The organism is Parafilimonas sp. (assembly GCF_051953455.1).
Taxonomy (GTDB): domain Bacteria; phylum Bacteroidota; class Bacteroidia; order Chitinophagales; family Chitinophagaceae; genus Parafilimonas.
On record NZ_JBQCIT010000064.1, the window covers coordinates 1 to 57,671 of the forward strand.

General features: G+C 38.7%; 57 protein-coding genes (1 of these 57 running past the window's edge). 38 read left to right on the top strand and 19 right to left on the bottom strand.

All coding sequences use genetic code 11. The annotated features are described in order from the left end of the window. The 12 genes from ACTHN6_RS22320 to ACTHN6_RS22375 all read left to right on the top strand — a co-directional run. Positions 1-1,311: thiamine pyrophosphate-binding protein (locus ACTHN6_RS22320; RefSeq protein WP_440438004.1), on the top strand; the 1,311-nt coding region annotated here is incomplete at its 5' end. Between the two features lie 56 nt (positions 1,312-1,367). Then, the gene (gene ilvN, locus ACTHN6_RS22325) at positions 1,368-2,009 is read left to right on the top strand and encodes an acetolactate synthase small subunit (protein WP_440438005.1); all 642 of its coding nucleotides are present in this window, start codon (positions 1,368-1,370) and stop codon (positions 2,007-2,009) included. A 45-nt stretch (positions 2,010-2,054) separates the two neighbouring features. Next, positions 2,055-2,477 (top strand): VOC family protein, encoded by a 423-nt coding sequence (locus ACTHN6_RS22330; RefSeq protein ID WP_440438006.1) that lies wholly within the window; start codon positions 2,055-2,057, stop codon positions 2,475-2,477. An 18-nt stretch (positions 2,478-2,495) separates the two neighbouring features. Beyond that, positions 2,496-2,954: a DinB family protein gene (locus ACTHN6_RS22335; RefSeq protein WP_440438007.1), complete on the top strand. Its 459-nt coding sequence runs from the start codon at positions 2,496-2,498 to the stop codon at positions 2,952-2,954. Positions 2,955-2,962: 8 nt separating this feature from the next. Beyond that, entirely contained in the window at positions 2,963-3,343 is a 381-nt protein-coding gene (locus tag ACTHN6_RS22340; RefSeq protein WP_440438008.1) for a glyoxalase superfamily protein, read from the top strand. After that, positions 3,336-5,507: an alpha-galactosidase gene (locus ACTHN6_RS22345; RefSeq protein WP_440438009.1), complete on the top strand. Its 2,172-nt coding sequence runs from the start codon at positions 3,336-3,338 to the stop codon at positions 5,505-5,507. The genes ACTHN6_RS22340 and ACTHN6_RS22345 overlap by 8 nt, the downstream gene beginning before the upstream one ends. Positions 5,508-5,692: 185 nt before the next feature. Then, complete coding sequence (gene ilvC, locus ACTHN6_RS22350; protein WP_440438010.1) at positions 5,693-6,745, top strand: ketol-acid reductoisomerase; 1,053 nt, start codon at positions 5,693-5,695, stop codon at positions 6,743-6,745. A 56-nt stretch (positions 6,746-6,801) separates the two neighbouring features. Further along, positions 6,802-7,050, top strand: coding sequence for a DUF6364 family protein (locus ACTHN6_RS22355; RefSeq protein WP_440438011.1), 249 nt, complete (start codon positions 6,802-6,804; stop codon positions 7,048-7,050). Further along, complete coding sequence (locus ACTHN6_RS22360; protein ID WP_440438012.1) at positions 7,040-7,465, top strand: type II toxin-antitoxin system VapC family toxin; 426 nt, start codon at positions 7,040-7,042, stop codon at positions 7,463-7,465. The genes ACTHN6_RS22355 and ACTHN6_RS22360 overlap by 11 nt, the downstream gene beginning before the upstream one ends. A gap of 1 nt (position 7,466) precedes the next feature. Next, positions 7,467-8,744, top strand: coding sequence for a threonine ammonia-lyase IlvA (ilvA, locus tag ACTHN6_RS22365; protein ID WP_440438013.1), 1,278 nt, complete (start codon positions 7,467-7,469; stop codon positions 8,742-8,744). A gap of 70 nt (positions 8,745-8,814) precedes the next feature. Continuing rightward, positions 8,815-10,182: an APC family permease gene (locus tag ACTHN6_RS22370; RefSeq protein ID WP_440438014.1), complete on the top strand. Its 1,368-nt coding sequence runs from the start codon at positions 8,815-8,817 to the stop codon at positions 10,180-10,182. Between the two features lie 91 nt (positions 10,183-10,273). Further along, on the top strand, positions 10,274-11,305 hold the full coding sequence (locus tag ACTHN6_RS22375) for a radical SAM/SPASM domain-containing protein (RefSeq protein WP_440438015.1): 1,032 nt from the start codon (positions 10,274-10,276) through the stop codon (positions 11,303-11,305). Positions 11,306-11,318: 13 nt separating this feature from the next. On the opposite strand, the gene ACTHN6_RS22380 is transcribed toward ACTHN6_RS22375, so the two are convergent. The 5 genes from ACTHN6_RS22380 to xth form a co-directional block, all read right to left on the bottom strand. Then, positions 11,319-12,164: an HAD-IIA family hydrolase gene (locus ACTHN6_RS22380; RefSeq protein ID WP_440438016.1), complete on the bottom strand. Its 846-nt coding sequence runs from the start codon at positions 12,162-12,164 to the stop codon at positions 11,319-11,321. Positions 12,165-12,166: 2 nt separating this feature from the next. Next, entirely contained in the window at positions 12,167-13,240 is a 1,074-nt protein-coding gene (locus tag ACTHN6_RS22385; RefSeq protein ID WP_440438017.1) for a hypothetical protein, read from the bottom strand. Positions 13,241-13,422: 182 nt separating this feature from the next. Then, positions 13,423-14,772, bottom strand: coding sequence for a glutamine synthetase family protein (locus tag ACTHN6_RS22390; protein WP_440438018.1), 1,350 nt, complete (start codon positions 14,770-14,772; stop codon positions 13,423-13,425). A 366-nt stretch (positions 14,773-15,138) separates the two neighbouring features. Beyond that, positions 15,139-15,381 (bottom strand): hypothetical protein, encoded by a 243-nt coding sequence (locus ACTHN6_RS22395; RefSeq protein ID WP_440438019.1) that lies wholly within the window; start codon positions 15,379-15,381, stop codon positions 15,139-15,141. A gap of 80 nt (positions 15,382-15,461) precedes the next feature. Continuing rightward, on the bottom strand, positions 15,462-16,238 hold the full coding sequence (xth, locus tag ACTHN6_RS22400) for an exodeoxyribonuclease III (RefSeq protein ID WP_440438020.1): 777 nt from the start codon (positions 16,236-16,238) through the stop codon (positions 15,462-15,464). A gap of 221 nt (positions 16,239-16,459) precedes the next feature. Here xth and ACTHN6_RS22405 point away from each other — a divergent pair, with 221 nt between their 5' ends. After that, positions 16,460-16,921 carry a DUF4251 domain-containing protein gene (locus ACTHN6_RS22405; RefSeq protein ID WP_440438021.1) on the top strand — a complete coding sequence of 154 codons (462 nt, stop codon included), beginning with the start codon at positions 16,460-16,462 and terminating at the stop codon, positions 16,919-16,921. 7 nt (positions 16,922-16,928) lie between these two features. Here the strand turns inward: ACTHN6_RS22405 and xerD are convergent, their stop codons facing one another. Continuing rightward, a complete protein-coding gene (xerD, locus tag ACTHN6_RS22410; RefSeq protein WP_440438022.1) occupies positions 16,929-17,831 on the bottom strand; it encodes a site-specific tyrosine recombinase XerD in 903 nt (300 codons plus the stop codon). A 101-nt stretch (positions 17,832-17,932) separates the two neighbouring features. Between xerD and ACTHN6_RS22415 the strand changes: the two genes are divergently transcribed. From ACTHN6_RS22415 to hpt, 5 genes are all read left to right on the top strand, one after another. Then, positions 17,933-18,451, top strand: a complete 519-nt coding sequence (locus ACTHN6_RS22415) for a YkgJ family cysteine cluster protein (RefSeq protein WP_440438023.1) — start codon at positions 17,933-17,935, stop codon at positions 18,449-18,451. A 65-nt stretch (positions 18,452-18,516) separates the two neighbouring features. Continuing rightward, a complete protein-coding gene (locus ACTHN6_RS22420; protein WP_440438024.1) occupies positions 18,517-19,983 on the top strand; it encodes a sodium:solute symporter in 1,467 nt (488 codons plus the stop codon). After that, positions 19,970-20,611, top strand: coding sequence for an O-methyltransferase (locus ACTHN6_RS22425; protein WP_440438025.1), 642 nt, complete (start codon positions 19,970-19,972; stop codon positions 20,609-20,611). The genes ACTHN6_RS22420 and ACTHN6_RS22425 overlap by 14 nt, the downstream gene beginning before the upstream one ends. Further along, a complete protein-coding gene (locus tag ACTHN6_RS22430) occupies positions 20,611-21,609 on the top strand; it encodes a glycoside hydrolase family 73 protein (protein WP_440438026.1) in 999 nt (332 codons plus the stop codon). Before ACTHN6_RS22425 ends, ACTHN6_RS22430 begins: the two co-directional genes overlap by 1 nt. 34 nt (positions 21,610-21,643) lie before the next feature. Continuing rightward, the gene (gene hpt / locus ACTHN6_RS22435; protein ID WP_440438027.1) at positions 21,644-22,180 is read left to right on the top strand and encodes a hypoxanthine phosphoribosyltransferase; all 537 of its coding nucleotides are present in this window, start codon (positions 21,644-21,646) and stop codon (positions 22,178-22,180) included. Between the two features lie 199 nt (positions 22,181-22,379). Here the strand turns inward: hpt and dnaJ are convergent, their stop codons facing one another. The 4 genes from dnaJ to folK all read right to left on the bottom strand — a co-directional run bounded on the left by dnaJ (position 22,380) and on the right by folK (position 25,455). Further along, positions 22,380-23,543, bottom strand: a complete 1,164-nt coding sequence (gene dnaJ, locus ACTHN6_RS22440) for a molecular chaperone DnaJ (protein ID WP_440438028.1) — start codon at positions 23,541-23,543, stop codon at positions 22,380-22,382. 21 nt (positions 23,544-23,564) lie between these two features. Next, entirely contained in the window at positions 23,565-24,128 is a 564-nt protein-coding gene (locus tag ACTHN6_RS22445) for a nucleotide exchange factor GrpE (protein WP_440438029.1), read from the bottom strand. Positions 24,129-24,308: 180 nt separating this feature from the next. Continuing rightward, positions 24,309-24,938: a deoxynucleoside kinase gene (locus tag ACTHN6_RS22450; protein ID WP_440438030.1), complete on the bottom strand. Its 630-nt coding sequence runs from the start codon at positions 24,936-24,938 to the stop codon at positions 24,309-24,311. A gap of 25 nt (positions 24,939-24,963) precedes the next feature. Beyond that, positions 24,964-25,455 (bottom strand): 2-amino-4-hydroxy-6-hydroxymethyldihydropteridine diphosphokinase, encoded by a 492-nt coding sequence (folK, locus tag ACTHN6_RS22455; RefSeq protein ID WP_440438031.1) that lies wholly within the window; start codon positions 25,453-25,455, stop codon positions 24,964-24,966. A 147-nt stretch (positions 25,456-25,602) separates the two neighbouring features. On the opposite strand from folK, the gene sppA reads away from it, so the two are divergent. Further along, positions 25,603-27,363, top strand: coding sequence for a signal peptide peptidase SppA (sppA, locus tag ACTHN6_RS22460; protein WP_440438032.1), 1,761 nt, complete (start codon positions 25,603-25,605; stop codon positions 27,361-27,363). A gap of 23 nt (positions 27,364-27,386) precedes the next feature. Here the strand turns inward: sppA and ACTHN6_RS22465 are convergent, their stop codons facing one another. Then, positions 27,387-27,758, bottom strand: a complete 372-nt coding sequence (locus ACTHN6_RS22465) for an STAS domain-containing protein (protein ID WP_440438033.1) — start codon at positions 27,756-27,758, stop codon at positions 27,387-27,389. 91 nt (positions 27,759-27,849) lie between these two features. Between ACTHN6_RS22465 and ACTHN6_RS22470 the strand changes: the two genes are divergently transcribed. The 4 genes from ACTHN6_RS22470 (at position 27,850) to ACTHN6_RS22485 (ending at position 33,298) form a co-directional block, all read left to right on the top strand. Then, positions 27,850-30,378, top strand: a complete 2,529-nt coding sequence (locus ACTHN6_RS22470) for an ATP-dependent Clp protease ATP-binding subunit (protein ID WP_440438034.1) — start codon at positions 27,850-27,852, stop codon at positions 30,376-30,378. Between the two features lie 270 nt (positions 30,379-30,648). Then, on the top strand, positions 30,649-31,224 hold the full coding sequence (locus ACTHN6_RS22475; RefSeq protein WP_440438035.1) for an RNA polymerase sigma factor: 576 nt from the start codon (positions 30,649-30,651) through the stop codon (positions 31,222-31,224). Further along, the gene (locus tag ACTHN6_RS22480; RefSeq protein WP_440438036.1) at positions 31,214-32,428 is read left to right on the top strand and encodes a hypothetical protein; all 1,215 of its coding nucleotides are present in this window, start codon (positions 31,214-31,216) and stop codon (positions 32,426-32,428) included. The genes ACTHN6_RS22475 and ACTHN6_RS22480 overlap by 11 nt, the downstream gene beginning before the upstream one ends. Positions 32,429-32,599: 171 nt before the next feature. After that, a complete protein-coding gene (locus ACTHN6_RS22485; RefSeq protein WP_440438037.1) occupies positions 32,600-33,298 on the top strand; it encodes a hypothetical protein in 699 nt (232 codons plus the stop codon). Here ACTHN6_RS22485 and ACTHN6_RS22490 read toward each other — a convergent pair. The 3 genes from ACTHN6_RS22490 to ACTHN6_RS22500 all read right to left on the bottom strand — a co-directional run bounded on the left by ACTHN6_RS22490 (position 33,295) and on the right by ACTHN6_RS22500 (position 36,020). Next, positions 33,295-34,590, bottom strand: a complete 1,296-nt coding sequence (locus ACTHN6_RS22490) for a hemolysin family protein (protein ID WP_440438038.1) — start codon at positions 34,588-34,590, stop codon at positions 33,295-33,297. The two genes, ACTHN6_RS22485 and ACTHN6_RS22490, sit on opposite strands and share 4 nt — an antisense overlap. Positions 34,591-34,653: 63 nt before the next feature. Beyond that, complete coding sequence (locus tag ACTHN6_RS22495; protein ID WP_440438039.1) at positions 34,654-35,256, bottom strand: phosphatase PAP2 family protein; 603 nt, start codon at positions 35,254-35,256, stop codon at positions 34,654-34,656. Positions 35,257-35,276: 20 nt separating this feature from the next. Then, positions 35,277-36,020 (bottom strand): class I SAM-dependent methyltransferase, encoded by a 744-nt coding sequence (locus ACTHN6_RS22500; RefSeq protein ID WP_440438040.1) that lies wholly within the window; start codon positions 36,018-36,020, stop codon positions 35,277-35,279. 101 nt (positions 36,021-36,121) lie between these two features. On the opposite strand from ACTHN6_RS22500, the gene glmM reads away from it, so the two are divergent. Both glmM and ACTHN6_RS22510 read left to right on the top strand, forming a co-directional pair. Continuing rightward, positions 36,122-37,513, top strand: coding sequence for a phosphoglucosamine mutase (gene glmM, locus ACTHN6_RS22505; protein ID WP_440438041.1), 1,392 nt, complete (start codon positions 36,122-36,124; stop codon positions 37,511-37,513). An 8-nt stretch (positions 37,514-37,521) separates the two neighbouring features. Continuing rightward, on the top strand, positions 37,522-38,067 hold the full coding sequence (locus ACTHN6_RS22510) for a GNAT family N-acetyltransferase (RefSeq protein WP_440438042.1): 546 nt from the start codon (positions 37,522-37,524) through the stop codon (positions 38,065-38,067). 34 nt (positions 38,068-38,101) lie between these two features. Here the strand turns inward: ACTHN6_RS22510 and ACTHN6_RS22515 are convergent, their stop codons facing one another. The 3 genes from ACTHN6_RS22515 to ACTHN6_RS22525 form a co-directional block, all read right to left on the bottom strand. After that, positions 38,102-38,674 (bottom strand): hypothetical protein, encoded by a 573-nt coding sequence (locus tag ACTHN6_RS22515; protein ID WP_440438043.1) that lies wholly within the window; start codon positions 38,672-38,674, stop codon positions 38,102-38,104. Between the two features lie 86 nt (positions 38,675-38,760). Beyond that, the gene (locus ACTHN6_RS22520; protein WP_440438044.1) at positions 38,761-40,434 is read right to left on the bottom strand and encodes a hypothetical protein; all 1,674 of its coding nucleotides are present in this window, start codon (positions 40,432-40,434) and stop codon (positions 38,761-38,763) included. Between the two features lie 123 nt (positions 40,435-40,557). Beyond that, on the bottom strand, positions 40,558-43,593 hold the full coding sequence (locus ACTHN6_RS22525) for a tetratricopeptide repeat protein (RefSeq protein ID WP_440438045.1): 3,036 nt from the start codon (positions 43,591-43,593) through the stop codon (positions 40,558-40,560). Between the two features lie 177 nt (positions 43,594-43,770). Here ACTHN6_RS22525 and ACTHN6_RS22530 point away from each other — a divergent pair, with 177 nt between their 5' ends. The 4 genes from ACTHN6_RS22530 to ACTHN6_RS22545 all read left to right on the top strand — a co-directional run bounded on the left by ACTHN6_RS22530 (position 43,771) and on the right by ACTHN6_RS22545 (position 45,583). Beyond that, entirely contained in the window at positions 43,771-44,181 is a 411-nt protein-coding gene (locus ACTHN6_RS22530) for a DoxX family protein (RefSeq protein WP_440438046.1), read from the top strand. Positions 44,182-44,272: 91 nt separating this feature from the next. Next, positions 44,273-44,680, top strand: coding sequence for an acyl-CoA thioesterase (locus tag ACTHN6_RS22535; RefSeq protein WP_440438047.1), 408 nt, complete (start codon positions 44,273-44,275; stop codon positions 44,678-44,680). A 158-nt stretch (positions 44,681-44,838) separates the two neighbouring features. Next, complete coding sequence (locus tag ACTHN6_RS22540) at positions 44,839-44,982, top strand: hypothetical protein (RefSeq protein ID WP_440438048.1); 144 nt, start codon at positions 44,839-44,841, stop codon at positions 44,980-44,982. 208 nt (positions 44,983-45,190) lie between these two features. Then, positions 45,191-45,583: an RNA recognition motif domain-containing protein gene (locus ACTHN6_RS22545; protein WP_440438049.1), complete on the top strand. Its 393-nt coding sequence runs from the start codon at positions 45,191-45,193 to the stop codon at positions 45,581-45,583. Positions 45,584-45,708: 125 nt separating this feature from the next. On the opposite strand, the gene ACTHN6_RS22550 is transcribed toward ACTHN6_RS22545, so the two are convergent. Next, positions 45,709-45,924 (bottom strand): hypothetical protein, encoded by a 216-nt coding sequence (locus ACTHN6_RS22550; protein ID WP_440438050.1) that lies wholly within the window; start codon positions 45,922-45,924, stop codon positions 45,709-45,711. A 177-nt stretch (positions 45,925-46,101) separates the two neighbouring features. Further along, a complete protein-coding gene (locus ACTHN6_RS22555) occupies positions 46,102-46,548 on the bottom strand; it encodes a hypothetical protein (protein WP_440438051.1) in 447 nt (148 codons plus the stop codon). Between the two features lie 169 nt (positions 46,549-46,717). On the opposite strand from ACTHN6_RS22555, the gene ACTHN6_RS22560 reads away from it, so the two are divergent. The 9 genes from ACTHN6_RS22560 to ACTHN6_RS22600 all read left to right on the top strand — a co-directional run. Next, complete coding sequence (locus tag ACTHN6_RS22560; protein ID WP_440438052.1) at positions 46,718-48,787, top strand: ComEC/Rec2 family competence protein; 2,070 nt, start codon at positions 46,718-46,720, stop codon at positions 48,785-48,787. A gap of 18 nt (positions 48,788-48,805) precedes the next feature. Further along, on the top strand, positions 48,806-50,335 hold the full coding sequence (gene purH, locus ACTHN6_RS22565) for a bifunctional phosphoribosylaminoimidazolecarboxamide formyltransferase/IMP cyclohydrolase (protein ID WP_440438053.1): 1,530 nt from the start codon (positions 48,806-48,808) through the stop codon (positions 50,333-50,335). Positions 50,336-50,644: 309 nt separating this feature from the next. Beyond that, entirely contained in the window at positions 50,645-52,537 is a 1,893-nt protein-coding gene (locus ACTHN6_RS22570) for a gliding motility-associated C-terminal domain-containing protein (protein ID WP_440438054.1), read from the top strand. A 43-nt stretch (positions 52,538-52,580) separates the two neighbouring features. Beyond that, complete coding sequence (gene idi, locus ACTHN6_RS22575; RefSeq protein ID WP_440438055.1) at positions 52,581-53,108, top strand: isopentenyl-diphosphate Delta-isomerase; 528 nt, start codon at positions 52,581-52,583, stop codon at positions 53,106-53,108. A gap of 7 nt (positions 53,109-53,115) precedes the next feature. Continuing rightward, positions 53,116-54,594: a 1-hydroxycarotenoid 3,4-desaturase CrtD gene (gene crtD / locus ACTHN6_RS22580; protein ID WP_440438056.1), complete on the top strand. Its 1,479-nt coding sequence runs from the start codon at positions 53,116-53,118 to the stop codon at positions 54,592-54,594. 10 nt (positions 54,595-54,604) lie between these two features. Further along, positions 54,605-55,294: a carotenoid biosynthesis protein gene (locus ACTHN6_RS22585; RefSeq protein ID WP_440438057.1), complete on the top strand. Its 690-nt coding sequence runs from the start codon at positions 54,605-54,607 to the stop codon at positions 55,292-55,294. Then, complete coding sequence (locus ACTHN6_RS22590) at positions 55,291-55,779, top strand: beta-carotene hydroxylase (protein ID WP_440438058.1); 489 nt, start codon at positions 55,291-55,293, stop codon at positions 55,777-55,779. Before ACTHN6_RS22585 ends, ACTHN6_RS22590 begins: the two co-directional genes overlap by 4 nt. Before the next feature lie 366 nt (positions 55,780-56,145). Continuing rightward, positions 56,146-57,471: an alpha-L-fucosidase gene (locus tag ACTHN6_RS22595; protein WP_440438059.1), complete on the top strand. Its 1,326-nt coding sequence runs from the start codon at positions 56,146-56,148 to the stop codon at positions 57,469-57,471. A gap of 120 nt (positions 57,472-57,591) precedes the next feature. Then, a protein-coding gene (locus tag ACTHN6_RS22600; protein WP_440438060.1) for a polysaccharide deacetylase family protein crosses the window boundary here: on the top strand, positions 57,592-57,671 show its 5' end (the start). 541 nt of this gene lie beyond the right edge of the window; 80 of the gene's 621 nt are visible here — the first part of the coding sequence; the start codon lies at positions 57,592-57,594; its stop codon lies off the right edge, out of view.

Sequence of the window (57,671 nt, forward strand, 5' to 3'; positions counted from 1 at the left end):
AAATGGAATTACCAGGTTACCGATGCCAACGAAATTCCTTTAGCCCTGGCAAAGGCTTTTTACATTGCTTCCAGCGGAAGACCAGGGCCTGTTCTTATTGATATTACCAAGAATGCGCAGGTGCAAAAATTTGATTTTGCAGGATATAAAAAATGCGATCACATACGCAGCTATCGCCCAAAACCAATTGTTCGCAAAGAATATATTGAAGAAGCGGCAAAGCTCATTAACGAAGCAAAAAAGCCATTCGTGCTTTTTGGGCAAGGTATAATCCTGGGCCAGGCTGAAAATGAATTTAAAGCTTTTATTGAAAAAGCAGGTATTCCGTCTGCATGGACCATACTGGGCTTAAGCGCTTTGCCAACAGACCATCCTTTAAACGTTGGTATGCTTGGCATGCACGGTAATTACGGGCCGAATGTATTAACGAATGAATGCGATGTGTTGATAGCAATCGGTATGCGTTTCGATGATCGTGTTACGGGCCGGTTAGATAAATATGCAAAACAGGCAAAAATTATTCACCTGGATATTGACCCTGCCGAAATTGATAAAAATGTAAAAACGACTGTTCCGGTTTGGGGTGATTGTAAAGAAACATTGCCTTTGTTAACTGAGCTGGTTGATAAGAAGGAACACAAGGAATGGCTTCAAAAATTTAGAGAATATACAAGGCAGGAAGAAGAGATTGTTATAGAAAAGGAAATGCATCCAACTGTTGATGAAATGAGCATGGCTGAAGTGCTTAATGTGTTGAATGAATTAACCAAAGGCGATGCAGTTATTGTAACGGATGTTGGCCAGCACCAGATGGTAGCCTGCCGTTATGCTAAATTTAACCAGTCAAAAAGCAATGTAACATCCGGCGGATTAGGCACCATGGGTTTTGGCTTGCCGGCTGCTATCGGCGCCAAATATGGTGCACCGGAAAGGCAGGTTGTTGCTATCATAGGCGATGGTGGTTTTCAAATGACGTTGCAGGAAATGGGAACTATTATGCAGTATGGCGCAGCAGTAAAAATCCTTATACTGAACAATAATTTCTTAGGCATGGTGCGCCAATGGCAGGAACTCTTTAATGCAAAAAGATATTCTTTCGTTGACATACAAAGCCCTGATTTTGTAACTATAGCAAAAGGTTATGGTATTGAAGGTAAATCCATCAATAACAGGAAAGACTTAAAAGCTGCTTTGCAGGAAATGCTTGATTACAAAAATTCTTATCTGCTTGAAGTAATGGTGGGAAAAGAAAATAATGTATTCCCCATGGTTCCGCAGGGCTGCAGTGTGGCAGAGATAAGATTGAAATAATTGTCTGAACCGGGATTTATCAGATTTAAAGATTTAACAGGATTAACTTATTTATCATGAATGATTCAAAGAATAATCAAATTGCTAAACACTCCTCTTCAGGGGCTGCAGGCAAACAGGAATTCACTGTAACAGTGTATACAGAAAACCAGATTGGTTTACTTAACAGGATTGCCATCATTTTCACAAGAAGAAAAATAAATATTGACAGTTTAAATACTTCTCCCACCGAGGTTGAAAGCGTACATCGTTTTACAATTGTGATTAATGAAACGGAAGATGTAGTGCGCAAACTTTGCCGGCAGATTGAAAAACAGGTAGAGGTATTAAAGGCATATTATAATACCAATGATGAAATTATATGGCAGGAAATGGCCTTATATAAAGTGCCCACCGATGAGCTTGCAGCAAAAGCAAAAGTAGAAAGGCTGCTTCGCGAAAAAGGCGCACGTGTTGTGGCGATACGCCGCGACTATACGGTATTTGAAACCAGCGGCCACCGCGAAGAAATTGAAGGCCTGATGAAAGCGCTGGAACCATATAGCCTGATTGAGTTTGTACGCACTGCCCGTATTGCTATTATTAAAGACAGTAAAGGCTTTCATGCAAAACTAAAAGAATTTGAAAGCGAACAACCGGCAGAAGAATTAGTAGAGAATGAATTTTTAAACCAGCAGGATAAAGTATTTAGCATGTAAGCCATCTGATTAAATAGTAAGGATTAAAAGATTATAGTTTTATTTATGAAGCCACAAAACATTATTCCAATGCTTGCCTACGAAAACGGCATTGCCGCTATAGAATGGTTATGTAAGGCGTTTGGTTTTGTGGAGAATAAGGAAATGCGTTTTATGGAGGGAAATATGGTAACGCATGCTGAACTGATATTGAATGATAATGTCATTATGCTGGCAACACCTTCGGCAGATTATGAAAGTATAAATACACACCGGCTGCATTGTGAACGGATAAATAAGTGGTTGAATAATAATCCTTATATAGCAGATGGCTTATTGGTATATGTTGATAACGTAGAAGCACATTACGCAAACGCAAAAGAAAACAACGCGGAAATCTTATCGGAGATAGAAGATGGTTTTCCTGCCAAACGTTATCGTTGTGCAGATATTGAAGGCCACAGATGGATGTTTATGCAAAAAAGTTAAATAAGAATGTTACATAGCATGGAAAAAGTTTTTAAATACATCAAAAGAAACAGGGAGATATTTTTAGAACTGGTAAACAGCTTAAGCATTGATCAGCTCAATAAAATTCCGGCAGGTTTTAATAATAATATTGCCTGGAATTTCGGGCATATTGTTATAAGCGCTCAAGCATTGTGCTATGTGCGCCCCGAAATAAAACCGGATATGGATATTCCTTTCAAAATAAAATATCAAAAGGGCTCAAAGCCTGAAAGTTTTATAATGCAGGAAGAAATTGATATACTGAAGCAGCAACTTCTTTCAACTATAGATGCTGTTGAGCAGGATGTGAAGCAGGGCGTGTTTAAAAATATCAAGCCATATTCAACGGCTACTTATGGTTATGAAATGAATACAATTGAGGAAATTCTTACCGCCACACTGGCGCATGATTCATTGCATTATGGTTACGCTTTGGCCCAAAATAAATTAGTTTAAACAGCGTTATGAAAGCTGAAAAAGTAATACCGGTATTAAGGATATTCGATTACAACAAAGCCATCGAATTTTATGTGGACTGGCTTGGGTTTAAAGTGGAATGGGAGCATCATTTTGAAGAGAATACGCCGGTGTATATGGAAGTTACAAAAGGTGATATTACATTTCACTTAAGTGAACATCATGGTGATGGAACGCCCGGAACACATGTATTTATATGGTGTGAAGGCGTGGAAGCATATCACCAGGAACTCATTAGTAAAAAATATAAATACAACAGGCCTGGCCTTGAAAAAACATTTTATGGCGCACTCGCATTTACGGTAAATGATCCTTTCAATAACAAAATAATATTTAACCAAAAGCTAGATGACAAAACCAATGAATAAACTGCTTGTAAACATATTGCTTGTTTGTTTTATTGCTGTGTTTGTAATAACCGGTAATGCACAAACCATCGTTATTCAGACACAGAGCACTTCTCTTGCATTGCGTGTAAATAATAATAAGCAATTGCAGCAGCTTTATTTTGGTAACCGTTTTTCCGACACATCGGCTTACGCCGCTTTTAATATGGCGCGAACACCTGCTTTTCCAACGGCCGGTATCAATTATAACAACGAACCTGCCATGCAGGTGCAGCATGTTGATGGCAATATTTCTTTACAGCTGAATTACGTAGATCATTCAATAGAAAAGCCAAATGATGATATTACCATCACGCATATTAATTTAAAAGATCCTGTTTATCCCTTGTATGTAACGCTCCATTTTGCAGCTTACAATAAAGAAAATATAATTGAAGAATGGACAAGTATTCGTCACGAAGAAAAAGCACCGGTAATTTTAATGCGCTATGCTTCTTCGTTTTTGAGTTTGAACGATAATAACTTTTATCTCACACATTTTTATGGCGACTGGGCAAGCGAAATGCAGTTAGAAGAAACAAAACTGCCCGGTGGCATCTTTAATATCCAATCTAAGTTGGGTACAAGGGCAACGAATTCTGAATTGCCGTCGTTTATGATATCGCCCGGCAAACCCGCGGAAGAAAATGAGGGTGATGTGTTTGCCGGCTCGCTGGCATGGAGCGGAAATTTTAACCTGCAGTTCGAGAATATTCAATACGGTCGCAGTGGGGGTTCTTTGAAGATTATTCCCGGCATTAATGCTTATGCTTCCAACTATTTATTAAAACCAAAGGAAACCTTTAATACACCACATTTCATCTTTACTTATACATCGAAAGGTAAAGGACAGGCCAGCAGGAATTTGCATGCATGGGCTTTAAAATATGGTGTGTGGAATGGCTATCAAACCAGGCAAACTTTACTCAATAACTGGGAGGCCACTTATTTCAACTTTACGCAGGACACATTGGTGAATCTCTTTGATGGCGCCAAAAAAATTGGCGTTGATTTATTTTTATTGGATGATGGATGGTTTGGTAACAAGCATCCCCGTCATGCAGACACGGCAGGCCTTGGCGACTGGCAGGCGAATAAAACAATATTGCCTGATGGCATTGGGTATCTTGTAAAGAATGCAGAAGCAAAAGGCATTAATTTCGGTATATGGATTGAGCCTGAAATGGTAAACCCGAAAAGCGATTTATATGAACAGCACCCCGACTGGATTTTAAAATTACCCAACAGGCCTGAAGACCTTTCACGCAATCAGTTGGTACTCGATCTTACCAATCCCAAAGTGCAGGATTTTGTTTATGGCGTATTGCATAATCTTCTTACAGAAAATCCACGCATAGCATATATAAAATGGGATTGTAATCGTCCCATGACGAATGCCTACAGCCAGTATCTCGGTGCCAACCAGCAGGCATTATATGTTGATTATGCAAACGGCTTATATAATGTTTTGCAGCGGGTGCGCAAAGAATTTCCAAAACTTGAAATGATGTTGTGCTCCGGTGGCGGTGGCCGTGCAGAATATGGTGCATTAAAATATTTCAATGAATTTTGGGCCAGTGATAATACTGATCCTGTTGAGAGAATTTTTATGCAATGGGGTTACTCTTATTTTTTTCCGGCAGCTACAATATGCGCACATGTTACCAACTGGGGAAAACAAAGTTTGAAATATAAAATCGATGTTGCCATGCAGGGCAAGCTTGGCTTCGATATAAGAGTGAATGATCTGAGCAATAAGGAAATTACGTTCTGTAAAACAGCAGTTGATAACTATAAACGTTTACAAAATGTAATTAACTATGGAAGTTTATATCGTTTAATCGCTCCGTATAATAATAGTGCCGCATCGTTAATGTTTGTTGACAGCAGCAAACAGAAGGCTGTGGTGTTTGCCTACAACATGTACACAAAAATGGGAGACCAGCTTCAAAATATACAAATGAATGGCCTTGATGCAACAAAACAATATGAGGTAAAGGAAATTAATCTTGAAGACGATAAGCGTCCTGCTTTCAGGCAAAGCGGTAAAATATTCAGCGGCGAATTTTTAATGAATGAAGGATTAGGCTGGTATTTGCGCGGCTCATTACAAAGTTCAATTTTGGAATTAACTGAAGTTAATTAAAGAAGATGATGTTACCAGCTATAGAATATAAATTAAGCTTCCGTTGTGTCACTCCCTTGTGCTGCAACAGGGCTATTCAGCAGTTAATGCTAAACTGTAATCACCATACAATTTGGAGTGCAATCAATCAGTAATCAATAAAAAAACAATTTTAAATTTTCAAATCATCAAATTATCACTTTTAAATGGCAAAACTAAATTTTGGCGGAGTAGAAGAAAACGTTGTAACACGTGAAGAATTTCCGCTCAGTAAAGCACAGGAAATTTTAAAAAATGAAACTGTTGCAGTAATAGGTTACGGCGTACAAGGCCCGGGCCAGGCGTTAAATCAGCGCGATAACGGCATTAATGTAATTGTGGGCCAGCGCAAAAATTCCAAAACATGGGATAAAGCAGTTGCCGATGGTTTTGTGCCCGGCGAAACTTTATTTGAGATTGAAGAAGCCCTGCAAAAAGGCACCATTATTTGTTACCTGCTGAGTGATGCCGCACAAATTGAATTGTGGCCCACTGTAAAAAAACATTTAACTGCGGGCAAAGCATTGTATTTCTCTCATGGTTTCGGAATAACTTTTAACGAGCAAACAGGCATTATTCCTCCGGCTGATGTGGATGTATTTTTAGTGGCGCCAAAAGGTTCAGGCACTTCATTAAGAAGGATGTTTTTACAGGGCCGCGGCTTAAACAGTTCTTATGCTATCTACCAGGATGCAACCGGTAAAGCTAAAGACCGTGTAGTTGCATTAGGCATTGCTGTTGGCAGCGGTTATTTGTTTGAAACTGATTTCAGAAAAGAAGTATTCAGTGATCTTACCGGTGAGCGTGGTACATTAATGGGCGCTATACAGGGCATCTTTGCTGCACAATACCAGGTATTGCGCGATAAAGGCCATTCTCCTTCCGAAGCATTTAATGAAACCGTTGAAGAGCTTACGCAATCGCTTATGCCGCTGGTAGCTGAAAATGGTATGGACTGGATGTATGCCAACTGTTCTACAACTGCCCAGCGCGGTGCATTGGACTGGTGGAAAAAATTCCGTGATGCAACGGCGCCTGTATTTAAAGAATTATATGAAAGCGTAGCAACGGGTAAAGAAAGCCAGCGTTCAATCGACAGCAATTCACAACCGGATTACCGCGAAAAATTAAACGAAGAATTGAAAGAATTGCGCGAAAGCGAAATGTGGCAGGCAGGTAAAACGGTTAGAAGTTTAAGGCCGGAAAATCAGAATGTATAATTGTTATAATTACTTGTAAATACGCATAAATTTATTTTATGCGTATTTTTACATTTATGAAAACGCGATTAAATTTAACCATTGATGAAGATTTGCTTAAGAAAGTAAAGCTGTATGCCGACAGGAATAATGAGAGCATTTCTAATTTGGTAGAAGAATATTTTGAAACTATTGTAAAGAAGCCAAAACGGAAATCTTTATTAGATCTTTTGGATGAATTGCCTAAGCCGAAAGAAATTTATCCGAAAGATTTTGATTTTAAAGAAGAATATTATAAAGAAAGGGCAAAGAAGTATGGCTTTTAGAATAATGCTTGACTCCAACATAATTCTTGATCTTTCTCTGCAACGGTCAGATGATTTGGAAGACCTTAAGTCAATTTATAGAAAAATTACCGAAGGCGAGTTCAGATGTTATTCAACAACTTCGATTATCCATACATGCGCTCACTTCTTAATTAAGTCTGTTAGGCTTCAAATTGCAAAAGAGATTCTTCTGAGTTTATTGGTTAATGTAAAAATTATTGAAGCAAATCATGATCTTGTAAAAGACGCAATACAATCTGAATTTATTGATATAGAAGATGCTTTACAATATTATACAGCAATGCATCATAAATTAGATTGCATTATAACAAGAGATAAAAAATTCATCAAAGCCGCAAAGCCGCAATTGCCTGTTTGTAACCCTGCAACTTTTATAAAAAAATATTTGAATTAAAATGAGCACAGCAACTGATACAAAACCTGCCTTTGATTTCCAGGCAGCAGCCCTGCGATTAAAAAACGTGGCTATAAAAACGCCATTGCAATACAACCGCAATCTTTCAAAAAAATATAAATGCAATGTTTATTTAAAGCGGGAAGATTTACAGGTGGTACGTTCTTATAAACTGCGCGGCGCCTATAATATGATGAAAAGTTTACCCGCGGAACAGCTTGCAAACGGCGTAGTATGTGCAAGTGCCGGCAATCATGCACAGGGGTTTGCTTACAGTTGTAAAAAACTCAATGTACATGGCGTTGTATTCATGCCTGTAATAACGCCTAATCAAAAGATCAATCAAACAAAAATGTTTGGGGATGACAATATTGAAATAAAACTGGTGGGGGATAATTATGATGAATGTGCGGCAGCAGCTAAGGAATTTACGAAAGCCAATAACATGACCTTTGTTCATCCTTTTGATGATCCGCGTGTAATGGAAGGCCAGGCAACCGTGGGGATGGAAATACTGGAACAAATAGATAGCGCTCCTTCAGGCGAAAGCGGCATTGATTATTTGTTTGTGCCTGTGGGTGGTGGCGGCCTGGCTTCGGGCGTTGGTACTTATTTTAAAACCTATTCACCTAAAACAAAAATTATTGGTGTGGAACCGGAAGGCTCTCCTTCCATGTATAAAGCTTTTCGCGAAGGGGGTCCTGTTACATTAACCACTATCGACACCTTTGTTGATGGAGCAGCCGTAAAACGTTCCGGCGATCTTAGCTATAAAATTTGCAGTGAAGTATTGGACGACCTGCATCTTTCTCCCGAAGGAAAAGTTTGCTCAACCATTTTACAGTTGTACACGCAGGATGCAATTGTTGCAGAACCTGCCGGCGCTTTAACGGTGAGTGCCTTGAGCGATTATGCAAATGAAATAAAAGGTAAAAATGTTGTTTGCGTGGTAAGTGGCGGCAATAATGATATTGACCGCATGAATGAAATAAAAGAACGTTCCCTGCAATACGAAGGCTTAAAACATTATTTCCTTATCCGCTTTGCACAGCGCCCCGGCGCTTTAAAGGAATTCGTTAATAATGTGCTTGGCCCTGATGATGATATTACCCGTTTCGAGTATATGCAAAAACACAACAAGGAAACCGGCCCGGCACTGGTTGGCATAGAATTAAAAAGAAAAGAAGATTACAAGGTGTTGTTATCAAACCTTAAAAAATTCAATATTAATTATACAGAGCTGAAAAAGGATGATAACATGTTTGGTTATGTAGTATAAGCTCTTCAGCTTGTAAACTTGTTTTAGGATGTAAAGCTTTTGCAGCCATGTTTTATTTACATTTACCTCTATGAAGGATAAGCAAAAGCTTTCACTGTTCGATATTACAATCATTGCAATTGGCCTCGTGGTAGGCATGGGCATTTTTAGAACAGCAAAAGATGCGGCCGCTGCTTCCACATCTCCCGCCATGTATTTTGGCGTTTGGATATTAGGCGGTTTAATCGCCATATGCGGAGCGCTTACTTATGCGGAAATAGGTTCCCGTTACCCGGTAACCGGCGGCTATTATAAAATATTTGCTGTTTGCTATCATCCTTCACTTGCCTTTGGCATTAATTGCATCATTCTTATATCAAATGCCGCATCGCTTTCCGGTGTGGCGCTTATTGGCAGCGAATACATTGCACCGCTTATTTTCGAAAACCCCACTGCATTTAATGAAGCCATGCTGGCCATTGCGGCTATTGTAATATTCTATGGTGTAAACCTCATGGGTTTGCGTATGAGCTCGAATACGCAAAATGTACTCATGATTATTAAACTGTGTTTAATAATCGTTTTGATTTCCGCCCTTTTCTTTCCTCAGTTATACCATGCAAACGCAGAAAGTATAACTTCAACAACCACTGCCGTTTCAACCAATAGCATTTTGCTTTTTGGGATTGCGTTAAAAGCCGTTTCATTTACTTATGGCGGTTATCAGCAAACCATCAATTTTGGGGAAGAAGTGCATAACCCGCAAAAGAATTTGCCGCGTGGTATTGTTATGGGCATTATTACAATCATCACATTATATCTCTGCGTAAATTATTCGTATTATAAAATCATTGGCTTTGAAGAATTAAAATCCACAAAAAGCATTGCCGCTATTGTTGCCGGAAAAATGTTTGGCGCTGCCGGTGGCTATACAATTTCCATATTATTGTTTCTTGCCGTGCTGGCATATGTAAATGTTTTATTGCTCAGTAACCCGCGTGTAATGTATGCTATGAGTATGGATGGCATTTTGCCGAAAGCTTTTAAAAAGAAAGATGAAAAGAAAGATGTGCTTACTGTAAGTCTCAGCGTGTTTGCCGGTATCTGTGTTATTGTTTTATTCTTTGCAGACAGGTTCGAGCAAATACTCAGCTTCACCATATTTTTAGACAGCATTGGTATGGCCACTTCAGCCGGCGCTATTTTTATTTTGCGCAAACGCACCAAACATCTTGATAACACCGGCATTTATAGAATGCGGTTATACCCCATATTGCCAGTCATCTTTATACTTGCCTACATGTTTGTAGGCACGGTTATCGCTATCACTAACCCGGAATATGCCGTAACAGGCATCAGCGTATTAACGGCTTTTATTATACTGTATTTCATCTTTCGTAAAAAGGGAAATGGTGATAATAACCTTTCAGATACGGTTTTACTGAGGCAGGACGTGTAATTTTTGCAGAATCAACTCGTTGCCAATTATGACAAGCCGCTGACTTTACAAATGTTCCATTAATGCAGCATGTTGTACTTTTACACTTTTTATGGCATATTTTAACTGGAACGATACCAAGAACCTTTTTTCGAAACTAACCTTTCGCCGCGTTTTTAATGCCGCTAAAGTGGTTACGAGCTACCAGTTGAGCAAACTGTTGAAAAAGCCCGTGCAATGGGGTTACCCTATATCTATTTCTTTTGAACCCACTACTTCGTGCAACCTGCGTTGCCCGGAATGCCCGAGCGGTTTGCGTGCCTTTACCAGGCCAACCGGCATGCTGAAAAAAGATTTTTTCAGGCAAACGATTGATGAAATTCATAAAGAACTTTTATATCTTATTTTTTATTTCCAGGGCGAACCTTTTTTGAACCCTGATTTTCTGGACATGGTGAAATATGCACACGATAAAGGTATTTACACCGCCACATCAACCAATGCCCATTTTCTTACCGACGAAAAAGCTAAACGTACTGTTGAAAGCGGCCTCGACCGTTTGATTATTTCTATCGACGGCACTACACAGGACGTGTATAAACAATACCGTGTGGGCGGTAATCTTGAAAAAGTATTGGCAGGCGCCCGCAATATTGTGAAATGGAAAAAAGAACTCAACAGTAAAACACCGTTTGTGTTCTTCCAGTTTTTAGTGGTAAAGCCAAATGAACACCAGATAGAAGATGTAAAACGTCTTGCCAAAGAAATTGGTGTTGACCAGGTGCGTTTTAAAACAGCGCAGGTGTATGATTATGAAAACGACCCGCATAACCTTATTCCAACTATTGATAAATACAGCCGTTACCGCAAAGATAAAAACGGCGTTATGCAAAGTAAAAGCGGCATGAAAAACCACTGCTGGAAACTGCAGCATGCCAATGTAGTAACATGGGACGGCATGGTAGTGCCCTGCTGTTTTGATAAAGACGCCATGCACCGGCTGGGTAATTTAAACACACAGTCATTTAAAGAGATATGGCATAACGATAACTACAAACAATTTCGCAGCGAGCTGATGAAAAGCCGCAAAAATATAGACATCTGCGCCAACTGCAGTGAAGGCTTAACGGTTTGGGAAGATTAACCGGCCCTTAGGTTTACGTTAATATAGATTCACAAATGTAATCAGGGATAATGCCCGAAGAACGTATTTGCAGCGGGGCATCTTCCCGGCTTGTATTGCCCGAAAGCACCAGTGTTGTTTTTACACCGAATTTATTGCCGCCGAGTATATCGGCCTGCAAAGTATCGCCCACCATTAATATTTCATTCCTGTTATAGCTGCCCATAGAATTTAATTCATCATAAGCATAAATAAACATCTGCGAATCAGGTTTGCCAAAATGAATAAACTTCCTGTCGAGTATGCTTTCAATAAGCTTGGCGATGCCACCTGTTGCAACAGCCACATCATTTTTTGAAACGGGATAAAATTTATCGGAATTGGCAACAATTACCGGCAGGTTCTTATGACGAAGCAGGTTTACTGTTTTTGTAATATCCGTATTCCAGTCAAAGCCTTCATCATCTAAAAATACAAGCGCACTTATATTATTTAAATTTCTCAAATCAACATCACGAACCGGTATATGTTCAAGCCCGGATTGCAAAATATAATGAGCAGAATTCTCCGTGCCAAGGTAGGCTATTTTACCATCCGTTATTTTTTGTTCGAGGAACTGTTTCGCCATCATTCCCGAAGTAATAATTTCGTGTTCCTGTATATCGTGTAATCCAAGCCTGTGAAAGCTTTCAGCCTGCTGCAACTGGCTGCGTGAAGCATCATTGGTTAACACGCGGATAATAATATCCCTGCTGCGTAAAAAATCAATCGTGTGGCGCACGCCGTGAATTAAGCCATTATAATTTTTTAATACGCCGTACGAATCAAGAAACACTACTTTAAATTGTTCTGCAATTGAAAGGAATGATTGTATCTGCATGCTTACAAATTAAGCGCTTTTAATAATTTATCTGCATCAAATTCTTTTTCAATAGAAGGAAGGTATATCTCAAAGGCTTCACGTTGCAGCTTGTTGGCAAACATTTCATGAAAAAAATAACGGCCATCTTTAACAACATAATTCAAAATAAAAAAGCGATATACTTCTTTCAGAAACACTATTTCATTTGCGGTTAGCGGATATACGGCGTGATAGGCTTTGAGAAAACGTATAAACCTGTCTTCCATTAAAGGCCCGATATAATAACTGAATGCAGTGCGGTCGCCAACATTGGAAACAACGCGGCTGAGAAAATAAAAATCCATCATGCGGGTTGACATGCGGAACCAATCGTAATCCCAGCGGGAAAAAAGTTTGAATGAAGTGGTAGATGCAATGGAAAAATTGCCAATGTTCCAATCCACAAAAACCGGCATGCGCTCAATACCCGAATGGCGGAATACTTCAAATTCCTGCAGCAATAAATTACATTGTTCGCGAATAACATTTTCATGCATGCGGTGTTCATAACGCCCGTCATCTGTTTCAAGATATTGCAGCAAAGCGTGAATATCTGTTTTGAATGATTTGGATGATGTAGGCAGCGTTTTACGGATATTAAAGCATGCTTTATGAAACAGCGCCAACTGTTCTGCAAACTTTTCTATCTGCTCTTCATTCAATCTTCTTGGCGACCGCTTTTTTATTTGAATGGGGCGATAAAATATAACCCATGCATCAATAACATCTGTTTTATAACGGTGAATAAAAAGCTTATTGCCTTTCATGAGTGAACGTGCCAGCACGTTTTCAAATGGTGCGGGCATATTGTTGCTCATTACATCAATAATCTTGTGGTCCTGTTCAAAGTGTTCAAACCTGCCGTAATAGGAAAGCTTGGCGATAATGAAATTTTCATCTTCAAACTTAACCCTGTACACATGGTTGGTTGAGACTTTAGCGCTTATATCAACAATGCTTATAATTTTTCTTGTTTCATCATAAGCTTCCCAGGCTTCCTTTACAATGGCCGTAAAATCTATAAACTGCAGCATATTCTCATTTATGGTGAACATGAATTATATATTAATTCCTATACTTTTTTTAAAATGATGGAGACTTTGAGTTTGAAACCCCTGCCTGACTGCACGTTTACTATGCAGCCACGCAGCAGGGCAGATGAATAACGATATACAGTACAAGGGAGTGACACAACCGTGCTTCATATCAGTTCATTTGCTGCAAACAAAAATCTGTATTATATAATTTCAAAATAGCGTTTCAATTCCCAATCGGTAACCTGCTTTTCAAACTGGCGGCATTCCCATTCGCGGGTACGGATGAAATGATCCGTAAATGTTTCGCCAAAGAGGCTGGCTGCGATGTTTGAGTTTTTCATAATAAGCGTTGCCTCCTGCAAAGTTGCCGGTAACCGCTGTAAAGATTTAATATCATAAGCGCTGCCTTTAACCGCATCAAGATTAAGGCTGAGCTTATGTTTGATGCCATACAGCCCGGAAGCCAGGCTGGCCGCCATGGATAAATAAGGGTTGGCATCCGCGCCGGGCACCCTTGTTTCCAGCCGCGTTGCAGCCGGCACATGATTAATAACACGCAAAGCGGTTGTCCTGTTTTCTATGCCCCAGCTAACGCCTGTTGCTGCCCATGCACCTTCCACATAACGCTTGTAACTGTTTATGGTGGGTGCATACATGGGCATGATAAACGGAAGGCAATATAACTGGCCGGCAATATATTGCTTCATTATTTCGCTTAAACCATTGGCATCGCTTTCATCTTTAAAAATATTATTGCCGTTTTCATCTTCAAGGTGCTGATGAATATGGCCGCTGCAACCCGGCAATGCACTATTCCATTTTGCCATAAACGTTGCCATTAAACCATGTTTGTAGGCGATTTCTTTTACCGCTGTTTTAAACAATACAGCACGGTCTGCCGCTTCCAGTATATCCGTATAGTCAATGCTGGCTTCATATACGCCGTTGCCGGTTTCTGTATGCAGGCCTTCCAGCGGCACATCAAATGCATTTAAAAGATTGAATAAATCATAGTAGAAAGCCTCATGCTGCGAAGTGCGCAGCAACGAATAACCAAACATGCCGGGCGTTAATGGCTGCGGGTTTACGTAATGTTTATCGCTTAATGTTTGCGGCGTTTCTGTAAAATTGAACCATTCAAATTCCTTAGAAAAAAAGGCCTTAAAACCAAGTGCTTCACATTGTTCACTTATATGTTTTAATAGAGTGCGCGGACAGGCTGCTGCTACTTCAGGTGCATGGCTGAAATCGGCAAGAAAGAAAGGGATATTGTTTTGCCAGGGAATGGTTCTATAAGTATTTAAATCAATGGTGGCAAATGCATCAGGATAACCCGTATGCCAGCCGCTTACATCGCCATTGGTATAGCACACATCATTCATATCCCAGCCAAAAACAACATTACAAAAACCAACACCGTTTTCTATGGCTTTTACAAACTTGTTGATGTTGATGATCTTGCCCCGCAGCACGCCATCAATATCTGTTACGGCAAATTTTATTTTATCAATATTGTTCTCCTGTAACCGCTGTATGATATCGGATTTCATCGCTTGTGTTTTATTTTTTGGAAGCCGGATGATATGCTCAATAAAAATTATTATATGTATTAAATTTTATCCGGGCATTTCATATTTGCTTATTCTTTGCCGAAGATAAGCAAGGCGTTTATTTGTTTATATAGGAGTATTGAAATAATCTTTATTAGGCAGGCCGGTTGATTATATAAAAGTCTGAGCGAAGCCGAAGACTTTTACTATTGAGCGGAGTCGAAATAAAAATGTCTTTTTGTTACCGGCAAATGAAGGATGGCATCGTTCCTTGTGTCACTCCCTTGTGCTGCACTGCCAAATAGCAGCGACGGTTTTACAGTCAAAATCACTGGTAAATTTTTATACAGAAAAACCGATCAATGGTCAGCACAAATGCCCCCTCGTATTAATTACTTTATGCTGCACAATGCTTTCGAGGGCATCAGGATTTTTACAAACTGACTTATCAATCTTAATTGTGCAAATGCAATCGTGTAACTGTATAAAAAGTTCTGTTTTAGTTTTCTTTTCTTCTTTGTTCAGCTTTTTATCTATACAGTAATACTGCACTTCAACGGTGCTGTTATCTGGCAGCGTAACCAATGTTCTATAAAATAATGAAGGCATATTTTTTTTCAGGTATTAAATCAATTCCTGCACCACAAATTTTGAATACTGCATAAACTTATGCAGCCGTTGTGCAAAACCTATTCATCTTTCAGTTCAATCCAGACAGGTGCATGATCGCTTGTTTTTTCCCATCCGCGGACAAATTTATCAACGCCGGCGCCAACAAGATCTTTCTCAACACCAGCACTTAATAAAAAATGATCTATACGCAAGCCTGCATTGCGGCCATAAGCATTGCGGAAATAATCCCAGAAAGTATAGATCACTTCACCTGGATATAATTTACGGATAGCATCCGTCCATCCCTGTTCAAGCAGCTTATGAAATGCAGCCCTTGTTTCCGGCCTGAACAAAGCATCATCCACCCAGCGCTCCGGTTTATATACATCAAGCTCAGTTGGCATTACATTAAAATCGCCGGTTAATATTACACGTTCACCGCTCCTGTATAATTCTGCCGCATGTTTGGTTAAACGCTCAAACCATTTTAGTTTATAATCAAACTTTGGACCGGGCGCAGGATTGCCGTTAGGCAAATAAAGACAACCAATGGTTAAGCCATTTACTTTAGCTTCTATATAACGGCTGTGCAAATCTTCCGGGTCGCCGGGCAATACGCGGCGTAATTCCTGTGGCGCTTCACCGCGTGATAAAATGGCCACGCCATTCCAGCTTTTTTGCCCATGCCATATTGCTTTATAGCCAGCGTCTTCTATATCCTGCAACGGAAACTTTTCCTGCGGCGCTTTTAATTCCTGCAGGCAAACAATATCCGGCATAGATTCTTCTAACCACTTTAATAAAACAGGCAGCCGCCCGTTAACACCATTCACATTATAGGTTGCGATCTTCATATTTGTAAATGTAAGAAGAATGAAATCTTTTTTGAACAATTATGGAGGTATCCGGAACAGAAACCGGCACTAAGATGGCTACATGAATAAGGAACCTCTGGTTGCTTGACGCAGTGCTTATTGTAGAAATAGTTTAAGGAAATGTTTAATTTTAGTAACTCGAAAACTGCACTAAACAGTTTTAGAAACAAGCTGTCAAAGCATCGTTTAAAAATTTTATTATGAAAAAGACCATATTGTTTTTATTGGTAGTAATTTTTATAAATGAATTGTATGCACAGGATTCAACAAATGCTGTAAAATCGTTACTTGATTCAAAGCGCTATTCATTCATTCCTCAAACAATGAACCCACTGCGCGGCAGGACGAGACAATTAACTTCAAGCTTTTCACTTGATGTAAAGGGAGATTCACTTGTTGTTTATCTTCCTTATATTGGAACAGCTTATTCAGCTCCGGTTAACCCATCTGACGCGGGGTATAATTTTATTTCTACCGATTATGATTATACCGTTAAAAAAGGTAAGAAAAACCGTTATGAAGTTTCCATGAAAATAAAAGACCGGTTTTCCGGGACGGTATTTTATTTAACGGTGTTTGATAATAAAACCGCTTCACTGCAGGCCACCAGCAACGATAAGCAGGGCATTTCTTATAATGGTTATATAAAACAGCTCAAATAAATTTATCCTATTTTTTGAAAGCGGGATGAAACTGGTTTAATGTTGAACGCAGGTAATCGCGGTCTAAATGCGTATAAATTTCAGTAGTGGTAATACTTTCATGGCCAAGCATTTCCTGCACGGCCCGCAAATCAGCGCCGCCTTCCACAAGATGTGTTGCAAATGAATGCCGGAATGTATGTGGTGAAATGCTTTTGGTAATGCCTGCTTTTTTTGCAAGGTCTTTAATAATATAAAAAATCATTACGCGGGACAACCCGCTGCCAAACCTGTTTAAAAAAACTATGTCTTCATTGTTTTTCTTTGGTGTAATATGATTACGGATATTTTCTTTGTAAATTTTTATATGTTTAATGGCATCACTGCCAACGGGCACTAATCTTTCCTTGTCGCCTTTGCCAATTACACGTACAAAGCCAATATCGAGATAAAGATTGCTTAACTTTAAATTTACCGTTTCACTTACGCGTAAACCGCAACTGTACATGGTTTCCAGTATGGCCCTGTTGCGTGTGCCGTCAGGCGTACTCATATCTATGGCAGCAATGATCTTTTCAATTTCGTCAAAACTTAACACATCAGGCAATGCACGTTTTAACTTTGGCGCTTCCAGTAAAACAGATGGATCTTTTATAATAACATTTTCAATAAGGCAATATTTAAAAAAGCTTTTTATGCCTGAAATAATTCTTGCCTGGGAAGTGGCATTAATACCCAGCTTCGCAATGCCCTGAATAAACTGCTGCAAATCTTTTAAAACAATATCAGCAGGTGTTTTCATATTGTTTTCTGCCTGCAGGTATTGCGTTAGTTTTTCCAGGTCACGCATGTAGGCTTCAACTGAATTCTCGCTTAAAGATTTTTCAAGCTGAAGATATGCCTTATAAGATTTTTTATATGGTTGCCACATTGCACAATCCCGGATTTTTATTTCACTATTTATTTTTTACGGTTGCTATTGATGATAGCTGCTTACATTCGTTGGCAAAAATATTTAATATTCAAAGCTTAATGCTTAATAAAATGCTGCCGGTTAATTTTTATTCATTCAGAAAAAAAGTAAGTATTTATAAAAAGCAGTTTATCCGTTATTTAAAACAGGTACAAAAAATACAGCCACAGGGGCTTGATGATCTTGCTGAACAAATAAATACAGAAGTATGGCAGGAAGTTGACTGCTTGTCCTGCGCCAATTGCTGCAAGAAAATGACGCCAACATTTACTTCAAAAGATATACGCCGCATTTCAAAACATTTAAACATGCGACCCGAAGATTTTAAGCAGCGTTGGCTTAAGCATGAAAAAAAAGATAAAGACTGGGTGAATATAAGCCAGCCCTGCCAGTTCCTTGACCTTTCAACTAATATGTGTTCTATATATGAAGTAAGGCCTGCCGATTGTGCAGGCTTCCCGCATCTTGCCAAAAAGAAAATGGTTGATTATATGCATGTACATCAGCAAAATATTCAATATTGCCCTGCCACTTTTAAAATGGTAGAAAAGATGATGGAGAAAATAAAGATATGGTGACGGGGCACTAAAATTTTTACTGCTTAACATGAATCCTGTATTTTGCCAACCTAATAAATGATTACATGTCCCCATATTTCCTGTTCGGTTTTGTATTAGTTTATTTTTTATTGCTGTTGGGTGTTGCATGGTACACCAGCCGCAATGCTGATAATAATTCATTTTTTATTGGCAACCGTAACAGTAACTGGATGCTGGTGGCTTTTGGCATGATTGGCACATCGCTTAGCGGCGTAACATTTGTAAGCGTTCCGGGCACAGTTGGCAGCGGCGGTTTTAGCTATTTCCAGGTGGTAATTGGCAATTTTATTGGGTATTGCTTGATTGCATTTATACTGTTGCCGCTGTATTATAAAATGCAGGTAACATCCATTTATAATTATTTGCTCAACCGTTTTGGAAAAGTATCGTATAAAACCGGCGCCCTGTTTTTTATTATTTCAAGGATACTGGGAGCAACGGCAAGATTGTATTTAGTGATAAATGTATTGCAGATATTCATACTCGATAACATGCACATTCCTTTTTGGTTTACCACATTCGTTATTCTTTTAATGATATTGTTGTACACATTCGAAGGCGGTGTAAAAACTATTGTATTTACCGATATGCTTCAAACAACCTGCATGCTGCTGGGTCTTATTATCTGCATTTATTTTATGATGGATATGATGCATTTTTCTTTTGGCGCCGCTATCAAATCATTGCATGTAAAAAATTATACGGAGATTTTTAATACCGATGCTAAAAGCGGCAGCTTCTTTATAAAACAGATTATAGGTGGTGCATTTTTAACCATCGGCATGACCGGCCTCGACCAGGAAATGATGCAGAAAAATATAAGTGTGCGAACGCTGAAAGATTCACAAAAGAATATGATCACCTTCAGCCTTATTTCTGTTGGCGTAAACTTTTTGTTTTTATTCCTGGGTGGATTATTATACCTGTTTGCAGCTTCTCAAAATATTGATATAAAAGGCGACGACCTGTTTCCCACAATTGCTTTAAATTATTTACCGCCATTTGTTGCTATCATCTTTATCATAGGGCTTATATCAGCCTTGTTCCCCAGTGCCGATGGCGCTTTAACAGCACTCACATCTTCTTTTTGCATTGATATTCTGGGTTTAAGGCGAAACCCAGCGCTTACCGAAAAACAAACCAAGCGAACAAGGATAATCGTGCATATAACATTTGCATTAATCTTCTTTTTGTGCATTATGATTTTTAAATGGATTGATGATAAATCAATCATTAATGTTATACTGATTGTTGCAGGATACACTTACGGCCCGTTGCTTGGCCTGTTCCTGTTTGGCATCTTTACCAGAAGAGCAGTGCCTCAAAATTCAGTAATGGTGATGATTTGTATAGCGGCGCCTGTTATAACCTATATACTGAGCGAAAATGCTACCAAATGGTTTAATGGTTATGCCATAGGATTAGAGTTGTTACTTATTAATGGCTTGCTTACATTTGCCGGGCTTTTGCTCGTATCAAAACCGGCAACATCAACAAATGCAGTGGATTGATCAACTTGCTGAAGACTACGCATCAACGTATACATCGCCTTTAGATGATGTGTTGATGAAAATATATGAGGATACGGTAGCCAATCATCCTCATGCACACATGATAAGCGGCCCGGTACAAGGTAAGTTCCTTGAGTTTATTAGTTCTTTGCTTCACCCGAAATATATTTTAGAGATCGGCACTTTTACCGGCTTTAGCGCAATATGCCTCGCCAAAGGGCTGCAGGCAGGCGGTGAATTGCATACGATAGAACTTCGTGAAGAGGATGCTAACACTGCGTGGAAAAACATTTCTGTAGCAGGCATGAGCAATAAAATACATTTACACAGGGGCGATGCCAGGGAAATTATAAGAACATTACCCCACAAATGGGACCTTGTTTTTATAGATGCAGATAAAACCTCGTATATAACATACTATGAGGAAGCTTTACAGCGTTTAAGTGAACGTGGTTTTATCCTGGCTGATAACGTTCTGTTTCACGGCCAGGTGCTGGAAGAAAAAATTGACAATAAAAGTGCAAAAGCCATTGCACAATTTAATAAGCATGTTTTAGATGATCAGCGAACTGAACAGGTTTTACTAACAATAAGAGATGGTTTGCTGCTGATTAAAAAGAAATACTGATGAAGAAGCTACTTCTTGTTTTATTTTTTGCTGGCATTATTGTCAGTTTAAAAGCCCAAAACAATGAAGCCGTTGCTGCCTACATTCAGCAATACAGGCAACTGGCTATTGATGAAATGATTCGCACGGGCGTTCCTGCCTCTATAACTTTAGCGCAGGGGATTTTGGAATCGAATGCCGGCCAGTCTAACCTTACAGCACAGTCCAACAATCATTTTGGTATTAAATGCAAAACAGACTGGACGGGTAATTATGTTTACCATGATGATGACGTTAAACATGAGTGTTTCAGAAGTTATTCCTGCGCAGAAGATTCTTACCGCGACCATTCTGATTTTCTAAAGACCCGCCCTAATTATGCTTCTTTATTTAATTTGGATGCCACAGATTATAAAAGCTGGGCTTATGGCTTAAAGGCTGCAGGTTATGCCACTAACCCGGTTTATGCTATTTCGCTTATTAATACTATAGAAAAATATGGCCTGGAAGATGTAACGATAGCAGGCTTGCAGCAAAATCATCAGGTTACAATTGCTGCAGCACCTTTTAAAATGCAGGAAGACCTTGCATTTAATGCAGTTTCAATAACCACATCGGCCAATGACGAAATTGAAGCTGACAAAACAGAAAAAACTGCCAAATACCCTGAAGGTGTTTTCTCCATTAATCAAACAAAAGTTATTTATGCAAATGCAGGGGCTTCGCTGCTTGCTATTGCCAAAAAATACAATATTGCCTATGGAAAGCTGCTTGCTTTTAATGATCTGGATAACGGTGATATTTTAAGAACGAGTATGCTTGTTTATATTGAGAGGAAGCCTAAACGCGGTTCCAAAGATTATCATATAGCGCTTCCCAACGAAAACCTTTTTGATGTGGCCCAGGATGAAGGAATACAACTGCAAAGCCTTTTAGCTTATAATAAACTACCGAAAGACATCCGCCTGAAGGCCGGCGATAAAATTATATTACGCACACAGGGCAAAAAGCTGTTTTGATTGCATTAGTTTGCGGTTAAAACCTAAGAGCTGTATGCAGGAAATTAATGTACTCGACAAGACTTTTACTCCTTACATAAGCGAGGCTGATATTGAAGTTTCAGTAAAGAAGATTGCTGAAGCTATTAATGCAGACTATGCAGGCAAACAGCCTTTATTTATTGCCATATTGAACGGTTCTTTCATGTTTGCCGCAGAGCTTTTTAAGCGGCTTACCATTCCTGCCGAAATCTCTTTTATTAAGCTTGCATCTTATAAGGGCACCACTTCATCCGGGCATGTAATTACTTCTATAGGCCTTGATGTTGAAGTGAAAGACCGGCATGTTATTATCCTGGAAGATATTCTTGATACCGGCAAAACGTTAAACAATTTTTTACCGCAATTATATAATATGAACCCGGCATCATTAAAAATTGCTGCCTTACTGCACAAGCCCGATGCTACTGTTTATGATGTGCCGCTTCATTATAATGGTATTAAAATCCCTGATAAATTTGTTGTTGGTTTTGGCCTGGATTATAACGGATACGGCAGAAACCTTCCGGCGATTTACCAGTTAAAAGAATGAGCCGGAATTTATTATTGAATTATACAACACGTAAAGTAAAACTGTTATTTCGACTTCGCTCAATAAGAGCGAAATCCGTCCCCGGCTTCGCCCTGACGGATCATAAAACATCACCCTGTTTTGGACGGCATTCACATTTATCAATATAAAAGCCGCCGGAAAATATCCGGCGGCTTTTATAAAAATGTATTTGATTTCTTTAAGAGAAAACTTCCTTCACTTTATCAAAAAAGCTTTTTTCACTTTTACCAGGCTGTGGCTTAAAATTGGGGCTGCCATTTAGCTGGTTCAGCATTTCCTTTTCTTCATGTGTTACATGCTGTGGTGTCCAGACATTTACATGAATAAGCTGATCGCCCCTGCCATAACCATTCACTTCAGGAAAACCCTTGCCTTTCAGCCTGAATATTTTCCCGCTTTGCGTACCCGGCGGGATTTTTATTTTGGCCCTTCCATCTATGGTAGGCACTTCTACCTGGGTTCCAAAAACAGCATCGGGGAAAGAAATATGCAATTCGTAAGCCACATTCAGGCCATCACGCTGCAGTTCTTTGTGTGCTTCTTCTTCAATCAGTACAATTAAATCGCCGGGCATGCCGCCGCGTTCACCTGCATTTCCTCTGCCGCTCAGGCTAAGCTGCATGCCTTCCTGCACGCCGGCAGGAATGTTAATGTTAACGGTTTCTTCGCCATATACGCGACCCTCACCCTTACACGCAGAACATTTACTGGTAATGGTAGAACCTTCGCCGTTACAGGTGGGGCAGGTGCTTACCGTTTGCATTTGCCCTAAAAATGTATTGGTAACTTTTCGCACCTGGCCGCTGCCACCACAGGTACTGCAGGTTTGAATACTGCCTTTATCTTTTGCGCCGCTGCCATCACAGGTGGTACAGGGCACATATTTTTTTACCTTAATATTCTTAGTAACACCCTTGGCCATTTCTTCGTAATTAAGCTTAAGCTTTATACGAAGATTGCTGCCCCTTGTGCCATGCCCTCTTCCGGAACCGCTGCTTCTTCTTCCGCCGCCGCCAAAAAAACTGCCGAAAATATCATCGCCAAAAATATCTCCAAACTGGCTGAAGATATCTTCCATATTTACATTCTGGCTGCCACTGAAACCACCACTGCCGGGTGCAAATGCTGCATGACCATAGCGGTCATACCTTGCTTTTTTATCCGGATCACTTAATACTTCATAAGCTTCAGCAGCTTCTTTAAATTTTTCTTCCGCTTCTTTGTTGCCTGGGTTTCTGTCAGGGTGATATAACATAGCTACCTTGCGGTAAGCTTTCTTTATCTCATCTCCCGAAGCAGTTTTTGTAACACTTAATATTTCGTAATAATCTCTTTTTGTCATGTAACCTGTGTATCTCTGTTATTATTTGCCTACTACAACTTTTGCGAAGCGAATGATCTTATCGTTTAAGTAATAGCCTTTTTGAATTTCGTCAATTACTTTACCTATATGCTTTTTATCCGGTGCCGGAATTTCAGTAATAGCTTCCTGTTTTTCAACATCAAAGTCTTTATTGAGGCTATCCATTGGTTTTAAACCTTTGCTTTCCAACACTTTTTTGAGTTTGTTGAAAATAAGCAAGGCGCCCTCACTGAATTGCTTCAGGTCTCCGGAAGATTCGAGTTGTTTTTCGGCACGCTCACAATCATCCAGCACATCCAGAAGTGATATAATCACTTCTTTACCTGCGGTTTGGCGCAGTTCTACATTTTCTTTTGCCGTACGTCTGCGATAATTATCAAATTCAGCAAAAAGGCGTAAATATTTGTCTTTTTGGTCCTGAAGTTCGGTATTCAGTTTTTCTGTCTGCGACTCTTCCTCAACCGGGTCGTTCAGGTAATTAGTGCCGGCTGCATTTTCGTCAGCGTTAATATCCAAACCGGCATCATTTGCATTTGTTTGTTCCTGTATATCTTTTTCTTCCATAGTTAATAATAGAAAGTAAGTTTAGTCAAAATTTTTGCCAGCGGCAAATAGACGAAAAATTGTCAGCCTGAAAAAACTAAAATTTGATTTAACAGTTTTCACCTGCGCTGCTGGCAGATATTATGAATTGCGGTTATTTAACAAGTTTAGTTAAGGAAAAAACTGAATCAAGGCTATTGGCTATAAAGAAATGTATTGCTGCCCGCCTTCAAATTCTGTTTTTAAAGCATCCATTAAAGCTTGTAAATGTTCTTCGTTGCTTAAGAAATCAGCATTTACGGCATCCACAAAAATGGTTTTTATATTATGTTGCTTTATATAACTGGTATAGGTTTGTTGAATATTAAATAAATACTCATCGGCTATATTCTGTTCGTAGATGCGGTTTCGCTTTTTAATATTTTTCTGCAGTTTCTGAACGGGTGAATGCAGGTAAATTAAAATATCGGGGAAAACAATTTGTGCCTGCATTATGTCGAATAAACGCTGGTATAATCTAAACTCTTCTTCAGGTAAATTCACTTTTGCAAATAGCAGGCACTTGGTAAAAATATAATCTGAAACGGTAATGTTTTGAAACAGGTCGCTGGTGTGAATCATGTCTTTTAGCTGCTTATACCTTTCAGCCATAAAAAATAATTCCAGCGGGAAAGCATTTTGTTTTGGATTCTCATAAAATTTTGGAAGAAAGGGGTTATCGGCAAATTGTTCCAGTATAAGTCGTGCATTTAGTTTTTTGGCGAGCAAGTGTGCCAGTGTTGTTTTGCCTGCGCCGATGTTTCCTTCAATAGCTATGTAATGGTATTGCATCAGCTCTCAAAATTAAAAGCAGCAATTACTTTTCTAAGGAAATTTTATGCACAGGTAATTCATCTTTACATTCTTTCAGCAATTCGCTGATGGTTTTTTCGTAAACAGGATGTATAATATCGCCGGCAATTTCTGCAAGCGGCGTTAATACAAATCTTCTTTCTGCCAAACGTGGGTGAGGAATAGCAACTGTTATGGAGTTATAAATCAGTTCATCTATTAATAAAATATCAATATCAATAATACGGGGCGCCATTTTAAAACTGCGCTGCCTGCCCATTTGGCTTTCTATTGCCAGCAGGCATTGCATTAATTCATCTGGTTGCAGTACCGTACTAATTGATAAAGCCTGGTTATAAAAATCAGGCTGTTCCGCAAATCCCCAGGCCGCAGTTTGATAAACAGAAGAGATGCTGTTAATGCTGCCGCAATTTTTCTCAATAAGCCTTGCTGCCGCATGTAAATTTTCTAAACGATTGCCCAAATTGCCACCTGTAAGCAAAAAAGCTGTATTCATAAATACGCATGTAAATGGCTTCAAATATCTTTATTTTTGTGCATCGTGATGTATGAACTGTAATTGCACATTCCCTATATCTTAAAAAGCAGAGTTTTGTTGTTCCGGTTTAATCAGTCACTTTAAGGGTTAGTAAATTCAGATAAAATGAGAAGTTTTCTTAAGATATTTCTTGCAACACTGGTAGCATTAATAGTGTTTACGCTTGCTTTATTTTTTGCTTTTTCAGCAATCATTGGCAGCGCCACCTCACCGTCTAAACCTGATATTGGTAACAATGGTGTTTTGGTGCTCGACTTAAACCAGCGGTTTGAAGAACAGGCAAGAAACAGTCCTTTAAACACTTTGTTTGATAATCCTTCCAATAATGTTCCGGGCTTGTACGATGTGGTACGCATGATTAATCATGCCAAAAGCGATTCCTCTATAAAAGGTATTTATATAAAAGCCGGTGACAACGAAAATGGCTACGCTGCAAGCGAAGAATTAAGGCAGGCTTTGATTAATTTTAAAAAGAGCAACAAGTTTATAATTGCTTATGGCAACGTTATTCCCGAACGCGCCTATTATGTGGCTACAATTGCTGATAGAATTTATTGCAACCCTGCCGGCGGCGTTGAATGGAATGGTTTTGCAGTTGATATGCTATTTTTAAAAGGCCTGCTTGATAAGCTTGAAATTAAACCGGAAATTTTTTACGCGGGTAAATTTAAAAGCGCAACCGAGCCTTTGAGGGCAACGCAAATGACAGATGCCAACCGCCTGCAAACCACTATCTGGCTAAATGATATTTATAATAATTTATTGATAAAAACTGCCGAAGCAAGGCATTCCGATACGGCTACTTTACATAATCTTGCTAATACAGGCGCTGTACAAACAGCTAATGATGCGTTGAAGTATAATCTGGTAGATGGCTTGAAATATGATGATGAATTAAAGGCAGAGCTTTCAAAACGTCTTAAAAAAGATGTGGATGATGATATAAATTTTATCCCTTTTGGTAAGTATGCAAAAGCTGTAAACTTTACCAAAAATGGCAGTGGCGGAAAGATTAATATTATTTATGCGCAGGGCGATATTGTGGATGGAAAGGGGGACAAAGACCAGATTGGGAGCGATGATTTTGTGAAGCTTATCCGCAAAGCCAGGCTGGATGATGATGTGAAAGCTATTGTTTTCCGGGTAAATTCACCCGGCGGCAGCGCCATGGCAAGCGAAGCAATATGGCGGGAAATTATTTTGGCAAAAAAAGCAAAACCTGTTGTGGTGAGCATGGGCGATTATGCAGCATCGGGTGGTTATTATATTTCATGCGCTGCGGACTCTGTATTTGCGAATGAAACAACCATTACCGGGTCAATTGGCGTGTTTAGTGTTTTGGCTAATATGAAGGATTTCTTTAACAATAAACTCGGCATAACATTCGACGGCGTAAAAACGGCAACTTATGCGGATCTCGGTTCCATAAGCAGGCCGCTTACCGATCCTGAAAAACATTTCATGCAAGCTTCAATCGATACTATTTATTCCACTTTTAAAACACGTGTGGCTGATGGCCGTAAAAAGGACACCGCTTATGTTGACAGTATTGCGCAGGGCCGCGTTTGGATTGGCAACCGCGCTATTGGCATTGGCCTGGTGGACCGCACCGGAACTTTGCAGGACGCCGTAAATTGTGCAGCACGCATGGCAAAAATTACGGATTACCGTACAAGGGAATACCCTGAACAAAAAAGCTGGTTTGAGCAATTAACAGATCAATCTTATTCAGCAGAAGGTCAACAAAAAGCATTGGCAAAAGAAATTGGCCAGCAACAATACATGCTTCTGCAAAAAGCAAAGCAGTTATCTGAAACAATTAATATTCCGCAGGCAAGACTGCCTTTCGATTTTGAGTGGCGCTGATAGTTTAGGTTGAAGAGAAATAACTATTCGTCGCCCAATAACTCCCTTTCAATTTCTTCCATCTGCACAATATCCCAGGCCTCGGTTTCTGAAGGTGTGATATTTAACTCGCTGTCTAAATCCAATTGATTTATGAATGCCTGCACAGGCAATTGCAATTCGCATATAACAAATGAAACCTGCTGCTCATAAAATTGCTGTTGCCATGCAGCTAATTCTTTAACAAGATTTTCTTTAACAGTCACGACGTTCTTTAAGTTGATAACAAGATTTGTCTTATGTTGCAGGAACGAAGTAAGCAGTTCTTTTAATTCTGCTGTTAAATTGTCAGAAGTAAAATCTGAATCCGGCGTTATTATCGTAAATTTTTCTCTGGTATCAATTTTGAATTTCATATTGCTCTCTATTAGATTTTTTAACACTTGTGCATAATTGATTTAGTACAGACCTCAAAAATATTTCTTAAACTTGTACAAACACTATTAAATGGATAACAACTTTTCCGCCCAGGTTAAAGAGATCATATCCTATAGCAGGGAAGAAGCATTACGATTGGGAAATGATTTCATAGGCACAGAACATCTTTTGCTGGGATTGATTAGAGATGGGGAGAATACAGCAATAAAGATTTTAAAACAATTAAACGTTGACCTGTACGAACTACGCAAGGAAGTTGAACTCGCCGTGCGCGATAAAACAGGTAAAAATATAGCAAACATTAACAGCCTTCCTTTAACCAAGCAGGCAGAAAAAGTGATACGGGTAACTGTATTGGAAGCAAAAGCGCTGAAAAGCCCGCTGGTTGAAACAGAGCATTTAATGCTATCTATTTTAAAGAATAAAGAAAACATTGCTACACAAATTTTAAATCAGTACGACGTGGATTACGATTTATTTAAGACAGAGCTTGGTGTTGTACGCAGCAATGAACCGCGCAGCGAATACACCGAAGAGAATGATGATGATTTTGAAGACGAAAGAAAGCAGGGTTATTCATCAGCACAGAAAAAAACAACCGGCAATGCAAAAAGCAAAACGCCGGTATTAGACAATTTTGGCAGGGATATTACCAAACTTGCCGAAACAGGCGCGCTTGATCCTATAGTTGGCCGTGAAAAAGAAATTGAAAGGGTTTCGCAGATTCTCAGCCGCCGCAAAAAGAACAATCCTATTTTGATTGGCGAGCCGGGCGTTGGTAAAACCGCTATTGTAGAGGGCCTTGCATTACGCATTGTTCAAAGAAAGGTAAGCAGGGTTTTATATGATAAACGTGTTATCAGTCTCGATCTTGCAGCGTTGGTAGCCGGTACAAAATACCGCGGCCAGTTTGAGGAAAGAATGAAAGCCATTATGAATGAGCTGGAGAAGAACCGCGATGTAATTCTTTTCATTGATGAAATTCATACAATAGTTGGGGCAGGTGGCGCCAGTGGGTCGCTCGATGCCAGCAATATTTTTAAACCGGCTTTATCAAGAGGGGAACTGCAATGTATTGGCGCTTCAACTTTAGATGAATACAGGATGTATATTGAAAAAGATGGTGCTTTAGACCGTCGTTTTCAAAAAGTAATTGTTGACCCGCCTACCGTTGATGAAACCATCCAGATATTGAATAACATTAAGCCTCGTTATGAAGATTATCACAATGTTGTTTACAGCAACGATGCAATAGAAGCTTGTGTTAAGCTCAGCGACCGCTACATGACAGACCGTTTATTGCCCGATAAAGCAATAGATGTATTGGATGAAGTGGGAGCAAGGGTGCATTTAAAAAATATTAATGTTCCGCAGAATATTCTTGATCTTGAAAAACAGATTGAAGAAATAAAGCTTGAAAAGAACCGCGTGGTTAAAAGCCAGCGTTTTGAAGAAGCAGCTGCTTTACGCGATACAGAAAAACGCCTTGGCGAAGAACTGGAAAAAGCAAAGACAGATTGGGAAGAAGAAAGCAAGCACAAACGTTACCCAATAGATGAAGAAAACATCGCTGAAGTAGTAAGCATGATGACGGGTATTCCTGTGAAACGCATGGTGCAGGCAGAAAGCGAAAAATTGCGCAAAATGTCTGATGATATGAGAGGAATGGTTATTGGGCAGGATGAAGCCATTTCAAAAGTGGTAAAAGCTATTCAGCGTAACCGCGTTGGGCTAAAAGATCCTAAAAAGCCGGTTGGCAGCTTTATTTTCCTCGGCCCTACCGGTGTGGGTAAAACAGAGCTGGCAAGATCACTTGCGCGGTATATGTTCGATTCAGAAGATGCATTAATCCGCATTGATATGAGCGAATACATGGAGAAATTTACGGTGAGCCGTTTAATTGGTGCGCCTCCGGGATATGTTGGTTATGAAGAAGGCGGGCAGTTAACCGAAAAAGTACGCCGTAAACCGTACAGTGTTATTTTGCTGGATGAAATAGAAAAAGCGCATCCTGACATCTATAATATCCTTTTACAGGTATTGGACGATGGCCAGCTTACGGATGGTCTTGGCAGGAAAGTGGATTTTAAAAATACGCTGATCATCATGACTTCAAACATTGGTGTGCGCCAGTTAAAAGATTTTGGTGAAGGCGTGGGCTTTGCAACGGCAACAAGGATTCAAAATGCAGAAGAAAATAATAAAGCCGTTATTGAAAAAGCATTAAAGCGTACTTTTTCTCCTGAGTTTCTTAACAGGATTGATGATGTGGTAATATTTAATGCTCTTACAAAGGAAAATATCTTCCAAATCATAGATATTTTAATGAAGGGAGTATTGAAGCGCCTCAGCAGCATGGGCTTTACATTGCGTTTAACCGATGAAGCAAAAGAATTTATTGCTGAAAAAGGTTATGATGTCCAATTCGGTGCGAGGCCTTTGCACAGGGCAATACAAAAATATCTTGAAGACAGCCTGGCAGAGGAAATACTCAACATGAATATTAAGCAAGGCGATGTTCTTATTGCCGATCTTGACAAAGAAAATCAAAAGATAAAATTCGAGTTTGGTAAAAAAGAAGAAGAAGCCAAAGTTTAAAAATATACAGAAACTGTTAAGAGCCCCGGTTTAAATCGGGGCTCTTTTTATTTGAATTAATAAGAATGGTAGCAGTATAAATGATTTTCACACTCCTTAATAAATTTAAATACCTAACCCAAAAAAATTAATACCTTTCCATTGTAATTAAATTCCTGCACTAATCGTTACGCCTTATTATGACAAACGCCATCCATTGTTTTCATCTTTTCAGGCAACCATATTTAGTTGGGTTACGTATTCTTATCAAAAACATAAATCCTTGACAATTTGGAATCTTTATACAAATTAATCAGGGATTGCATTGCAAGGGACAGTAAAAGCCAGCGTGTATTTTACGAGTATTACTATGGATTTGCTTTAAAAACGGTATTCAGGTATATATATCAATACGATAAGGCTGTGGATGTTGTGAATGATGGTTTTGTAAAAATATTTAACAGCCTTGAAAGGTTTAAGCTTAAGAAAGAAGATGCCGATACGGAAAGGATACTGATGGGCTGGATGAAACGCATCCTGATTAATACAGCCATAGACGAATTAAGAAAGCTGCAGAATTCACCTGTTGTTGTAGAACTCCCGGAATATATATGGGAACAAACAGACAGGCGTTATGATGCGGATCAAAAAATATTATATAAAGAACTGATTTGCGAGATAAAACGGTTACCACCTTCTTACAGAAAGGTATTTAATATGTTCGTTATAGATGGCTTTTCACATGGCGAAATTGCGAATATGCTGGGAATTTCTGAGGGTACTTCAAAGTCGGCATTGGCAAAAGCAAAAGCCCAGCTAAAACGATTTATAGAAAACAGATTTGCTGAAAAAAGTTATGCTGTATAATAACGATGATTTTGAAAAATTATTCCGTAAAGCGGCTAAGGGCTACCCCCTGAAAACAGATTCAGCCAATTGGGATGATCTTGCAGCAAAACTTGAAACTTCACAAAAAACGGCCGCAAAAAAAAATAAATGGAAGTACAGTTTAATTATCCTGCTGCCGGTTCTAATAATAGGTTCAGTATTAGTTTACAGGTTCAATACAAACACAAACAAGAATAATATTGAGGAGGAGACAACATCGGCCTCAATACCACCTATTAAAGGTTCAATAAAAGATGAAATACAGGCCAGCAATATAGATGTTTCACCTTTAATTAAAGAAACTGTACCGGCAAATGAGGTTGCACATACAGGAAAAGAATACTTGTTACCGGCGGAAATAAGCATCCTGGAAAATAGCACTAATATAAATACCGGTTCTTTTAGTGAGGGCTTTAAAGTTATGGCAAACCTTAACCTTCCTGAAAGCATATTATATAATAAACGTATAATGCCAGTGCAGCCGGGCCATGCTGAACCAGCAATGGAGAAAGAAGAACCTAAAAATGAAATAGCGGCAGAAGATGCAGCAAACGCACCTGAATCAACCCAAATAAAACTAAAGCTGCAAAAAAGGATTTATGGCGTGGCATATGGCGGGCCCGAGTTAACCAGTGTTAAATTTCAAAGGGCTTCATCTCCAGGTTACAGGCTGGGTGTGGCGCTTGGTTATAAAATAAATAGCAGGTTTAATATTGAAGTGGGCCTGCAGCGGGAACGAATAGATTTTTACAGTGACGGCAGATATATTGATACGGCCCTTTTACAAATTAGAAAGGGGAATGATATTGCAAAAGCTTACGCCAGCAGTAAAATAACCAGCGTGCCACTTAAGCTAAAATATAATTTCTGGCAAAAGAAAAACAGCAATTTCTTTATTGGGGCAGGCGTAAATGCTGTAATAATTACGCATAGTGAACGGTATAACTATGCTGTTTCAAAAAATGGTGTTCAGGGTTATATGTCGAAAAAATATAGCGCGCTAACGGTGCCTAAATACTTTTCAGGGGTAACCTTTAGCGGAGGTTACCAAACGAAAGTGGCAGGTAGCTGGAGTGTTAAAGCTGAGCCATATTACCAGGCCCCGGTTAAAAATTTTGGTGTTGGAAAAATACCTGTCAGCAATTTTGGAATTGATATAGGAATAATAAAAGACTTGAAATAAAAATACTAAGCTTTGTTTGATGTGTTTAATGTTCCCTTACGCCCGGCCTGAAAAAAACAAATCTTTGGGGGTTCTTTTAGAGTGGTAAACTCAAAGCCCCGCCTTGGTGCGGGGCTTTTTTCTGCGTATGATTTTTGCACAACTTTTCATTACAAAAAACGTTTTATGGGTATGAAGCGGGTTGCAGTTATTTTTATTTTAATATCAATACATATATCGCAAAGATCTTTTGGCCAGTGTAAAACCTATAAATTAAACGAAAAGGGTGATACCATTAATTGCACTGATTTTCAGAATTTAAAACAGGGAAAATGGGTAACTAGGGTTGAAGAAAATTATGGAGAACCCGGCTACCAGGAAACAGGCTTTTACAAAGATGGTAAAAAGGAAGGCGCCTGGACGCGCTTTAATTTAATGGGCGATGTAACTGCTGAAGAGCAATACAAATGGGGTTATAAAGATGGCATATGCCGTTATTATAACCTGATGGGATTAATACGTGAAGAAAGCTGGCGTGCAACCAATCCTAAAAATCCGTATGATACGGTGAGGGCTTATCATCTTGATAATCCTGATAAATACGATTTAAAAATTATTAAGGTTGATGCATCAACGGTAAGGCATGGCACCTGGACTTATTATGATCCGCAAAGCGGAACAATTGCCAAAACAGAAGAATATGTAATTGACCAGCTTATTCCTGTAAAAAAAGCAAAGATGGTTACGGCAAAAGATTCCTCTGTTTTTAAAAGCCCTGCAGATTCGCTTGCCGCTGCCAATAAGAAAAAACCTCCGGAAGTATTAGAATGGGAAAAGAAACATCAGAAGAAAAAAATTAAAGTAAGAGACGGAGCAACAGGCGTCAATTAATCATTCTCTGATTTTAATTCTTCCTGCGATTTATGCACAAGAATTTTATCAATACGATTATTATCCATATCTACAATTTCAAACCTGAAGCCCTGCCATTCAAGCTCATCGCCGGGCTGTGGTATACGCTCCAGTTGTTCGAGCACAAAACCTGCAAGTGTATCAAAATCCAGCTCGGTTTCCGGCAGGTAATCGGTGTGATGAAAATAACTTAAGAAATTATAAAACGGTATTTGCGCATCAATTAAATAGCTTCCGTCTTTTCTCTCAATAATCTCATATTGTTCTTCATCAAGATGCGGCACTTCGCCCACAAGTGCATCGAGAATATCATTCAATGTAATTATGCCCTGTAATGTTCCATATTCATCCACAATAAATGCATAATGCGACTTTTGCTCTTTAAATCTTGCCAGTATTTTATAAGCCGTATTATTTTCAGGCACGTACAGTCCCGGCCTCATCACTTCTCTTAATGGTGTTCCCGGTTCTGCATTTATAATATTTTTAAGGGAAACAATACCTTTTATTTTATCGATAGTACCGTCGCATAAAGGAAAAACACTGTGAATCTCATCATCGGGCAGTTTGCGCACATCATCTACTGTAAGGCTTGAATCAAGCCAGATTATATCGCTGCGGTGCGTCATCAATGAAGTAATATTCCTGTCGCTCAAATGAAATACCCTTTCAATAATCTCCTGCTCCGCTTCTTCGATAGTACCCTGTTCTGTGCCTTCATGTATGATGGCCTTTATTTCATCTTCTGTAACATTGGTGTCTTTATTCTTGATGTTTAAAAGATTCACAATAACGTTTCCTGATTTGGAGAGCAGCCACACAAAGGGATAACTGATCATGGAAATAAAACGCATGGGGGCGGCCAGGGTTTTGGCTATTTTTTCAGGATTGCTTAGCCCTATTTTCTTTGGCACCAATTCGCCCAGTACCAATGAAAAATATGTTACAATAATTACAATTACAGTCGTTGCCAGCCCATTGCTGTAAGGTGCGGTGAAATCAAATTTTTGAAAAAAAGCTACGAGGTCATCTTTTAAATTTTCTCCTGAAAAAATACCATTAAGTATGCCGATTAAAGTAATGCCGATTTGTATAGTGGAAATAAAAGTGTCTGGATGATTAATGAGTTTCAGCGCTTCTTTCGCCCTGTTGTCGCCCCGGTTTGCCTGGGCTTCCAGCCTTGCCCTGCGTGAAGATACCAGCGCAATTTCGGCCATAGCAAAAACTCCATTCAAAAGAATGAGCCCAAGAATAATTAATATTTCAGTCATATAGAGTTGTAAAACTAAATAATAAGTAGTTACCTATAACATTTGTGTTACGATGTTAACAGGTTACAAATTTCGGGCAAAAGCCTCCGGGGATTTTAATGCAGGCAAACCAATTTTTTTATTATAAATAAGCGCCACGCAATAACCGATAATGCTGCCTATTATGGCGCCCGCCAAAACATCAGTTGGATAATGAACGCCAACATACACCTGGCCATAGCTGATTGTGGCCGCCCAGAAGAAGAACAAGTAAATCCAGTTGCCGCAATATTTTCTTAAGGTGCAAAAAATAAAAACGGCTGCACCAAAATGATTGGTTGCATGCGAGGAAGGAAAACTGTTGCCACCGCTGCAATGGTTTAAAAGCATGCGCACATATTCAATCATATCCGGATCCCGGCATGGCCTTAACCGCATTGCCCATTGTTTTACAACGGAACTGCTGAATTGATCAGTAAGTGTAACATTAATGATGATAAATAAAACCCAGGTCCAGGCGCGCCAGCCAAAATTCAGTAATATAAATATTAATAAAAACAGGTAGAGCGGATACCAGGTAGTTGCATCTCGCCACCATGGAAAATTGCTGTCGAGGAATGAGTTTGTCCAAACTGTATTTATCTTATAGAATAATTGAATATCCCAGTTATGTATTGTTTGCCACATGGCTTTTATTTATTTCAATGTCAGTGAATCTTTTTTGCAATCATAATCATCCTTGGTGAATTCTTTACATGATAAGTATTCAGGTTGTAATCGCCAAAAACGTCTTGCACCATTAATCCCTGGTAAGAAAACATGTCTGTAAAATCACCTAAAGAAAATTTTTCAACCTGTTCTGTAAAAGTTTCATCAATGCTTTTTGCAGCATCGTTCACATGAATGCGTTTGTAAAAATATTTTGTGTCACTCCATCTTTCTATATTAAAATCAATGCCTTCAAGTTTCAATGTTTCGTTATGTTTCAAGTGGTATTCTGTATAATGCACATTCAAATAGTCAATAATCAGGAAACCATCCTGCTTAAGGCTTTGGGCTAATGTGCGCATGGCATCATTATGTTCACGGGCTGTTTTAAAATAACCAAAGCTTGTAAAAAAATTAAAGACATAATCAAAATAGTTGATGTAAAAAGGCAGCCTTATATCGTGCAGGTAAAAATGCAAGTTTTCAGTTTCATTTTGCTGAGCTTCAGCAATTGATTCTGCACAAATATCAATACCTGTTGTATTAAATCCTTTTTCTGCCAATGCCGCGCTGTACCTGCCTTTGCCGCATGCAGCATCTAAAACATAACTTGCTGCAGGCATTTGTAATTTATCTGCGAGTTTATTTACCAGCATAGTTGCTTCAGCCTTATCATGTTTTCTATATAAAACATCACTGTAAGGCGAGCTGAACCATATTCTAAACCATTCATTAGCCTGCATGCAACAAGTTTTTATTTCAGTTTTAACCGGAATATTTATTCACCATAAAACAGCTTTCTGTTTTTTACGGTATGTTTGCGCACTGCAAATAACCGCAAAAAATGGCTTTAATAAAAAGTATATCAGGAATAAGAGGCACGATAGGAGGAAAACCCGCAAATTCTTTAAGCCCTTTAGATGTAGTAAAGTTCACTGCTGCTTATGCCGAATGGCTGAAGCAACAAACCCAGGATAAAAAAAACAGGTATTCAGTTGTAGTTGGCAGAGATGGCCGTATCAGTGGGCTATACATACAGCAGCTTGTAATATCCACATTGGTTGCAAGCGGAATTGATGTAATAAATCTTGATTTAAGTACAACACCAACTGTAGAAATGGCCGTTGGTTTTAATAATGCCGATGGTGGAATTATAATAACGGCAAGCCACAACGGCACAGAATGGAATGCCTTAAAATTATTGAATGGACAGGGCGAATTTTTAAGCGCTGCTGATGGTGAAAATTTGCTTGCGCTTGCAGAGAATGAAGCATTCGGTTTTGTAACTGTTGATAAAATAGGTACAGTTACAAATGATGCCCTTGCCATGGAGAAGCATATTGAAACCATTGTGCAGTTGCCGATGGTTGATGTGGAAGCTATTAAAAAGAAGAAGTTTAAAGTTGTTGTTGACTGTATAAACAGCACAGGTGCAATAGCTGTTCCTGCGTTACTAAAAGCACTAGGTGTAAAAGATATTATTTTATTGAATGAAGAAGTAAACGGAAAGTTTGCGCATAACCCGGAACCATTGCCGCAACACCTGAACGGTATATGTAATGAAGTAAAGAAACAACATGCAGATATTGGTATTGCTGTTGATCCTGATGTTGACCGGCTTTGTTTTATTTGTGAAGATGGCAGCCTGTTTGGTGAAGAATATACGTTGGTTGCAGTGGCAGATTATGTGTTGCAGCAAACAAAAGGTAATACGGTAAGCAATCTTTCATCCACCCGGGCATTAAAAGATGTAACGCTTAAACATGGTGGCGAATATTTTCCCAGCGCCGTTGGCGAAGTAAATGTTGTTACAAAAATGAAAGAAGTAAATGCTGTTATAGGCGGTGAAGGCAATGGCGGCGTTATTCTTCCTCAATTGCATTATGGCCGTGATGCCCTTGCCGGGATAGCGTTATTCTTAACCTATCTTGCAAAAAATAATAAAAGCGTTTTGCAATTGCGTAAAACCTATCCCGATTATTTTATCAGCAAAAACAAAATAGAACTGTCAAACGGTGTTAATACAAACAGCATTTTTGAACAGTTGCAGCGCAAATACAAAAATCATCCTGTTAATACAGAAGACGGGTTGAAGATAGAGTTTGACAAAGACTGGGTTCATTTGCGTACCAGCAATACAGAGCCGATTATCCGCATTTATGCCGAAAGCAATTTTGAAACCACTGCCGATAACATTGCCCGCCGGTTAATGGCGGATATAAAAGAATACATGTAAATTATAACATGGTTAGTTTTTCCAATGCAGCCATTACGGTTGCATCCCTCAGCGATATTCCCACACTGCTTGTGTTGCTCAACAGTGCTTACAGAGGCGAGGTTTCAAAACAGGGCTGGACCACAGAAGCTGGTTTAATTGCCGGTGATGTGCGCACTGATTACGATGACCTTTTACGTGTTATGCAACTGCCTGCAAGCATCATGCTGAAATACACAAATTCTCAAAACGAAATAACAGGTTGTGTAAACCTGGAGCAACGTGGCAATAAAATTTACCTCGGCATGTTTAGTGTTTCCCCACAATTGCAGGGTGGGGGTATTGGGCGGCAGTTATTGCTCGCCGCAGAAGAATATGCCCATTATCTTAACTGCAGCTATATCTACATGCATGTAATTTCCGCACGTTCAGAATTAATAGCCTGGTACAAGCGAAATAACTATTATGATACCGGTGAAAGAATTCCTTTTAAGGAAGATGGCTTAAGCGGTAAACATTTGCAGCCACTTGAATTTATGGTGCTTGAGAAAAAGTTAGCGAATAAGGCTGATTAGATACCTTACTTACTGTTTTCGAAATGGCTATATATTAGTTGTTATATACGGCATAATAAAAAATTATAGCAGCAATACCTATCAAGGCAAGTATGCCGGCAGTTACCCACCATTTTTCCTTTCTTAATGTTTTAGCCTGATGCAGTACTGTGTGCATTTCTTCAGATGTCCTCTCATCTTCACCCACCCTAACGGTGTGCCCGGCATTTTTACGAATAATTTTTTCGGCAATAAGCTTAGGAAAATAAACAGGCCTCGCTTCCTGCTCAAATGCCAATGATGCAGCATTTTGCCTGGTTAACCTGCCAATGCCCTTTAAATAAATAGTTTTTTTCTCATTCAGTTCGTAGCGCAGCCTGGCAATAAATTCATTGAAGTATTGCTTGGCCGTTACTTCATCTGTTTTTAATTCGTAGGAAAGGAAATTATAAAATGTGCTTCCAGGCTCATTTTTATCATTGGTAAACTCAATCGTATTTTCCTTTGAGGTTATGCTGCGGTTAGCAAAATCAAGCTGGGCGGGTTTTGTTTCAACAGAAAAATTCCCAATACCCGGCAATGCAATTTGTTTGTGCAGGATAAGATATTTTGTAACCTCGTTCAGCATTATTTAACCCGTTATAATTTTTTTGCGGTTGCCAGGTGGAATTCGCCATAAAAAAACCTGACATAATTTTAATTGCAATGTATGGCTTATTTATTTTTTATATCGCCAAACGAATATACAACTCCAATCAGCATATTAAACCCAAGCACAGGATATTGTTTCCATCTTTCATATTTATTATTGAAAACATTATTAAACTGCAGCCATGCTTTCCATTGTGGTAAGAAAGAAAATTCAGCGCCAAGATTCAAGTCGAATGCTGGATCGAGTTTGCCTGAAGAAATAGTTTTTGTACTGTATGCTGCGCCATCCCAGAAATATGCATCAGCTTTCAATAACAGATCTTTAATAGCTACATAACGTATGGCTGCATTTATTTCTGTTGGTATTAAACCGAAAGCTTTATCATATACGTCGAGGCCGGCATACCGGTTTAAGGTTATACCACCAAGTGCAGAAAATTTTTCACCTGATGTATAGCCTATTTCACCATGCACACGCATATTGTTGATGCTGGGTTCATACACCACCTGGAACGATTTGCCTGTGGCCGTATCGTTTATAAACAAAGGCTGGTTATTTATTTTTAAGATGGATACTCTTGCGTTATACGTGAAATGATCTCCGGCACTGCCTTTAAATCCGCCATAAAATTCTTTCACTAAAGAATTAATTAATTCGTTGGGCTGTTGTATAAAAGGATTAAAATCTGCAAGTGTTTGATAGGAATTTCTGTTATAGTAACCAATAAAGCCTGCCTGTAAAATAAATTTTTCTTCATTCAGTTTTACATCTGCCGTAAAGTTAGGCAAGAGATTAAACGTGCTGTTGCTCCAGGAAGGCGTAAGCCCCGCCACAATTTTTATGTTAGATGTTTTATAGGCAAGCGACGGCTCCACATTAAAAATGGAATTTTTTATCGTTACCGTATCACCGTTAAACCTGCTGAAGCTTCCGTTTACGCCAACATTAAAATCGAAAACATCAGTAATAGATTTGGTTACAGGTACATCATACATAAATGTCATTTCCTTGCCATTATGATTATCGCCGAATGCATTAAAACCAACAGAAGGATTATAATCAATCCCAAAGTCATTTTTTATTTTATTGCGCACACCAAGCTTTGCGCCAAAGGAAGCAAACCTTTGTCTTAAATCAGATTTATCAAATTTTAAACTGTCTGGCTGAAAACCATATAAATATTGTGTTGTGCCTTTAAAATAAGCATTGGCATTCCATTCATTTTTATTATTGGGTGATGTAAAAATGCCAATGCCTTCAACACTTAATTTATTAAAATTCTGATATTCCAAAGAGCCATTGGATGAAGTGTAAAACCCATTCAGATTAATAACAGAATTTACGCCATCACCTAACGACAAACCAGCTTGTGCGTAAGGCGTTGTATAGTTACCAAAACCAAGCTTTATAAAGTTGGTATTATTCCAGCGAACATTTGAATCAATACTTTCTGCAAGCGCTTTTAATGCAGGTGATTTGTAAGCAAATGAAAGATTTTGCACAGGAATATTATAATCAAGCTTTGGCCTCACCGAATCGGGGAGAGGCGTGGCGCCGTTAAAATTTATTTTTGAAGTTGGCTTTAAAGCCGGCGCAAATTCAGACGTAACGATAACTGTTCTGGGCGGCAGCGCTGTATCTGATGCGGCTTTTTGCTGCTTTGTATTTTTTGTGCGTTGCGCAAAACCTGCATATGATATAAAAACAAAAATAAAAAATGCTATTATGTATTTCATGCTTAATGCTTGCATTTATAAATCAATAATCAATAACAGTATTGTGTTAAACCTGAATATTCCAGCCCGGCTGATCCGGGACAGAGATCATCATATATTGAATATTGTGTGTGTTCAAAATTATTATTGTGCTACTTTACTATTCTTATCTTTTTCTGCAATTACTATATTTAATTTTTGCTGTGCCTCCTGTTTCAATTGTGCATCGCCTGCATTTTCAACAACGCTGCGCAATGTGGCTTCAGCATTAAAATAGTCTTTCTCTTTAAAATAAATATCTCCTAAAAGAATGTAGGCTTTTGTTATCCAGTAATCATAACTGCCTGCTTTATTTATCACATCAAACCCTGCTTTTTCTGCATCTTTTAATTTGTCTTGCTGTAATAAAATTTCTGCAATGCGGTAACGTGCTTCTGCTGCATATTCACTCTTTCCCGTATTTACAACGGTTTTATACGCTGTGCTTGCATCGTTAAGCTGGTTATTGTTCTGATAATTTTTAGCAATGATCAGATTAGCCATTGCCTTATCATCTGGAGCAATGCCTTTTTGCTGCAGCAGATCCTGTGCATTAGCTAATGCTGCATCAAACTCGTTCAGTTTATATTGACAACGTAATAAACCGCGTTCACTTTCCAGCGTATTCTCAGGCGTTGTTGCAATACTTTTTAATTGCGCAAAATATTGTTCGGCCTGTTTATAATCTTTCAATTCAAAATAATTTATACGCGCCGCCTGCAACACACTTTGTTCAGCATAATTATTTGGAGCTTTTGCGGCTACGTTATTATAATAGGTTAATGCATGTTGAAAATCTTTTCTTGTGTTGTAGATATCAGCGGCCATATAGTTCGCTTCAACGGAATATTTGCCGCCAGGAAATTTTGTGAGATAAGTTGTAAGTGCCGGCAAAGCCTTATCAAAATTGCGGTCTTCATAAGCAGACTGAGCAATTGAATACGTTAACGAATCCTGCTCTGAATAGCTTACTGTTTTACCGCTCCTCTGCATAAAAGCAACAAAATCATCCGGCTTTTGCATGCTCACAAAAATGTCACGCACATAATTAACCGCTTCATCGCTTTCGGGTGAATTGGGATAGGTTGAAATGAGTTTTTGAAAATTATTCAATGCATTTTGGTTATCTCTTAAATTAAAATAGCTCACACCCAACTTTAGATAAGCCTGCGGTTTAAAGGCACCCGCATTTTTATTGTTGATGATTACATTCAATGGTTTAAGGGCTGCATCATATTGTTCACTTGCCAGGTACGTATTGGCAACTTCCATGTTGGCATCTGCAATTAAGGTGGAAGAAGGATAACGGTTTTGGATTGACTGCAGCAATGAAACCTTTTGAGTATAGTCGCCGCTTGCGCCTGAAATAACAGATTTCTGATACAATGCATAATCAGCCGAAGGCAATTGATAATTTATAATAGCTTCATACATGGGCAATGCCCTGCTGAGCTGTTTCTTCATAAAATAGCAATCTGCTTCACGCAAATAAGCATCGGACTGTAAAGATGCAGCGCTGCCGTTTACCGAGGTAGCCACCTGTTCAAAATGTTGCAGTGCATTATCATAATCCTGCTGGCGCAGGTAAGCATAACCTAAAGTATAATGCGCATTGGTTGTATTCACTTCGCCGCTTGTAGCCGGATTTCTTAAATAAGCTTGCAGATAGTAAACAGCGGAATCATAGTTATTAAGACGATAAGCAATTTCGCCCTTCCAGAAATTCGTATAACTAATGTACGCGCCGTTATATTCCGCACTGAATATCCTGTTTAGTAAATTATCTGCCTGTTGAATTTGCTGGTCATTAATAAACTCAACAGCTCTTCCATATAAAATTTTAGGATAGGCCTGCTTTACAATATCGCTTTGAGAGTTGATAGCATCCAGCAAATGCAACGCTTCAGCATAGTTGTTGGTATTGGATAAAACATTTACCAGTAGTTCCTTTGCTTCGGTTGAATATTCAGAATTTGGATAATTGGAAATAAAAGATCTTAATTCTGTTAAAGCAACATCTGTATAACCTAATTCCACCGAAAGCTTGCCGTAATTAAACTGGGAAATTTCTTTCTGTTTGCTGCCGCTGCTGTTAAGTGCACAGAATAAAAATGCATTTCTTGCACCGGGTTTATTATTCAATTTTAAATAAGAGTCGCCCAATAAATACATGCTGTTTTGAGCAATAGTATCCTGTTTGCCGCCAAGCACCTTAAAACCATCGCTTGCTTTTTGATATTGTTTTGCATCATAATAGCAATAAGACAATTCATACAAATCTTCGCGGCTTACTTTAGGCGTTTTGCTCACATATTTTTCAAGATAAGGCAATGCCTGTTTGTAATGGCCTTTTTCAAAATGAATATGCCCGGCGAGTTGCCGCAACTGAAGATCGTAATATTGATTATCCCTTTCCAGCACGCTTTCCGTATATGCCAATGCTTCATCTTTTTCACCACGGTAGTAATAAATTTCAGCAATATAGTATGGAATAATTGGCTGGTATTTTGGTTGCTTTTCAATTACCTTGAACGAGTTTAACGCCTGCGCATAATTTTTATCAGCAAAAGCTATATAGCCATAATAATAATTAGCATCATAATAGTTAGGGTCGGAAGGAATTTGTGCTATCGATTCAAACAAAGGTTTTGCATTACTAAACTGCTGCATGGTAAAATAGCCATAGGCTTCATGAAAACGCATGTTGGCAATTTCTTCATTGCTTAAATTATTCAGGCCTGCTTTCTCATAATAAGTAATTGCATCTGTAAAATTGCTTTGCCTGTAATAATACTCAGCCAGTTGATAGCACATCATTTCAATGCGTGGCGCATTATGTTCGAGTTCAATAAAGTCAATAGCTTCTTCCACAGCAGTAATATCATTCAGTTGCAGGCGGCTGGCAATGGCATAATATTTTGCTTCAGTTTGCACACTTATAGGTATGCTGCTTTGCCTTGCTTTATCTAAATAAAGCTTCTCCAACTGCGGGTAAGCCAGGCTGAATTTTTGCTGCTGGTATAATTCTTTTGCCTGCTTAAATGCAGCATCAGGATCATTATAAATCTTTGTTGATTGCGCGTTAGAATAGTTAATCAATAACAGAAGGTATATTAAAGCGGCTAACTTTTTGTACTTCATAAATTTCCTCAACGATGTATGCATGCAAATATTTTAAATGCTTTCTTAAATAAAAGCAAAACCGGTTAAAGATATTATCAACAAAAAATAACATCAATCAATATGTGTTTTAATTGTGGATAAGATGGAGACCTTTATTTTTGCTATGATTCCTGCATTTGAAAAATTCATTTATTCATGAAAAAACTCCTTTCAGTTAAATACAGTGATGGCGCTTTCAATTTTTCTATATTAGTGATACGGATTTTTTTCGGCGTATTATTATTATCAAAACACGGCTATGGTAAAATGGTAAGGTTTGAAGAGCTGCACAGCCGCTTTTACAACTTTTTAGGAATGGGAAGTACCTTTAGTTTAGTACTGGCCATATTTGCAGAAGTAATTTGCGCCGCCTTTATTATACTGGGGTTGTTTACGAGGCTTGCCGCCATTCCCCTGATTATTACCATGCTGGTTGTAATCTTTGGCGCTAACGGAGCCAAACCAATGTCAGAATCTGAACTTGCTATTTTATTCCTCGGTGCTTTCATTACTTTGTTGTTTTGCGGCCCCGGAAAAGTAAGCGTTGACGGCATGATTAATAAATAATTTTTTGTTGATCAACTGCAGTAATGCTATGGAGCACGGTTGTGTCACTCCCTTATACTGTATTAATTTTTTTCAGCATAATTCAAAAACGATGTATCAATCAACCACTCAAACACGTGTGCGCTACGCCGAAACCGACCAGATGAATGTGGTGTATTACGGCAATTATGCACAGTACTTTGAAATAGGCCGCGTGGAAAGTATTCGTGCACTTGGGTTTACTTATAAACGCATGGAAGACGAGGGCGTAATAATGCCGGTGGTTGAATTATATACAAAGTTTTTGCGCCCGGCAACTTATGATGACCTTTTAACCATACAAACGCAGGTACGCAAACTGCCCGAGTCGTACCATATAGAATTTTACCAGGATGTTTTTAATGAAGAAGGTAAGCTGCTTGCCGCAGGAAGGGTAAGCCTCTATTTTCTTGACAAAGAAACCTGGAAACGCAGGAATATTCCCGATGATCTTAAAGAAGCGCTGGCGAAATATTTCTGATAAAAATAAATTGATTTAGTATATGGAAATAAAAGCGCCAAGGGTTAAATAAATTCCTGAAATGTCTCCATGTGGAGTTAAAAGACCATGGTTTACATGCAGATTGAATATTTGCAGCAATACATAATATCGATTCAAAAAATATTTATGTGCGGGTAATGGCAAGACGGGCGGAAGAAAGAATATGGAAGTTTGACGAATATAGCGCTGTTGATGAGAGGATTTTAATTAAACTCATCAATTTTGAATTAAGCGTTTTTAATTTATATAACGGTGTAAGATTTAATACTTTAGTAATATAGATATAGCTTTAAAATAAATTCAGCTTTTTTTATATAAATTATGCTGTATAATTAAGTTTTTAATATTTTTTGCGCGGGAAGCAGAAAAATCAATATTTCCCATATTTTCGTGTATATTTTTACAGATTAGTCCATTGCTCCTAAACGTTTCCTGTAAATGTTTTTGATTTTTGGGTTTCTGTTCTTTTTAAAAACTAAACATTTAAGTATGAACATTTATGTAGGAAACTTAAACTGGAGCCTGACCAGTGATGACCTTTACAATTTATTTACGCCTTACGGTGAAGTGGTTTCTGCCAAAATTATTACAGACAAGTTTAACAATAATCGCAGCAAAGGTTTCGGTTTTGTTGAAATGAGTGACGATGAAGCAGCCCGCCAGGCAATCAGCAACCTGCATGATACTGAGTTATCCGGCAGAAAGATTGTTGTTAACGAATCTGCACCTCGCAAAGAAGGTGAAGGCGGCGGCGGCGGGTACAAGAAGAAGAGTTTTGGTGGCGGCGGCGGTTACAACCGTGGCGGCGGTGGAGGTGGAAGTCGTGGCGGTGGCGGTTACAACCGTAATCGTGGCGAAGGCGGTGGTTATAACCGTTATTAATCTTTGAAGCAATCTAACTCTGAAATAGGCTTCCTGGAAAACGCTTTAAGAAGTTCCAAAAATTACCCTGGAACTTCTTTTTTTTGCTATAAGTCAAGATACTGACTGAGTAAATGCATAGAAAGTCACGATGACTTTTTATTGCCAGCCACCAAAACCACTACTCCTGCAACAGTTACGATTGCGCCGGCATATAATGGCCAGTTTACAGAATTGTTTTTTTCTTTGTTGATTTCAAGCGGGCCCACGTCGGCAACCTTTTCTTTTGTAGTAAAATTAACGCTGCGAAAAATCATCATTATTATTCCAATAATGATTAATACGATACCTAAACCTTTCATCTTTTCAGTTTTGAATTGTGTATAAATGAAAACTTCAGTGAACTGCAAAAATTATGCATTCTGATAATTACCATTATAATCTTCAAACGGTAATATCGTGAAGCACTATATACAAAAAGAAATAATCATGCCACGTAAACTGGCATGGTACGAAAAGATATAACCAATGCTTTAAAATTAATCAGCTTCCGACAGTACAGATTTCGCTTTCGACTTTAAAATGGCAGGTTCTTCACAGCAATTTTTCTGAAATAACAATGCTGTCCAAACATGATCCAATGGCACCTGAGAGGTGGCTTCATATTCGCAATCGCTTAAAACCTCCCAGTTTGCATTCCTGTTTAAATCGCTGGCAATTTTGCTCGTAACTTTAGGATAAGCGATCCATAGTTTACTATTTTTATGCAAGGCGGGGAAAACATCACGCAAAATGTTACACAATTGATTACGGTTAACTGCAAAAACCAAAGCAAAATCAATTTTCTTTGATTTTAAAAGTGGCGTAACATTCTTTGCGTAAGATAATTTTGCGAACTGTTTTTCAATTGAAGAAGGGAGACCTTGGATAAGTAAGTTTTTTTCTTCGCTTAATTCCAATTTTTCAAACAGACTGTTAGAGAACATTCGGCAAAAGAAATTTTGTTAAACAATAAAACGGACTGCAAAAGTAAGCTATTTTTTCAGTTATTGCAGTTAAAATTTTGTTTTTAATACATAACATTTAAAAAAATAATAGTTGATTTTGAACTAAAATGATAATAAAATAACTTTAAAATACTTAATCCAAACCTGAATGTATTTTAGACGCTTGCCCTTTTTAAGATTGTTTGCTGCACTATCTACAGGTATAATTGCGGGATGGTATTTTAAGATTGCGCTGCAATTTATTTTGATCTTTATATGTCTGTCGGTATTACTGTTGATTACATTTCGCTTGTTGCCGGTTTCAAAGAAATTTATATACGGATGGATAGGAGGCATGCTGTGGCTGATGCTTTTTTGTGGTGTTGGTATGTTACTCCTGTTCAATAAGAATATCACCAATAATCCAGGCTGGTATGGCAAGCATTATAAAGAAGGTGATAGTATAATATTTACAATACTTGAGCCATTACAGGAAAAACCTAATTCTTATAAAGCGCTGGCTGAAATAAATGCTGTATATAATAATTCATGGATCCCGGCAAAAGGGAAAGTGTTACTTTATTTTAAAAAAGATTCATTGAAGCCCCGGTTGCACTATGGCTCTGAAATTATTTCAAGTAAACCTTTGCAGGCAATACGAAACAGCGGCAACCCGGCAGCTTTTAATTATGGCCGTTATTGCCTGTTCCAGGATATAACAGCACAGGTCTTTTTTGCCGCCGGTGACTACCATATTCTTTCATCACGCAATAAAAATGATGTACAGCATTTTTTATTTACAATAAGAGATAAGGCTTTACAAACACTGCGGCAAAACATTCATTCTCCCAATGAACTGGGCATTGCAGAAGCTTTATTAATTGGTTATCGGAATGATCTTGATAAAGACCTTGTGCAAGCATACAGCAATACCGGCGTTGTGCATATAATTGCCATAAGCGGCCTGCATCTTGCTATGATTTATGCCGGCCTGCTTCGTTTATTTTCATTAATCAAATCATCACGCACCAAAAAATGGCTGGAGCCGGTTGTGGTGCTGGCTGTTATATGGCTGTTCACACTTATTGCTGGCGCTGCACCATCCGTATTAAGGGCTGCCGTTATGTTTACCTTCATCCTGCTTGGGAAAATTATAAGTAAGGATACTAATGTTTATAATACACTTGCTGCTTCTGCCTTTATGCTATTGCTTATTAATCCTTTTTATTTATGGGATGTTGGGTTTCAATTGTCTTACACTGCAGTGTTTGGGATACTGCTTTTTTTCAAACCGGTAAGAAACCGGCTTTATTTTAAAAATAAAAGCTTAAGATGGGTGTGGGATTTATGTGCTGTTAGTTTATGCGCCCAGGTGTTTACGTTGCCGTTGGTTATTTATCATTTTCACCAGTTGCCTTTATTGTTTTTATTCAGCAACCTGGTTGCTGTTCCGTTATCAAGCCTTGTGCTGATGGCAGAACTTGCTTTGTTTCTTTTTGCATGGCTGCCGCATATTGATTTATTCATTGGCCAATTAACTGAAGCATTACTATGGCTAATGAATGCCTTTACCATGCACATTGATAAGCTGCCTTTTTCTGTATGGAATGGCCTGCAAATTTCACTTATACAGTTATTGATATTATTTGCCATAACCGCATTGCTTACATGCTGGCTGTTTGGGAGGCATACAAAAAATGCAATAGCGGCATTAGCGTGTATGATGCTGTTTTTTATTCTTCGGGATATAAATATTATTCAGCATAAAACACAGCAAAAACTAATTGTTTATAATATACCAAAACATAAGGCCATAGATTTTATTGCTGGAAACGATTGCCATTTCTTCGGCGATTCAGTCGTGATAAAAGATGCAGTGCTCAGGAATTTTAATATTAAGCCTGCCCGCATAAGAAACAGGCTTTATTCCACCGGAGAAATGATACTGCCTGACATTTCGAACTTCATTATTCAGCTAAACACTTTAAACGTATTAGTGCTTTCGGGACAGGCCCCTGAAGGAAAACCTTATAAAAAAATTGATGTGGATGTAATAATACTTTCCAATAATTCATCGGTTACGCCTGCTCAATTACAAAGACTTTTTAATTGTAAATATATTATTGCAGACAGCAGCGTTCCGGCCTGGAAATTTTCAAAATGGAAAAAAGAATTTGAGCAATTACATTTGCGCTTCTATTCAGTACCGGAACAAGGTGCTTTTATTTTGAAATCATAGGTCTAAACACACACTCTCATGCAAAAAAAAATATCAGGCGCATTAATTTCTGTTTTTTATAAAGACGGATTGGAGCCTGTTGTAAGAACGCTTGAAAAGCTTGGCATAAAAATTTATTCTACCGGCGGCACACAAAAATTTATTGAGGATCTTAATATAAAATGTATACCCGTTGAATCGTTAACCACTTATCCTTCTATTCTAGGCGGAAGGGTTAAAACGCTGCACCCGTCTGTGTTTGGCGGTATTTTGGGCAGAAGGGATATTGAACAGGATCTACAGGAAATGGCTCAATATAAAATACCTGAAATAGACCTGGTGATCGTTGATCTATATCCTTTTGAAGAAACGGTGGCGCAGCATGCTTCACCTCTATTCAACGGTGATAACAGCGGTGTTGAAAAAGCCATTATTGAAAAAATTGATATTGGCGGTCCTTCCATGATTCGCGCAGGCGCTAAAAATTTTAAAGATGTATTGGTTATTGCGGCCAAAGAAGATTACCAGCCGCTTGTATCTTTACTGGAAACACAACAGGGCGAAACCACGCTTGAACAGCGCAAACAATTTGCCGCCAAAGCATTTGAAGTAGTTATGAATTATGATATAGCTATCAGTAATTATTTCAACCAGGCATTATTTAATCCTTTTCACGAAAAACAGGGATTGAGGTATGGTGAAAACCCGCATCAGCAGGCAGTGTTTTACGGTGATCTGAGGAATTGCTTTAATCAATTGCATGGTAAAGAAATATCTTATAATAATCTTGTTGACATAGATGCTGCCATCCAATTAATAAACGAATTTGATACAACCACTTTTGCTATAATCAAACACACCAATGTTTGCGGCGTTGCACAGCGGTCATCCGTAAAAGATAGTTGGGATGCTGCTTTGGCCGGCGACCCCGAAAGTGCATTTGGTGGTGTGCTTGTTTGTAATAAACCCGTAGATGCGGCAACTGCATCAGCTATTAATGAAATATTCTTTGAAGTGCTGATTGCACCTGCCTTTGATGAAGATGCGTTGCAAATATTAAAGTCGAAAAAGAACAGGATTCTTTTGCAGCTAACTGGCGCTTATACTCCGCAAATTCAATATAAATCTGTATTGAAGGGTACATTGGTGCAGGATAATGATAAAGGCAATTTTAGTGAATGGAAAGAGGTTGGCGGCCGTAATACAACGCAGCAGGAGCATGACGATCTTGCATTTGCCAACATTGTTTGCAAGCATTTAAAAAGCAATGCCATCGCTTTAATAAAAAACAGGCAACTGGTTGGTAAAGGCTGCGGGCAAACAAGCCGTATTGATGCTTTGCGGCAGGCTATTGAAAAATCAAAACAGTTTAAGTTCGATCTGAAAGGCGCAGTATTGGCAAGCGATGCCTTCTTTCCGTTTAATGATTGTGTGCAATTAGCGCATGCCGCAGGCATAGAAGCGTTTATTCAGCCGGGCGGATCGGTAAGGGATAAAGACAGCATTGATTATTGCGTGCAAAATAACCTTGCAATGATTATTACGGGTATGAGGCATTTCAGGCACTAAAGCATTTTCAAATTAAATGTATTATTGATACATTATTGCAACTTGCTTATTGCATAATTTCTATCGAACTTCTCAAAAAAAATTTAACTAATTACAACGATACTGGCTTCATTTGCATCTTATTTAATAGCAGTTAATAATTAAAGCAATTATTTTAATTTGTGAAATATGCTTGGGAAAATTTCCGGTTTACTTTTTCTGCTATTAATAAGCTTTCTGCAAGGACGGAGTCAGTTTTGTACTGAGCTTGGCCAAACACCAAAAACGGCTTTCCCGGTTTGTGGTGTTCAAACTTTTCACCAGACAACTGTGCCTGCCTGCAGTAATCAGAAAATTCCTGTGCCCTGTTCTGATGGCGTTGATTATATTGATTTTAATCCTTTCTGGTACAGGTTTACGTGTTATAAAACAGGCACGCTGGGTTTTGTAATAACGCCTGAAGACCTGGGCGATGATTATGACTGGCAGCTTTTTGATATTACCGGCCACGATGCTTTTGAAGTTTATATTAATGCTTCCCTGTTTGTTACCGGAAACTGGAGCGGCAGCTATGGTATAACCGGAACTTCCGCAAGTAATGCAAATAATATTAGCTGTGCTTCTAATCCCAACGATCATCTAACCACTTACAGTAAAATGCCTACAATTACGGAAGGGCATGAGTATTTATTGCTGATAAGTCATTTTTCAGGTGATAACCAAAGCGGTTACGATCTTGAGTTTAAAGGGGGCACTGCCAGCATTGATGACCCGTTAAAACCACAGATGCTTGTGGCCGAAGCAGCCTGTTCAGGGCAGTATATTACCCTGAAATTGAATAAAAAAGTACAATGTTCAAGCCTTGCCGCAAACGGCAGTGATTTTACATTGTCTTCTTCTTTGGCTAAGGTTAAATCGGCAACAGGTATTGACTGTAATAGTTCGTTTGATATGGATTCTATTAAAATCAGTTTAGATAAACCACTGCCACCCGGAAATTATTCATTAATTATTCAGAATGGCGGTGATGATAATACATTGCTTGATAACTGCGCCAATAATATTCCTCCAAACTCAGAAATATCATTTACCGTTTACCCGGTTGCACCAACACCTATGGATAGCATTGCACCGGTTGGATGCGCACCCGACGAAATAAAACTTGTTTTTAAAAACCCCATGTTGTGCAGCTCCATTGCTGCCGATGGAAGTGATTTTGTTGTTACCGGAACAGCGCCGGTTTCAGTCGTATCAGCAGCAGGCGAAAATTGCAAAGATGGGGTAAGCAGTGTTATAACAGTAAAGTTGAATAAGCCAATTCAATTTGCCGGCAATTTTGTAATCACACTTAAAGAAGGAACAGATGGCAATACAATTTATGATGAATGTGCACAGGAAACGCCCGCCGGATCTTCATTAAGTTTTGTAACGGCTGATATCGTTTCGGCCGATTTTAGTTATCGCGTGGGTTTAGGTTGTGTGAATGATACTTTATTTTATAGCCACGATGGCGGCAACCAGGTTAATAACTGGGATTGGGTATTTGATGTAAACGGCACAAGCGGCGCCAGGGATTCTTTTTTTGTTTTTAATGATTATGGCAGCAAGCATATCAAATTATATGTAAGCAATAATCTATGTTCTGATTCTGCCGCTGCTGATATATTGCTCGATAATGAATTGGTATCGCGTTTTAATATTTTGCCTTCGCCCGAATTATGCCCTGAAGATCCTGCACAATTTGTTGATTCAAGCATTGGTAAAATTGTAAGCTGGTACTGGAATTTAGGCGATGGCGCGGTTACAATTATGCAAAATCCCTCCACCAAATATTATCCTTATCCTTTAACGAGGAATGGAAGCACTTATCCAATATCGCTTGTTGTTAAAAACGATCTTGGCTGTTTTGATACATCCTTTCAAAACCTCAAGGTGCACTATAGTTGTTATATTGCCGTGCCGGGTGCATTTACGCCAAATGGAGATGGGCTTAACGATTATCTTTATCCGTTAAATGCCTACAAGGCCGACAACCTGGTGTTTCGTGTATATAACCGCTTGGGCCAGCTTGTGTTTGAAACAAAAGACTGGACTAAAAAATGGGATGGAAGAATTAACGGTTACCCGCAGGCGGCGGGTACATATGTATGGATGTTAAGTTTTAAGAACCGCGATACCGGACAGGCCTATTCATTAAAAGGTACAACGGTGCTGATACGATAATAAAAATTGAACATAACTGTAAACTTTAAATCCTCGCTTAAAAATGGAAGAAGTTATTTTGGTAGATGAACAGGATAAGGAAATTGGCGTGATGGAAAAGATGGAAGCTCACCTGAAAGGCAGGCTGCACAGGGCTTTCAGTATATTTATATTTAATGATAAAAATGAAATGTTGCTGCAGCAGCGGGCAACCGGTAAATATCACAGCGGCGGTTTATGGACGAATGCCTGCTGCAGCCATCCAAAGCCTGGTGAAAGAATTGAAGATGCAGCAGTAAGGCGGTTAAAAGAAGAATTAGGATTTGAAACGCCGATCGATAAAATTTTTGATTTTACTTATAAAGCCTCGTTTAGTAACGGTTTAACGGAACATGAATTCGATCATGTATTTGCCGGCGTTTACAATGGCGAAATGAATATAAATAAAAATGAAGCAGAGAATGTTTGCTTTCGCTCAATGGAAGAAATTGAATCTGACCTGCAAACGCATCCGCATAAATTCACTGCATGGTTTTCATTGGCCTTCCCTCGTATAAAAAACTGGAAAAATACTGCTTCGGTAATTGCCTGATTGTTGCGTGCAAAAAAAAGTTTTTATAATAGGTTCTGGCATTGCAGGTATGGCTTGTGCCATACGGCTTGCTGCAAGTGGTTATGAAGTAATCATATTTGAAAAGAATAATTATGCAGGCGGAAAAATATATTTGATTGAGCAAGACGGTTACCGGTTTGATGCCGGCCCAAGTTTATTTGTTCAGCCTGAAAACATAGAAGAACTGTTTAAGCTTTGTAATGAAGACATGGATGAATATCTTCCTTACAAGTCTTTGGAAATTAGCTGCAAATATTTTTATGAAGATGGCGTGGTAATAAATGCATATACTGATAATAATAAGCTTGCCAATGAAGTTGAAGCAAAAACCGGCGAGCCGGCGCAGCATATAATGGATTACCTTAATGAATCAAAAAGGATATATACGAATATTGGCGAAATATTTCTGAATAATTCATTACATCAAAAATCAATATGGCTTAGTACGAATGTGTTGAAGGCTTGGCTTCAAACAAAGCTTTCGTATGTATTTTCAACATTGAACGATGCCAATAAAAAAAAGTTCAGCCATCCGCATGTTGTGCAATTATTCAATCGCTTTGCAACCTATAATGGCAGCAGTCCATATAAAGCTCCGGCAATGCTGCAACTTGTCCCGCATGTAGAATTTAATGAAGGCGTTTTTTATCCAAAGGGCGGAATGATAGCTGTAAGGAATGCTTTGTATAAGCTTGCCTGTAAAATGAATGTGCAGTTCCATTTTAATTCGCCGGTTGAAAAAATTATAATAAAAGATAATAAGGCAACCGGCTTATTTGTAAACGGACAGTCATTGCATGCAGATGTTATTGTGAGTAACGCTGATATTTATTTTACTTACAAATTATTGCTGAATGATATGACTAAAGCAATGGAAGTTTTAAAGCAGGAGAGAAGCAGCAGTGCTATTGTTTTTTATTGGGGTATTAAAAAAGAATTTCCGCAACTTGAGTTGCACAATATTTTTTTTAGTGACGATTATGAAACAGAGTTTAATAGTATCTTCAAATCAAAAACAGTTTATGCTGATCCAACCATTTATGTGAACATTACAGCTAAATGTGAACCTGGTATGCATGCACCTGCCGGTAAAGAAAACTGGTTTGTAATGATAAATACTGCAAGCGGTGCAGATTTTAATGATGCTTCCATTCAATCATATAAAAGAAATGTTATTGCCAAACTTAACCGCGTGTTGCAAACAGATATTGAACCATTAATTGAAACAGAAGCTGTATTGCACCCGCAAAAAATTGAAAAAGAAACCGCAAGTTTTGCCGGCGCTATTTATGGTTCAGCCTCAAACAGCAGAATGGCAGCTTTTAACAGGCATCCTAATTTTTCTAAAAGCATTCACGGCCTTTATTTTACAGGTGGAAGTGTTCATCCCGGCGGGGGCATTCCACTTTGTTTAAAGAGTGCCGCCATAACTTCAAACCTAATTATTAAAAACAGCGGCCAATAAATTAAACGGCATGATCTTAAAATCAAATCTTAATAAAGCTGCATTATTCATTGCCTTATTGTTTCATATATGCGGGTTAATTGGCATTTTACTTACGCCTTATAAAGAGTGGTTTATAAATAGCACACCTATTCATCTTTTATTAATGACTGGTTTGCTTATTGTAACGCATCTCAAAAAGAACAAACATTTTTTTTTATTTTTCTTGATCACCTGTATGGCTGGTTTTTTAATAGAAGCGGCTGGCGTAAACACGGCTGCTGTTTTTGGAAAATATATGTATGGTGAAACGTTGGGTGCGCAATTATTTAATGTGCCGCTTATAATTGGAATCAACTGGTTTATTATTATTTATTGTGCCGGCATGTTTACACAGGCTTATGAAAACTATACGTTGCGAAGGTTAAGCAAAGGCGGCTTTTCAATAAGCAAACAACTGCAGGCGACTTCTTTTATTATTGATGCTGTTTTTCTTACCGTAATGTTTGACTGGGTTATGGAACCTGTTGCTGTAAAACTTGGTTATTGGCAATGGCAAAATAGCCATATCCCGCTCTTCAATTATATAAGCTGGATAATTATAAGCGCATTATTGCTTGCCCTTTTCAGGAAGTTGAATGCCGGGAGCCGCAATATATTCGCCGTACATTTGTTTATAATACAGTTGTTGTTTTTTTTAGTGCTTCGAACATTTTTATGAGCCTTCTTATCTACATATTATTCGGCGTAACGGCTTTTATCTTTATGGAAGGCGTTGCCTGGCTGGCCCATAAATATATTATGCATGGATTTTTATGGAGCCTGCATAAAGATCATCATTTACCCCACAACGGATTTTTTGAAAAGAATGATCTCTTCTTTTTAATTTTTGCTATTCCGGGCTGGCTATGTATACAGTTTGGATGGAGTAGTGAATCATGGTGGGTTGTAAGTATTGGCTGCGGCATAACATTATATGGCATTGCTTACTTTATTGTGCACGAAATTATCATACACCGGCGGTTTAAGCTTTTTGAGAAAAGCAATAACCGTTACATACATGCAATCCGGTGGGCGCATAAAATGCATCATCGCCATTTAAAAAAAGAAAATGGTGAGAGCTTTGGAATGTTGTTCGTGTCCAAAAAATATTGGCAGAAAATAAAACGGGATGAGCAGGTTCAAAGAAATAACTCTCCCGTATAGATAATAAATTATGCTGCAAAAAATCAACAATGCCCAAGCGCCCAGTAAATCAGGAGGAAAACAACAATTGTTCCCAGGCAACCGCCGCCCCATTTATAAGCACCATATCCTGCAATTAAAGTTCGTAACCAGTCACGCATAGTTTAAAAATTTAGTATGATTTGTTTAAAAATTATGCCATTTTTATAAGCGCAATCGTTTGTGGTTACAAGTCTGAAAATATAATTATAAGTTTATACTGTCATGCCCCATTGTGTATCTCAATTTACAATTTATAATAAAGCGGTTATGGTTGCAGGCATGAAAAAAATTCTCCGGCAGTTATCCAGGCATCAATATAAACCTCAAATATTTAAAATATAATTCATGAAGAAATTAGCAGTTGTTCTTTTATGTTTTACGGTTTTTCAATCAATACAAGCTCAATATACACCCACATCACAAAACCTTGCAGCCAGGCAGTGGTTTGAAGACGCGCGTTTCGGATTGTTTATTCATTGGGGTCCATTCAGTATTCCGGGCTCCGGCGAATGGGTGATGAATAACCGTAACATTACCGTAAAAAATTATACAAGGCTGATGGATTTTTTCAATCCCATTGATTTTGATGCCGCCACCTGGGTGGCTGCTGCAAAAAATGCCGGTATGAAATATATAACGCTTATTACCCGGCACCACGATGGTTTTAGTATGTGGGATACAAAAGCCTCGGATTTCAATATCATGAATTCGCCTTATAAAAAAGATATTGTAAAGATGATTGCCGATGAATGCCACAAACAAGGCCTGAAAATATTTTTTTATTATTCCCTGCTCGATTGGCGGCGCGATGATTACAGTTACTGGACGGGCAGGACCGGCCAGGGCACCGGGAGAACTATGCATGGCGATTGGAATAATTATATAAAATTTATGGAGCAACAGCTAACCGAATTGCTTACCAATTACGGAGAAGTTGCAGGCATTTGGTTCGATGGTTACTGGGACCAGACTGAACCTGAAGGTGCAGCCGACAGAACACCAAGAATCGACTGGCATTTAAATGAGATTTATGCGCTTATTCATAAACTGCAGCCACAATGTTTAATAGGAAACAATCATCATCTATCTCCTTTACCCGGCGAAGATTTTCAAATGTTTGAACAGGATTTGCCCGGCGAAAATAAAGGCGGTTTAAATTATCAAAAGCCTTCTGAACTGCCGCTTGAATCCTGCGTAACCATGAATGATTCCTGGGGTTTTAATCTCACTGATACAAGTTATAAAACGCCAAAGCAGTTAATAGATTTACTAGTGAGGGCAAGCGGCTATGGCGCTAATTTGCTGCTCAACATCGGGCCAATGCCAAATGGCAAAATTCAGCCGGAGTTTCTTGAAAGAATGGCTTACATGGGCAACTGGATAAAAACGTATGGTGAAAGTATTTATGGTACAAAAGGCGGTTATATGCGCCCGCAAACGTGGGGCTGCATTACACAAAAAAACGATACCATGTTTGTGCATGTGCTTGATAATAATGTTACTTCAATAAAGCTGGAAAATTTTCCTTTTAAAAAAATTGCCAAAGCTTATTTGCTGAAAAATAACGCTGCGGTGCAAACGCAGTTATCTGGTGGCACGCTCACAATTACGGTAAGCCCTGCTGCAGCAAACGAGCCCGATGAAGTAATTGTTCTTGTAAATAAGAAATGATATTTTAAGGTTACCGGCAAATTTTTTCATGGCATCACGGTTGCGTCGCATCACTTGTGCTGTATATTTTCATGCCGGCAATGCACAGCTTCATATAAAGCATTCGCGTAATTTTGGGCGATGTTTTATACGCCGGCCATACCATTATGGTTTATGAAATTAAATCCTTCAATGGTATGGAAGATGCCGGTGAAGGAAAA

Excerpts from the sequence above, each read along its gene's own strand:
- ACTHN6_RS22375 (WP_440438015.1), top strand. The coding sequence starts at position 10,274 with ATGGCATATTTTAACTGGAACGATACCAAGAACCTTTTTTCGAAACTA.
- ACTHN6_RS22510 (WP_440438042.1), top strand. The coding sequence starts at position 37,522 with ATGGTTAGTTTTTCCAATGCAGCCATTACGGTTGCATCCCTCAGCGAT.
- ACTHN6_RS22450 (WP_440438030.1), bottom strand. The coding sequence starts at position 24,938 with ATGCAATACCATTACATAGCTATTGAAGGAAACATCGGCGCAGGCAAA.
- ACTHN6_RS22390 (WP_440438018.1), bottom strand. The coding sequence starts at position 14,772 with ATGAAATCCGATATCATACAGCGGTTACAGGAGAACAATATTGATAAA.
- ACTHN6_RS22550 (WP_440438050.1), bottom strand. The coding sequence starts at position 45,924 with ATGAAAGGTTTAGGTATCGTATTAATCATTATTGGAATAATAATGATG.
- ACTHN6_RS22540 (WP_440438048.1), top strand. The coding sequence starts at position 44,839 with ATGGCAAGACGGGCGGAAGAAAGAATATGGAAGTTTGACGAATATAGC.
- ACTHN6_RS22360 (WP_440438012.1), top strand. The coding sequence starts at position 7,040 with ATGGCTTTTAGAATAATGCTTGACTCCAACATAATTCTTGATCTTTCT.
- folK (WP_440438031.1), bottom strand. The coding sequence starts at position 25,455 with ATGAATACAGCTTTTTTGCTTACAGGTGGCAATTTGGGCAATCGTTTA.
- ACTHN6_RS22595 (WP_440438059.1), top strand. The coding sequence starts at position 56,146 with ATGAAGAAATTAGCAGTTGTTCTTTTATGTTTTACGGTTTTTCAATCA.
- ACTHN6_RS22405 (WP_440438021.1), top strand. The coding sequence starts at position 16,460 with ATGAAAAAGACCATATTGTTTTTATTGGTAGTAATTTTTATAAATGAA.
- ACTHN6_RS22330 (WP_440438006.1), top strand. The coding sequence starts at position 2,055 with ATGAAGCCACAAAACATTATTCCAATGCTTGCCTACGAAAACGGCATT.
- ACTHN6_RS22585 (WP_440438057.1), top strand. The coding sequence starts at position 54,605 with ATGATCTTAAAATCAAATCTTAATAAAGCTGCATTATTCATTGCCTTA.
- ACTHN6_RS22490 (WP_440438038.1), bottom strand. The coding sequence starts at position 34,590 with ATGACTGAAATATTAATTATTCTTGGGCTCATTCTTTTGAATGGAGTT.
- ACTHN6_RS22590 (WP_440438058.1), top strand. The coding sequence starts at position 55,291 with ATGAGCCTTCTTATCTACATATTATTCGGCGTAACGGCTTTTATCTTT.
- ACTHN6_RS22485 (WP_440438037.1), top strand. The coding sequence starts at position 32,600 with ATGAAGCGGGTTGCAGTTATTTTTATTTTAATATCAATACATATATCG.
- ACTHN6_RS22425 (WP_440438025.1), top strand. The coding sequence starts at position 19,970 with ATGCAGTGGATTGATCAACTTGCTGAAGACTACGCATCAACGTATACA.
- ACTHN6_RS22445 (WP_440438029.1), bottom strand. The coding sequence starts at position 24,128 with ATGGAAGAAAAAGATATACAGGAACAAACAAATGCAAATGATGCCGGT.
- ACTHN6_RS22470 (WP_440438034.1), top strand. The coding sequence starts at position 27,850 with ATGGATAACAACTTTTCCGCCCAGGTTAAAGAGATCATATCCTATAGC.
- sppA (WP_440438032.1), top strand. The coding sequence starts at position 25,603 with ATGAGAAGTTTTCTTAAGATATTTCTTGCAACACTGGTAGCATTAATA.
- ACTHN6_RS22480 (WP_440438036.1), top strand. The coding sequence starts at position 31,214 with ATGCTGTATAATAACGATGATTTTGAAAAATTATTCCGTAAAGCGGCT.
- ACTHN6_RS22430 (WP_440438026.1), top strand. The coding sequence starts at position 20,611 with ATGAAGAAGCTACTTCTTGTTTTATTTTTTGCTGGCATTATTGTCAGT.
- xerD (WP_440438022.1), bottom strand. The coding sequence starts at position 17,831 with ATGTGGCAACCATATAAAAAATCTTATAAGGCATATCTTCAGCTTGAA.
- ACTHN6_RS22370 (WP_440438014.1), top strand. The coding sequence starts at position 8,815 with ATGAAGGATAAGCAAAAGCTTTCACTGTTCGATATTACAATCATTGCA.
- ACTHN6_RS22495 (WP_440438039.1), bottom strand. The coding sequence starts at position 35,256 with ATGTGGCAAACAATACATAACTGGGATATTCAATTATTCTATAAGATA.
- ACTHN6_RS22340 (WP_440438008.1), top strand. The coding sequence starts at position 2,963 with ATGAAAGCTGAAAAAGTAATACCGGTATTAAGGATATTCGATTACAAC.
- ACTHN6_RS22380 (WP_440438016.1), bottom strand. The coding sequence starts at position 12,164 with ATGCAGATACAATCATTCCTTTCAATTGCAGAACAATTTAAAGTAGTG.
- ACTHN6_RS22520 (WP_440438044.1), bottom strand. The coding sequence starts at position 40,434 with ATGAAATACATAATAGCATTTTTTATTTTTGTTTTTATATCATATGCA.
- ACTHN6_RS22500 (WP_440438040.1), bottom strand. The coding sequence starts at position 36,020 with ATGCAGGCTAATGAATGGTTTAGAATATGGTTCAGCTCGCCTTACAGT.
- ACTHN6_RS22345 (WP_440438009.1), top strand. The coding sequence starts at position 3,336 with ATGAATAAACTGCTTGTAAACATATTGCTTGTTTGTTTTATTGCTGTG.
- ACTHN6_RS22415 (WP_440438023.1), top strand. The coding sequence starts at position 17,933 with ATGCTTAATAAAATGCTGCCGGTTAATTTTTATTCATTCAGAAAAAAA.
- glmM (WP_440438041.1), top strand. The coding sequence starts at position 36,122 with ATGGCTTTAATAAAAAGTATATCAGGAATAAGAGGCACGATAGGAGGA.
- ACTHN6_RS22355 (WP_440438011.1), top strand. The coding sequence starts at position 6,802 with ATGAAAACGCGATTAAATTTAACCATTGATGAAGATTTGCTTAAGAAA.
- ilvA (WP_440438013.1), top strand. The coding sequence starts at position 7,467 with ATGAGCACAGCAACTGATACAAAACCTGCCTTTGATTTCCAGGCAGCA.
- ACTHN6_RS22515 (WP_440438043.1), bottom strand. The coding sequence starts at position 38,674 with ATGCTGAACGAGGTTACAAAATATCTTATCCTGCACAAACAAATTGCA.
- xth (WP_440438020.1), bottom strand. The coding sequence starts at position 16,238 with ATGAAGATCGCAACCTATAATGTGAATGGTGTTAACGGGCGGCTGCCT.
- hpt (WP_440438027.1), top strand. The coding sequence starts at position 21,644 with ATGCAGGAAATTAATGTACTCGACAAGACTTTTACTCCTTACATAAGC.
- ACTHN6_RS22395 (WP_440438019.1), bottom strand. The coding sequence starts at position 15,381 with ATGCCTTCATTATTTTATAGAACATTGGTTACGCTGCCAGATAACAGC.
- ACTHN6_RS22560 (WP_440438052.1), top strand. The coding sequence starts at position 46,718 with ATGTATTTTAGACGCTTGCCCTTTTTAAGATTGTTTGCTGCACTATCT.
- idi (WP_440438055.1), top strand. The coding sequence starts at position 52,581 with ATGGAAGAAGTTATTTTGGTAGATGAACAGGATAAGGAAATTGGCGTG.
- ACTHN6_RS22525 (WP_440438045.1), bottom strand. The coding sequence starts at position 43,593 with ATGAAGTACAAAAAGTTAGCCGCTTTAATATACCTTCTGTTATTGATT.
- dnaJ (WP_440438028.1), bottom strand. The coding sequence starts at position 23,543 with ATGACAAAAAGAGATTATTACGAAATATTAAGTGTTACAAAAACTGCT.
- ilvN (WP_440438005.1), top strand. The coding sequence starts at position 1,368 with ATGAATGATTCAAAGAATAATCAAATTGCTAAACACTCCTCTTCAGGG.
- ACTHN6_RS22555 (WP_440438051.1), bottom strand. The coding sequence starts at position 46,548 with ATGTTCTCTAACAGTCTGTTTGAAAAATTGGAATTAAGCGAAGAAAAA.
- ACTHN6_RS22335 (WP_440438007.1), top strand. The coding sequence starts at position 2,496 with ATGGAAAAAGTTTTTAAATACATCAAAAGAAACAGGGAGATATTTTTA.
- ACTHN6_RS22545 (WP_440438049.1), top strand. The coding sequence starts at position 45,191 with ATGAACATTTATGTAGGAAACTTAAACTGGAGCCTGACCAGTGATGAC.
- ilvC (WP_440438010.1), top strand. The coding sequence starts at position 5,693 with ATGGCAAAACTAAATTTTGGCGGAGTAGAAGAAAACGTTGTAACACGT.
- ACTHN6_RS22465 (WP_440438033.1), bottom strand. The coding sequence starts at position 27,758 with ATGAAATTCAAAATTGATACCAGAGAAAAATTTACGATAATAACGCCG.
- ACTHN6_RS22535 (WP_440438047.1), top strand. The coding sequence starts at position 44,273 with ATGTATCAATCAACCACTCAAACACGTGTGCGCTACGCCGAAACCGAC.
- purH (WP_440438053.1), top strand. The coding sequence starts at position 48,806 with ATGCAAAAAAAAATATCAGGCGCATTAATTTCTGTTTTTTATAAAGAC.
- ACTHN6_RS22530 (WP_440438046.1), top strand. The coding sequence starts at position 43,771 with ATGAAAAAACTCCTTTCAGTTAAATACAGTGATGGCGCTTTCAATTTT.
- ACTHN6_RS22420 (WP_440438024.1), top strand. The coding sequence starts at position 18,517 with ATGTCCCCATATTTCCTGTTCGGTTTTGTATTAGTTTATTTTTTATTG.
- ACTHN6_RS22385 (WP_440438017.1), bottom strand. The coding sequence starts at position 13,240 with ATGTTCACCATAAATGAGAATATGCTGCAGTTTATAGATTTTACGGCC.